Source organism: Streptomyces flavotricini (genome assembly GCF_020639365.1).
GTDB lineage: Bacteria > Actinomycetota > Actinomycetes > Streptomycetales > Streptomycetaceae > Streptomyces > Streptomyces flavotricini.
On sequence record NZ_JAINUL010000001.1, the window covers coordinates 5031675 to 5079518 of the forward strand.

The 47844-nt window shown below is 71.9% G+C and carries 45 protein-coding genes; 26 read left to right on the forward strand and 19 right to left on the reverse strand.

Going from position 1 to position 47844, the window contains the following annotated elements; all coding sequences use genetic code 11:
- Nucleotides 1-139 precede the first annotated feature (139 nt).
- On the reverse strand, nucleotides 140-1168 hold the full coding sequence (locus tag K7B10_RS22910) for a HesA/MoeB/ThiF family protein (protein ID WP_229338605.1): 1029 nt from the start codon (nucleotides 1166-1168) through the stop codon (nucleotides 140-142).
- A gap of 569 nt (nucleotides 1169-1737) precedes the next feature.
- Between K7B10_RS22910 and K7B10_RS22915 the strand changes: the two genes are divergently transcribed.
- Nucleotides 1738-2526, forward strand: a complete 789-nt coding sequence (locus K7B10_RS22915; protein ID WP_229338608.1) for a LuxR C-terminal-related transcriptional regulator — start codon at nucleotides 1738-1740, stop codon at nucleotides 2524-2526.
- Between the two features lie 41 nt (nucleotides 2527-2567).
- On the opposite strand, the gene K7B10_RS22920 is transcribed toward K7B10_RS22915, so the two are convergent.
- On the reverse strand, nucleotides 2568-3785 hold the full coding sequence (locus K7B10_RS22920; RefSeq protein ID WP_229338611.1) for a thiolase C-terminal domain-containing protein: 1218 nt from the start codon (nucleotides 3783-3785) through the stop codon (nucleotides 2568-2570).
- A gap of 154 nt (nucleotides 3786-3939) precedes the next feature.
- On the opposite strand from K7B10_RS22920, the gene K7B10_RS22925 reads away from it, so the two are divergent.
- Both K7B10_RS22925 and K7B10_RS22930 read left to right on the forward strand, forming a co-directional pair.
- Nucleotides 3940-5139, forward strand: coding sequence for an acyl-CoA dehydrogenase family protein (locus K7B10_RS22925; protein ID WP_229338613.1), 1200 nt, complete (start codon nucleotides 3940-3942; stop codon nucleotides 5137-5139).
- 5 nt (nucleotides 5140-5144) lie between these two features.
- Nucleotides 5145-5618 carry a nitroreductase family deazaflavin-dependent oxidoreductase gene (locus tag K7B10_RS22930; protein WP_229345309.1) on the forward strand — a complete coding sequence of 158 codons (474 nt, stop codon included), beginning with the start codon at nucleotides 5145-5147 and terminating at the stop codon, nucleotides 5616-5618.
- 124 nt (nucleotides 5619-5742) lie between these two features.
- On the opposite strand, the gene K7B10_RS22935 is transcribed toward K7B10_RS22930, so the two are convergent.
- Nucleotides 5743-6390: a TetR family transcriptional regulator gene (locus K7B10_RS22935; RefSeq protein ID WP_053790587.1), complete on the reverse strand. Its 648-nt coding sequence runs from the start codon at nucleotides 6388-6390 to the stop codon at nucleotides 5743-5745.
- A 306-nt stretch (nucleotides 6391-6696) separates the two neighbouring features.
- On the opposite strand from K7B10_RS22935, the gene K7B10_RS22940 reads away from it, so the two are divergent.
- The 3 genes from K7B10_RS22940 to K7B10_RS22950 all read left to right on the forward strand — a co-directional run bounded on the left by K7B10_RS22940 (nucleotide 6697) and on the right by K7B10_RS22950 (nucleotide 10678).
- Nucleotides 6697-7497: a VOC family protein gene (locus K7B10_RS22940; RefSeq protein ID WP_229338615.1), complete on the forward strand. Its 801-nt coding sequence runs from the start codon at nucleotides 6697-6699 to the stop codon at nucleotides 7495-7497.
- A 212-nt stretch (nucleotides 7498-7709) separates the two neighbouring features.
- Entirely contained in the window at nucleotides 7710-10124 is a 2415-nt protein-coding gene (gene afsK, locus K7B10_RS22945) for a protein serine/threonine kinase AfsK (protein ID WP_229338617.1), read from the forward strand.
- 56 nt (nucleotides 10125-10180) lie between these two features.
- Nucleotides 10181-10678: a peptidylprolyl isomerase gene (locus tag K7B10_RS22950; protein ID WP_229338621.1), complete on the forward strand. Its 498-nt coding sequence runs from the start codon at nucleotides 10181-10183 to the stop codon at nucleotides 10676-10678.
- A gap of 99 nt (nucleotides 10679-10777) precedes the next feature.
- Here the strand turns inward: K7B10_RS22950 and K7B10_RS22955 are convergent, their stop codons facing one another.
- The 3 genes from K7B10_RS22955 to K7B10_RS22965 are packed head-to-tail and all read right to left on the reverse strand — an operon-like array spanning nucleotide 10778 to nucleotide 13139.
- Nucleotides 10778-11287, reverse strand: a complete 510-nt coding sequence (locus tag K7B10_RS22955) for a hypothetical protein (protein ID WP_229338623.1) — start codon at nucleotides 11285-11287, stop codon at nucleotides 10778-10780.
- A gap of 2 nt (nucleotides 11288-11289) precedes the next feature.
- On the reverse strand, nucleotides 11290-11790 hold the full coding sequence (locus K7B10_RS22960; protein ID WP_229338626.1) for a hypothetical protein: 501 nt from the start codon (nucleotides 11788-11790) through the stop codon (nucleotides 11290-11292).
- Between the two features lie 38 nt (nucleotides 11791-11828).
- A complete protein-coding gene (locus K7B10_RS22965) occupies nucleotides 11829-13139 on the reverse strand; it encodes a hypothetical protein (protein WP_229338629.1) in 1311 nt (436 codons plus the stop codon).
- Between the two features lie 188 nt (nucleotides 13140-13327).
- On the opposite strand from K7B10_RS22965, the gene K7B10_RS22970 reads away from it, so the two are divergent.
- The gene (locus tag K7B10_RS22970) at nucleotides 13328-13813 is read left to right on the forward strand and encodes a hypothetical protein (RefSeq protein ID WP_229338630.1); all 486 of its coding nucleotides are present in this window, start codon (nucleotides 13328-13330) and stop codon (nucleotides 13811-13813) included.
- Between the two features lie 33 nt (nucleotides 13814-13846).
- On the opposite strand, the gene K7B10_RS22975 is transcribed toward K7B10_RS22970, so the two are convergent.
- The 3 genes from K7B10_RS22975 to K7B10_RS22985 are packed head-to-tail and all read right to left on the reverse strand — an operon-like array spanning nucleotide 13847 to nucleotide 16255.
- Nucleotides 13847-14623, reverse strand: coding sequence for an enoyl-CoA hydratase/isomerase family protein (locus K7B10_RS22975; RefSeq protein WP_229338633.1), 777 nt, complete (start codon nucleotides 14621-14623; stop codon nucleotides 13847-13849).
- Nucleotides 14620-15099, reverse strand: a complete 480-nt coding sequence (locus K7B10_RS22980; protein ID WP_229338637.1) for a Zn-ribbon domain-containing OB-fold protein — start codon at nucleotides 15097-15099, stop codon at nucleotides 14620-14622. The genes K7B10_RS22975 and K7B10_RS22980 overlap by 4 nt, the downstream gene beginning before the upstream one ends.
- 4 nt (nucleotides 15100-15103) lie before the next feature.
- Nucleotides 15104-16255 carry a lipid-transfer protein gene (locus K7B10_RS22985; RefSeq protein WP_229338639.1) on the reverse strand — a complete coding sequence of 384 codons (1152 nt, stop codon included), beginning with the start codon at nucleotides 16253-16255 and terminating at the stop codon, nucleotides 15104-15106.
- Nucleotides 16256-16341: 86 nt separating this feature from the next.
- On the opposite strand from K7B10_RS22985, the gene K7B10_RS22990 reads away from it, so the two are divergent.
- Entirely contained in the window at nucleotides 16342-17964 is a 1623-nt protein-coding gene (locus tag K7B10_RS22990; RefSeq protein WP_229338642.1) for a FadD3 family acyl-CoA ligase, read from the forward strand.
- Here the strand turns inward: K7B10_RS22990 and K7B10_RS22995 are convergent.
- From K7B10_RS22995 to afsR, 4 genes are all read right to left on the reverse strand, one after another.
- The gene (locus K7B10_RS22995; protein WP_229338644.1) at nucleotides 17954-18526 is read right to left on the reverse strand and encodes a Uma2 family endonuclease; all 573 of its coding nucleotides are present in this window, start codon (nucleotides 18524-18526) and stop codon (nucleotides 17954-17956) included. The genes K7B10_RS22990 and K7B10_RS22995 overlap by 11 nt on opposite strands.
- Before the next feature lie 59 nt (nucleotides 18527-18585).
- Complete coding sequence (locus K7B10_RS23000) at nucleotides 18586-19314, reverse strand: class I SAM-dependent methyltransferase (RefSeq protein WP_229338646.1); 729 nt, start codon at nucleotides 19312-19314, stop codon at nucleotides 18586-18588.
- 319 nt (nucleotides 19315-19633) lie between these two features.
- A complete protein-coding gene (locus K7B10_RS23005) occupies nucleotides 19634-19864 on the reverse strand; it encodes a hypothetical protein (RefSeq protein WP_229338648.1) in 231 nt (76 codons plus the stop codon).
- Nucleotides 19865-20090: 226 nt separating this feature from the next.
- The gene (gene afsR / locus K7B10_RS23010) at nucleotides 20091-23198 is read right to left on the reverse strand and encodes an SARP-family global regulator AfsR (RefSeq protein ID WP_229338651.1); all 3108 of its coding nucleotides are present in this window, start codon (nucleotides 23196-23198) and stop codon (nucleotides 20091-20093) included.
- A gap of 132 nt (nucleotides 23199-23330) precedes the next feature.
- On the opposite strand from afsR, the gene K7B10_RS23015 reads away from it, so the two are divergent.
- The 7 genes from K7B10_RS23015 (at nucleotide 23331) to K7B10_RS23045 (ending at nucleotide 29699) form a co-directional block, all read left to right on the forward strand.
- Nucleotides 23331-24551, forward strand: a complete 1221-nt coding sequence (locus tag K7B10_RS23015) for an amidohydrolase family protein (protein ID WP_229338654.1) — start codon at nucleotides 23331-23333, stop codon at nucleotides 24549-24551.
- A gap of 85 nt (nucleotides 24552-24636) precedes the next feature.
- Nucleotides 24637-25464, forward strand: a complete 828-nt coding sequence (locus K7B10_RS23020; protein ID WP_229338656.1) for a trypsin-like serine peptidase — start codon at nucleotides 24637-24639, stop codon at nucleotides 25462-25464.
- 531 nt (nucleotides 25465-25995) lie between these two features.
- Nucleotides 25996-26856 (forward strand): helix-turn-helix domain-containing protein, encoded by an 861-nt coding sequence (locus tag K7B10_RS23025; RefSeq protein ID WP_229338658.1) that lies wholly within the window; start codon nucleotides 25996-25998, stop codon nucleotides 26854-26856.
- Nucleotides 26857-27507: 651 nt separating this feature from the next.
- Nucleotides 27508-27861 (forward strand): hypothetical protein, encoded by a 354-nt coding sequence (locus K7B10_RS23030; RefSeq protein ID WP_229338660.1) that lies wholly within the window; start codon nucleotides 27508-27510, stop codon nucleotides 27859-27861.
- A 91-nt stretch (nucleotides 27862-27952) separates the two neighbouring features.
- A complete protein-coding gene (locus tag K7B10_RS23035; protein WP_229338662.1) occupies nucleotides 27953-28654 on the forward strand; it encodes a hypothetical protein in 702 nt (233 codons plus the stop codon).
- 387 nt (nucleotides 28655-29041) lie between these two features.
- A complete protein-coding gene (locus K7B10_RS23040; protein ID WP_229338664.1) occupies nucleotides 29042-29302 on the forward strand; it encodes a hypothetical protein in 261 nt (86 codons plus the stop codon).
- Nucleotides 29303-29378: 76 nt separating this feature from the next.
- A complete protein-coding gene (locus K7B10_RS23045) occupies nucleotides 29379-29699 on the forward strand; it encodes a hypothetical protein (protein ID WP_229338666.1) in 321 nt (106 codons plus the stop codon).
- Nucleotide 29700: 1 nt separating this feature from the next.
- On the opposite strand, the gene K7B10_RS23050 is transcribed toward K7B10_RS23045, so the two are convergent.
- From K7B10_RS23050 to K7B10_RS23070, 5 genes are all read right to left on the reverse strand, one after another.
- Nucleotides 29701-30162, reverse strand: a complete 462-nt coding sequence (locus tag K7B10_RS23050; protein ID WP_229338668.1) for an NUDIX hydrolase — start codon at nucleotides 30160-30162, stop codon at nucleotides 29701-29703.
- Between the two features lie 401 nt (nucleotides 30163-30563).
- The gene (locus K7B10_RS23055; protein ID WP_229338670.1) at nucleotides 30564-31766 is read right to left on the reverse strand and encodes an ABC transporter permease; all 1203 of its coding nucleotides are present in this window, start codon (nucleotides 31764-31766) and stop codon (nucleotides 30564-30566) included.
- A complete protein-coding gene (locus tag K7B10_RS23060) occupies nucleotides 31763-32509 on the reverse strand; it encodes an ABC transporter ATP-binding protein (RefSeq protein WP_229338672.1) in 747 nt (248 codons plus the stop codon). The genes K7B10_RS23055 and K7B10_RS23060 overlap by 4 nt, the downstream gene beginning before the upstream one ends.
- Nucleotides 32506-33609, reverse strand: coding sequence for a peptidoglycan-binding protein (locus K7B10_RS23065; protein ID WP_229338674.1), 1104 nt, complete (start codon nucleotides 33607-33609; stop codon nucleotides 32506-32508). The genes K7B10_RS23060 and K7B10_RS23065 overlap by 4 nt, the downstream gene beginning before the upstream one ends.
- Nucleotides 33606-34115, reverse strand: coding sequence for a hypothetical protein (locus K7B10_RS23070; RefSeq protein ID WP_229338676.1), 510 nt, complete (start codon nucleotides 34113-34115; stop codon nucleotides 33606-33608). Before K7B10_RS23070 ends, K7B10_RS23065 begins: the two co-directional genes overlap by 4 nt.
- A 102-nt stretch (nucleotides 34116-34217) precedes the next feature.
- Here K7B10_RS23070 and K7B10_RS23075 point away from each other — a divergent pair, with 102 nt between their 5' ends.
- Genes K7B10_RS23075 through K7B10_RS23085 form a run of 3 tightly spaced genes read left to right on the forward strand, consistent with a single transcriptional unit; the run spans nucleotide 34218 to nucleotide 37166 of the window.
- The gene (locus K7B10_RS23075; protein WP_229338678.1) at nucleotides 34218-34895 is read left to right on the forward strand and encodes a response regulator transcription factor; all 678 of its coding nucleotides are present in this window, start codon (nucleotides 34218-34220) and stop codon (nucleotides 34893-34895) included.
- A complete protein-coding gene (locus K7B10_RS23080) occupies nucleotides 34892-36151 on the forward strand; it encodes a sensor histidine kinase (RefSeq protein ID WP_229338680.1) in 1260 nt (419 codons plus the stop codon). The genes K7B10_RS23075 and K7B10_RS23080 overlap by 4 nt, the downstream gene beginning before the upstream one ends.
- 25 nt (nucleotides 36152-36176) lie before the next feature.
- Complete coding sequence (locus tag K7B10_RS23085) at nucleotides 36177-37166, forward strand: L,D-transpeptidase family protein (protein ID WP_229338682.1); 990 nt, start codon at nucleotides 36177-36179, stop codon at nucleotides 37164-37166.
- 48 nt (nucleotides 37167-37214) lie between these two features.
- On the opposite strand, the gene K7B10_RS23090 is transcribed toward K7B10_RS23085, so the two are convergent.
- Nucleotides 37215-37880, reverse strand: coding sequence for a transmembrane-type terpene cyclase (locus K7B10_RS23090; RefSeq protein ID WP_229338684.1), 666 nt, complete (start codon nucleotides 37878-37880; stop codon nucleotides 37215-37217).
- Nucleotides 37881-38068: 188 nt separating this feature from the next.
- On the opposite strand from K7B10_RS23090, the gene K7B10_RS23095 reads away from it, so the two are divergent.
- The 8 genes from K7B10_RS23095 (at nucleotide 38069) to K7B10_RS23130 (ending at nucleotide 47643) form a co-directional block, all read left to right on the forward strand.
- Nucleotides 38069-39016: an LLM class F420-dependent oxidoreductase gene (locus K7B10_RS23095; RefSeq protein WP_229338686.1), complete on the forward strand. Its 948-nt coding sequence runs from the start codon at nucleotides 38069-38071 to the stop codon at nucleotides 39014-39016.
- A gap of 58 nt (nucleotides 39017-39074) precedes the next feature.
- Nucleotides 39075-39872: an SDR family NAD(P)-dependent oxidoreductase gene (locus K7B10_RS23100; RefSeq protein WP_229338687.1), complete on the forward strand. Its 798-nt coding sequence runs from the start codon at nucleotides 39075-39077 to the stop codon at nucleotides 39870-39872.
- Nucleotides 39873-39989: 117 nt separating this feature from the next.
- On the forward strand, nucleotides 39990-41111 hold the full coding sequence (locus K7B10_RS23105) for an LLM class flavin-dependent oxidoreductase (protein WP_229338689.1): 1122 nt from the start codon (nucleotides 39990-39992) through the stop codon (nucleotides 41109-41111).
- Nucleotides 41112-41362: 251 nt separating this feature from the next.
- On the forward strand, nucleotides 41363-43102 hold the full coding sequence (locus K7B10_RS23110; protein WP_229338691.1) for an N-acyl-D-amino-acid deacylase family protein: 1740 nt from the start codon (nucleotides 41363-41365) through the stop codon (nucleotides 43100-43102).
- The gene (locus K7B10_RS23115) at nucleotides 43099-44571 is read left to right on the forward strand and encodes an aldehyde dehydrogenase family protein (RefSeq protein ID WP_229338693.1); all 1473 of its coding nucleotides are present in this window, start codon (nucleotides 43099-43101) and stop codon (nucleotides 44569-44571) included. The genes K7B10_RS23110 and K7B10_RS23115 overlap by 4 nt, the downstream gene beginning before the upstream one ends.
- Before the next feature lie 233 nt (nucleotides 44572-44804).
- Nucleotides 44805-46370, forward strand: coding sequence for an APC family permease (locus K7B10_RS23120; RefSeq protein WP_229338695.1), 1566 nt, complete (start codon nucleotides 44805-44807; stop codon nucleotides 46368-46370).
- 133 nt (nucleotides 46371-46503) lie between these two features.
- Nucleotides 46504-46797 carry a hypothetical protein gene (locus K7B10_RS23125; protein ID WP_229338697.1) on the forward strand — a complete coding sequence of 98 codons (294 nt, stop codon included), beginning with the start codon at nucleotides 46504-46506 and terminating at the stop codon, nucleotides 46795-46797.
- Nucleotides 46798-46848: 51 nt separating this feature from the next.
- Nucleotides 46849-47643 carry a bestrophin-like domain gene (locus K7B10_RS23130; protein WP_229338699.1) on the forward strand — a complete coding sequence of 265 codons (795 nt, stop codon included), beginning with the start codon at nucleotides 46849-46851 and terminating at the stop codon, nucleotides 47641-47643.
- The last annotated feature ends 201 nt before the right edge of the window (nucleotides 47644-47844 follow it).

Sequence of the window (47844 nt, forward strand, 5' to 3'; positions counted from 1 at the left end):
GCCCCATGGGCCCGTGGATTACGCGTACTCGATGTTGTTGAGGGCCTCGAACTCCTCGGCCACGATCTCGACGAACTGCATGTTGAAACACCTCCTTCTCGTATTCAATTCAACCGGGAGAGAACTGTCTCCCGGAAGTTCATCGCCCGGAACACACCCGGCACGCGGGGTGTACGGGAAGCTCGATACGCTTGCCATCGAAGAGGCTCTTTCCTTCTGCGAGGTAAGCATTTTTCGTCTGGGGCTCGGCCATGCCCGAAAGGAAGCGGTAGGCCTCCAGCAGCACGACACCGGACTCGGACGCGGGGTACGCGGCAAGGGAGCCGGCGGAGCGCCCGGGGAAGGCGGGCTCCTGTTCGACGAGGACGTCCCGCGGGCTCCCCGGCTCTGCCTGGGAGGCTTGCAGGCACCCCGCACAGCTCGACTGACCAGGGAAGAAGAAGGGACCGATCCGGCCGCCTCCCGCCTCCAGGACCGGGACCCCGCACTGCAGGGCCCCTTGGGCGACCCAGCGCCGGATGACCCGGTGCGGCTGGTCGGCCACATTGATGACGAGGTCGCAGGCCTCGGCCAGGCGGGCCACGTCATCCGGCCCCTTCACGTATTCGATGCGGCATTCCACGTCGAGGCGGGGAGCGAAGGCCTTCAGCCGGTCGCGTGCCACCTCGGCCTTGGGGCGGCCGACCGTGCTCTCGTCGTACAGGATCGAACGGTTGAGATTCGAGAGGGCCACCGTGTCCGGATCGCACAGGCGGATTGCTCCGACGCCCATGGCGGCCAGACCGTATGCGATCCAGCTCCCGAGACCACCTGTCCCGATCAGCAGCACCCGCGCGTTGCGCACTCGAGCCTGCATGTCGAACCGGTTGGCTCCGTCACCTTCCTCGGCGGACAGGAATTCGATCGTGCGGGAGTTTCTCTCCAGATCGAGCGGTGAAAAGTCGTGAGGGAGATCGATCTCCTCCAGGGCGCGGATGCCGTGGAGAGCGGATATCAGGCTGTCCGTTTCGAACTCGCCGTCCTCCCCCTGCGCCTTCACGTCCAGGTCCTGCGGGTGAACGCCATTCGAGAGCTGTGAAATAATCTGTCGATTCGAAGGGCTGTCCGGTATTGCTATCCCGCGGTTCCGCATGATGAGTTTGATGTTCTCGCCGTCGACGAGCTTCATCACCCTCTGGCGAAGGCGTATCGATCCCATTCCAGCCAACCCCTGCCGTTCGGTCCTTTTCGTTCAACAGCCACAGAAGCGTGTCGCGCAGGCTCAGTCCCAACCCAGATCGCGCGGCTGCGCGCTCAAGGTGGTGCCGCTTGTCGAGGTGTCTGCGAACGCGGGTCCTGCGGAAAATGCGAAGACCGTCAGAGCTGTGCACAGTCCTACGAATGTCTTTCGGAAGACGTTGCTCATCTCCCCCCCTTTTTTTGCTTTCCATCGGCGTCGCTCTCGGCCGATGACTGAATACTGCCGCCCGGGAGTGGCGGTAATCAACGGCTAGGGTGGATCAGTAGTTACATTGCTGGAAGGTGAGCCGGGTGCAGAAGTGTGCAAATCGGGACAAAGTGTGCGGTACGGAGGCGCAACTGTGCGCGACCGCTCTCGCTCTGTACGCCGACTGCGTTCGCACGGGTGTCGCAGACGCGCCGACGCTTCCCCCGTGCCTCGTCGGCCTGGGGCTGCTCCAGTCGCTCCCCGGTCCGCCGCACCGCGTCGCGGCTGTCCGCCCCTCCGCGGCGCTGGCCATGCTCATCCGGCCCATCGAGGACGAGATACGGCGCAACGCCCAGCGGGTCGCCGAGCTCCAGAGCGTGCTCGACCCCGTCCAGGACGTCTATGAGGCCAATGCCGACCGCAGCGGTGGATCCGTCACGCTGCTGAAGGGGCTTCCGGCGATCAACGCCGCCCTCGACGAGGCCACCGCGGCCACCCGCGACGAGATCCTGACCGCCCAGCCCGGTGGCGGGCGCGCCCCCTCGACGCTCGCCGACGCCGTCGACCGGGGGCGGGGCCCCCTGGAACGCGGCGTGCGCATGCGGACCCTCTACCAGCACACCGTCCGCCACAACCAGCCCACGCTGGCCTACATGGAGAGGATGCTCGAAATCGGTCCCATCGAGGTCCGGACCCTGGACGAGCTCTTCGACCGCTTGATGGTCTTCGACCGGAAGGTGGCCTTCGTGCCGGCGCGGAACGACCGCCAGGAAGCGCTGGAGATCCGGGAGCCGGCCCTCGTCGAATACCTCGCGGGCGTGTTCGAGACCGCCTGGGCGCGAGCCTCCCCGCTGGCCGAACCCGGCGTCACCGAGACCCGCGTCGGTGATTCCCTGCCCGAGGTGCAGCGCACGATCGGCCGGCTCCTCGTCGAGGGGCACATGGACGAGTCCATCGCCCGACGCCTGGGCATGAGCGTGCGCACCTGCCGTGCCCACATCGCGAAGCTCAGTGCCGAGCTGGGCAGCAAGAACCGCGCCCAGCTGGGATTCCTCCTGGCCGCGTCCCAAGTGCTGAGCGCGGAGAACGCCGAGAGCTGAGGGCTGCGGCGGGGCGCGCCGGGGTCCGCGTCCGGGGGGGGCTACCCCCGCCCCAGGACCAGCGTTCCCGACGAGCAGAACCAGCCGCCCGTGCCCGACGCCACCGCCACCTCCGGGAGGCGGCCGCCCCGGCGGGTGACCTGGCGGTCGGGGCCCGCCTCGCCGCGCAGCTGGCGGACCGCTTCGACGATCAGGAACAGGCCGCGCATGCCCGGGTGGCAGGCCGACAGGCCACCGCCGTCGGTGTTGACCGGGAGTTCGCCCTCCCGCAGCAGGCGGCCCTTCTCCACGAAGGCCCCGCCCTCGCCCTTCGCGCAGAAGCCGAGGTCCTCCAGGGTGACCAGGGTCATGTACGTGAACGCGTCGTAGATCTGCGCGATGTCGACGTCTGCCGGAGTCACCCCCGCCCGCTCGAACGCCATGCGGCCCGAGACCGCCGCCGGGGAGACCGTGAAGTCCTCCCACTCCGACATCGTCGTATGGGAGACCGCCGTGCCCGAGCCCAGGATCCAGACCGGCTCCTTCGCCGTGTCCGGTACGTAGTCCTCCGCGGCCAGCAGCACCGCGCAGCCGCCGTCCGAGCGGATGCAGCAGTGCAGCTTCGTGAACGGGTCCGCGATCATCTCGCCGGACAGGACCTCGTCGACCGTGATCGGGTCGCGGAACATCGCGTCCGGGTTCGTCGCCGCGTTCGCCCGGGCCTGGACCGCCACCGAGGCGAGCTGTTCGAGCGTCGTCCCGTACTCGTGCATGTGGCGGCGCGCGGCCATCGCGTACTTCGAGACCAGCGTGTGCCCGTACGGCGCCTCGAACTGCAGCGGTCCGCGCGCCCCGAAGGAGAGGTTCGAGGTGCGCCGCCGGGCCTTGATGTCGGCCCGGGCCGTCGAGCCGTAGACCAGCAGCACGGCGTTGGCGTGCCCGGCGGCTATCGCGTCCGCCGCGTGCGCCGCCATCACCTCCCAGGTCGAGCCGCCCACCGAGGTGGAGTCGACCCAGGTGGGGCGCAGCCCCAGGTACTCGGCCACCTCCACCGGCGCGAGGATGCCGAGGCCGGCCGAGGCGAAGCCGTCGATGACGGAGCGGTCCAGGCCGGAGTCGGCCAGGGCGCGGCGGGCGGCCTGTGCGTGGAGGGCGTACGGGGTGGGGCCGTCCACCCGGCCGCAGTCGGAGAGGGCGACGCCGACGACGGCGACCCGGCGGCGTCCGTCGCGGGGTTCTGTCGTGGGTCCGGATACGGGTCCGGGCGTGGGTGCAGGCATGCACCAGAAAGTACATCTGACGTAGCGTCAGTTTCTAGCCCGTGCGCCGCGATCCCCGTGGCCCCCCCGTCGATCCCCGGGTCCCCGCCCCCTGTGCATCTGCCGCCGCCCGCCCTAACATGACGGCCCGTCAGATACGGGGAGGAGCCCGACGATGGATGCCGCCTTCACCGCGGAGCAGGACGAGATGCGCCGCACCCTGCGCGAGATCCTGGGCAAACGCTGCGGTCCGGACGAGGTCAAGGCCGCCGTCCGCACCGCCGCCGGACACGACCGCGAGCTCTGGCAGCAGCTCGCGCAACAGCTCGGCCTGCCCGGCATCGCCGTCGCCGAGGAGTACGGGGGCGTCGGCTGCGCCCCCGCCGACCTGGCACTGGCCTGCGAGGAGACCGGCCGGGCGCTGCTGCCGTCGCCGCTGCTGGCCACCGCCGCGCTCGCCGTGCCGCTGATCACCGCCCTCGGCACCGCCGCGCAGCGCTCCGGACTGCTCCCGGATCTCGCCGCGGGCCGCCTCACCGCCGCCCTCGCCGTCCCCGGCCCGGCCCTCTCCACCGCCCTCGCTCTGACCGGCGACAACACCCCCGGGGAGTGGGCCGGCGGGGGCCGGGCCGGCGGGGTGCAGGCCCGGCCCGGCGAGGGCGGCGGCTGGCGCCTGTACGGGGAGGCCGCCCAGGTGCTCGACGGGCACAGCGCCTCCCTGCTGCTGGTCGCCGCGCACGCCGGCGGGTTCGCCCGCAGCCGGACCCTGCTGTTCCTCGTGCGGGAGGACGCGCCCGGCCTGGCCCGGTCGCGGCAGGTCACCCTCGACGAGACCCGGCCGCAGGCCCGCGTCCAACTACGCGACACCCCAGCAGAGTTGCTCGGCGCCGACGCCGACAACGCCACCGGCGAAGCGGTCCTCGACGCGCTCGCCGCCACCGGGCGCACCGCGGCCGCCGTCCTCGCCGCCGAGGCGGTCGGCGCGGCCGGGCAGGCGCTGGCCCGCACGGTGGAGTACGTACGCCAGCGCGAGCAGTTCGGACGGCCCGTCGGGTCGTTCCAGGCGGTCAAACACCGGCTCGCCGACCTCTACGTACACGTCCAGGCGGCCCGATCGGCGGCCTACTACGCCGCCTGGGACCCGCGGCAGGGCGGCCTCGCCCTCGCCCAGGCCCTCGAAGCCCTGCGGATCACGGCCGGCGAGGCGATCCAGCTGCACGGCGGCATCGGCTTCACCTGGGAGCACGACGCGCACCTGTACTTCAAACGGGCCGCGGCCGACGAGCTGCTCTTCGGCCCCGTCCACCGGCTGCGGGCGCACGCCGCCCACCGCTCGGGCCTGTTCACCACCCCACAGGAGAAGGTGGCCGTCTGATGCCCATGACAGCCGGCGTCAAGCTGATGCAGAAGGTCTCCTCGACCATGCTGTTCGCCAAGCTCGCACCGCACTTCATCCCCGCAATGGACAAGGCGGTGCACAAGCTGACCCGCGGCAAGGTCATGCTCAGTGCCCAGATGCTCCCCGGCGTGATCCTGACCGCCAAGGGCGCCAAGACGGGCGAGCCGCGCACCACGCCGCTCGCCTGCATGCCGGAGGAGGGGGGCGTCAGCTGGCTCCTGATCGGCTCCAACTTCGGCCGCCCCGGACATCCGGCGTGGACCGCGAACCTGCTCAAGCACCCTGACGCGAACGTGAATTGGAAGGGTCAGGACATCGCCGTACGGGCCCGGTTGCTGGAGGGCGCGGAGCGCGCGGCGGCGTGGCAGGCCGTGCTGGGGTTCTGGCCGCCGTACGCGACGTACCAGGCGCGCATCGAGCGCGAGATCCGGCTGTTCCGCCTGGAGCGTCGCTGATCGCGGCGGCCGGCCGGTAGGAGAGCTGGGAAGACGAGCGAGGAAGGCGAAGCGGGGAGGACGAGCGGGATCGGGAGAGGGGACGCGGAGGAGGGAGGGCGGCGGACCCGGGGAGGGTCCGCCGCTACTTGGTCGGCTTCTTCCCGGTGATGCCCAGGTGGACGAGCAGCGCCAGGTTCGGCTTGAGCTCGGCCTGCTTGACGCCCCAGGTCTGGAAGCCCTTCTGGTGCGAGGCGACCGCGGCCAGCATCGCGACCAGCGAACCCGCCATCGCCGCCGGGCTGAGGTCCTTGTCGACCTTGCCCTTGGCCTGGAGCTCCTTCATCGACTCCGTGAGGGAGTTGGTGACGGAGTTCAGGATCTTCATGCGGATCTTGTAGAAGCGCTTGTCGCCCTCGGCCGCACCGAGGTCGACGACCCGCAGGATCGCGTCGTTGCGCCGCCAGAAGTCCAGGAAACCCTCGACGAGCTCCTCGGCGGCCTGCCAGCCGGCCTTGCCGACCCAGTTGCGGCCCTCGACGAGCGCCGTCAACTGCGCGCCCTCCGTGGCCATTTGCTCGGCGATCTCCAGGACGGCGCCCTCGACGTCCGGGAAGTACTGGTAGAAGGTCGCGGGAGAGGTGCCGGCCTTGCGGGCGACGTCGATCACCTTGACGTCGCGGTACGGCGAGGAGCTGAGCATCTCGCTGAGGCAGTCGAGCAGCTTCTGCCGCGTCGCCTGACCGCGCCGGCCGGCAACGCGGCCGTCGACGGTGCGTACTTGTCCTGTCATGCCGTCAGCTTACCGAGGGGTGATCTGCGCGCGATTCGGCCGCCTGCAAATGGGGTTACGTGACACCTGGCCTGGGCGAAGGCGGCGCCCCGGGCCGCTCCGGGTGGCGGTTTCCGGGCGGCGGACGTGCCGATTCCGGGCGCATTCCGCACAGATCCGGTGCGAAATCCGGGCGGGCGGAGCCCCGCCCGCCCCGCCCGCTTCCTCTCGAAATCCCCCGATTAGTCTTGTCAACAGGCTGTGGACAAGTTTTCGGGCAGATCATGGCTGAGGGGCACAGAGGGGCACAACGGAAGGAACCGGGCCATGGCCGCATTCGCGGAGGGCACACCCTGCTGGGTGGACGCCTCGCTGCCGGACGTCGAGGCCGGCAAGCGCTTCTACGGTGAGCTCTTCGGGTGGACCTTCTCCGCCGGTGCCGGCCCCGAATACGGCGGCTACACCCAGGCCTACAGCCGCGGCCGCAACGTCGCCGCCCTCGCCCCCAAACCCGACGGCCGCATGCCCACCGTCTGGGGGATCTACCTCTACACCGTCGACGCCTACGCGTGCGCCGCCCGCATCCGCGCCTCCGGCGGCCAGATGGTCATGGACCCCCAGCCGGTGGGCCCGTACGGGGGCGCAGCGCTGGCCGCCGACCCCGGCGGGGCCGTCTTCGGGCTGTGGCAGCCCGGCACCCACCACGGCTTCGAGGCCCAGCAGGAGCCGTACACGTACTGCTGGAGCGAGGTCTACACGCGCGCCCGCGACGCGGTCGACGTCTTCTACGCCAACGTCTTCGGCTACGTCCCCGAGGACCAGGACGACGCGGGCAGCGGCATCGAATACCGCCTGTGGTCCCCGCCCGGCAGCCGGCCCGGGGCCGAGACCGCCGTCCTGGGGCGCAGCCTGATCACCGACGCCTTCCCGGAGATCATGCCGGCGCACTTCCTCGTGTACTTCGCCGTCCCGGACGTGGACGAGTCCGTCGCGACGGTGAGGCGGCTCGGCGGCCGCGTCACCGCCGACCCCTTCGACACGCCGCACGGGCGGATCGCGGTCGTCGCCGACAACCAGGGCGCGGTCTTCGCCCTCCTTTCGGAGCCCCGTACGGTCCCGCACGGGTAGGCGGTGTCGAGGGGATGTCCGGGCCCGTTCGCGTCCGGGCCCGGTCGGGCCCGGACTGTGACGACGCGCCCCTCGCGCGGGCCTGACAGAATCGGGTTGCGCGACCCCGGGCGGCGCCCGGGGTGAGACGCTGCACGGGGCCGACCGCCGTGCCGGCGCGCGTGCAGGTGGGAACGGGCCCGGCGAGGGCCCGTACGGGGATTGTGAGGCGAGTGGTGGAGCAGCTGACGCAGCACGACCCGAGACGGATCGGCCCCTTCGAGGTGCTGGGACGGCTCGGCGCCGGCGGCATGGGGCTGGTCTATCTCGCGCGGTCGGCATCCGGGCGCCGGGTGGCGATCAAGACGGTGCGGACCGAGCTCGCCGAGGACCAGCTGTTCCGGGTGCGCTTCACCCGTGAGGTGGAGGCGGCGCGGGCCGTGTCCGGCTTCTACACGGCGGCCGTGGTCGACGCGGACCCGCGGGCCGCCGTGCCGTGGCTGGCGACCGCGTACGTCCCGGCGCCCTCGCTGGAGGAGATCGTCAACGAGTGCGGGCCGATGCCCGCCCAGGCCGTACGGTGGCTCGCCGCCGGCATCGCCGAGGCCCTGCAGTCCATCCACGGCGCCGGCCTCGTCCACCGAGACCTGAAGCCGTCCAACGTGCTCGTCGTCGAGGACGGCCCGCGCGTGATCGACTTCGGCATCGCGAGCGGTGTCTCCAACACCCGGCTGACCATGACGAACGTCGCCGTCGGCACGCCCGCGTACATGTCGCCCGAGCAGGCGAAGGACTCGCGCAGCGTCAAGGGCGCCAGCGACGTCTTCTCCCTCGGCTCCACCCTCGTCTTCGCCGCGACCGGCCATCCGCCGTACCACGGGGCCAACCCGGTGGAGACGGTGTTCATGCTGCTGCGCGACGAGCCGAACCTGGAGGGGCTCCCGGACGAGCTGCGGCCGCTGATCGACTCCTGCATGCAGATGGACGCGACCCAGCGCCCGACCCCGGCCGACCTGCAGGCGCAGCTCGCCCCACACCTCTTCGACGGCGGCGACGACAGCGGCACCGCCTCGGCGTGGCTGCCGGGCCGGGCCGTCGCCATGATCGAGGCCCGGCGGGCGGGGCAGCGTACGGCCGTCGCGCCCGTACCGGCGCCCGGCCGTTCCCCCGGGCGCGGCTCCGACGCGGCGACGCACCGCAGGGAGCCGGGCGGCGCCGGCGGCGCCGATCCGTGGGTCGACCCGCGTACCGGCCAGGCCGTCCCCCAGCGTCCGCAGCACCCGCCGCGGCCGGTGTCCCCGGCGCCGTCCGGCGAGCCCGTCCGGCTCGGCGGCTCGCCGGTGCCGATCGGGCCCGGGCCGCGTACGAGCGCCGCGGCGCCCGCCGCGCACGCGGCCGCCGCCGACTCGGCGACCGGCTGGGTCCGCCCGCCGGGCGGCGGCCCGGCCGCCTCCCACGCCCCGGCGTCCTCCCCCGCTTCGGCCGTGGTGCCCTCGCCGGCCGCCGGACCCGACAGCGGCCGCTGGCGGCCGTGGCGCTTCCGCATGTCCAACGAGGTCTGGGGCACCCCGACCGTCGCCGGCGACCTGCTGTACGTGACCTCCTTCGAGGTGCACGCGCTGGACGTGGCCAGCGGCCGCCGCCAGTTCAAGACGCGCGACGTCGCCTGGTCCATGGCCGTCGCGGACGGCCGCATCCACGCCTCCGACGGGCCCTCCCTCTACGCCCTCGACGCCGGTGACGGCTCCGAGCGCTGGCGGCTGAACACCGACGCCTGGGTGTACGCGCTGCGCGCCGACCGGGGCACCGTCGTCACTTCCACGCGCGGCGGCGGCGTACAGGGCTGGGAGGCCTCCAACGGCCAGAAGCTGTGGGAGCTGACCGGCGCCCAGAGCGACTTCGAGACCCCGGAGGCGGCCCCCGTCCTGCACGAGGGCACGGTGTACGTGTGGCAGGACGCGCGGCTGCGCGCCCTGGACGCCCGCAGCGGCCTTGAGGCCTGGTCGTACCCGGTCGGCGACGCCGCCTCCTGCGGCAACGTCCCCGTGCGGGTCACGCCGGCCCCGGACGGCAACGTCTACATCGCGGCCGGCACCCGCGTGCTGTCCGTGGACCGGGCCTCGGGCCGGGTCCGCTGGCACTTCGAGGCCCCGGCGGTCTTCCTGGCCGCCCCGGCCTTCGCGCCCGGCGCGGCGGTCACGGGCGGCGGGGTCTACCTCGCCGACTACCTGGGCACGGTCTACGCCCTGGACGCGGCCACCGGCCAGGACCGCTGGCGGATCGCGACGGAGGCACGGCAGTCCTCGGACCCGGTGGTGGTCGCGAACGGCAACGTCCACCTGGGCGCCGGCAGCGCGCTGTACACGCTCGACGCGGTCACCGGCACCCCGAAGTGGCGCTTCGCGGCGGGCGGCGAGATCACCGGCCTGCCTGCGGTCGCGGACGGCCGGGTGCACTTCGGCTCGGCCGACCACTGCCTGTACACCCTGGACGCGGCGGGCGGCCAGCTGCGCTGGAAGCTGGCCACGGGCGGGGAGATCACGGGCGCGCCGGTGGCCGAGGCGGGCGTGGTCTACGCATGCAGCAAGGACCGCTGCGTCTACGCCCTGGACGCGGCCAAGGGCACGGGCACCCGTACGGCCGGGTGAGGGTTTTCGGGCCCCTCCGAGTCGCGTGCGGCACCGGGAGTGACAGGATGGACCCCATGAGCAACGTTTACTTCGACATCAACATCGACGGCAAGCCTGCCGGCCGCATCGTCTTCAACCTCTTCGACGAGGTCGTCCCGCAGACCGCGAAGAACTTCCGCGAGCTGGCCACCGGCCAGCACGGGTTCGGCTACGCGGGCTCGCCGTTCCACCGCGTCATCCCGCAGTTCATGCTGCAGGGTGGCGACTTCACCAACCAGAACGGCACCGGCGGCAAGAGCATCTACGGCGAGAAGTTCGCCGACGAGAACTTCACGCTGAAGCACGACCGCCCGTACCTGCTGTCGATGGCGAACGCCGGCCGCAACACCAACGGCTCGCAGTTCTTCATCACCACCGTCGTCACCCCGTGGCTGGACGGCAAGCACGTCGTCTTCGGCGAGGTCGTCGAGGGCTCCGAGATCGTCGACACGATCGAGAAGCTCGGCACCCCCTCGGGCGCCACCCGCGGCAAGATCGAGATCGCCGCCTCGGGCGTCGTCGAGAAGGCCTGATCGACCCCGCACCACCCGCCGTACCGGCTGGTCGGCCCCGCCCCCTTCACGGGGGTCGGGGCCGCCGCCATGCCCGGGGCGCCCCGGCCGCCGTCCGGGTCAGAGCTTGCGGACCCCGTGCCAGCTCCAGCCCGCCCCGAGGACCGTCTTGCGCAGCGGGTCCTTCAGGTCCCGGGTGTCCATGCGGAACGACTCGACCTTCCGGCGGCGGCCGTCGGGCCCCCGCTCGAAGGTCCACTGCTTCTGCACGTGGCGGATCGGGCCGCGGCCGTGCTCGCGTTGCACGGTCCGCCCGGGCGGGTTCCCGGCCCGGGTGACCGCCCACTGCTCGTCCATGGCCCGCACCTCCCGCTCCCGGGGGAGCAGGCGCATCCAGACCTTGAAGGTCCGCTCCACCTGCCGGCGGCTCATTCCCGAGCCGGTGGCGGGTTCCATGACCTTCCAGTCCGCCACCAGATCGGCGCCCCCGCCGCCCGCCTCGCGGACGCTGAACACCACACCGGTGCCGTTCAGAGCGAGCAGCGCGGCCCGCAGCTCCTGGGTGGGGATCGCGGTGGCTCCCGCGTCGGCGCGCACCGTGCCCATGTACTTGTCCCAGAGGCGGCCCATCGCTACGCCTCCGTCCCGGTGTCGAGGCTGACCGTGCGCAGGAACTCCTGGAAGTCGCCCAGGACGCCGTCCTCCTGCGCCGTGGTCGAGGTCAGGATCAGCCGGATCACCGCACGCCGGTGCGGGTCCTCCTGGTCCAGTACGGCCAGGTAGACGTGGGACTGGACGAGGTCGCGGCGCACGCCGCCCCCCACGGCCGACAGGGTCAGCCGCTGGGCCAGCCCGGGAGAGGCCTCGGAGCCGAGCTCGCGGCGGCTGGTCACCGTCACCGACTCGGCGGCGGCCCGGCGCAGGCGCTCCACCGACTCCTCGGCCATGTCGGCGAGCGTCGCCCCGTCCGGGCGGAAGTCGCCGTCGACGGTGATGTTGGCGGTGAACCCGTCGTCGGGGTGCTCGTGCAGCGCGATGAACGCCACGCCCGGCGCGCCCACCTCGTCCGGAGGGGCGGACCGCCAGCCGTCGGGCAGGCTGAACTCGATGGGCACCGGCAGGGTCGTGGGCATTTCAGGCCCTCCTTCCACGAGGGGAGTACATCAGTCGATCAGCGGAGCCAGCTGGTGACTTCGCCCTTGAGGGAGCCGGCCGTGTCGCCCACCCAGTCGGCCGCGTCGACCGCGACGTCCTTGACCTTGCCGGGGTCGACCGTGAACTCGCCTCCGACGGCGCCGCCGACCCCGAGGGCCAGGCCGCCCTTGCCGCCGAAGTGGTACTTGCCGTCCTCACCCTTGCCGAAGTCCCATTTGAATTCCGCGCCCGCGCCGTACCAGCCTTCGGCCGTGGCGCCGGCACCGAGCCCGGCGACCTCCCCGCCCGTGGCGACGCTGCCCTTCTCGCCCGCGAACGCCTTGAAGTTTCCGTTGAAGCCCTCCTTGCCCAGCGTGGCGCCGGCGGAGGCCTCGCCGCCGGCGAATCCCTCGAAGCGACCGTAGCCGCCGACGATCCCGTAGTTGGCGTGCCCCTCCAGCATCGCCCGGATGCCCGCGGACGCCTCGGCCTTGGCCGTGATGCCCTTGTTGGTGAATCCGTAGTTCGCGGTGGCCCTGGCTCCCAGATACATGTCGTCCACGCCACCGAGGTTGAATGCCCCGTTGTTGTACTCGCCCTTGTACGTCATGTGGAAGAGGTCGGCGTAGAGCTTGAACGACCCCTCCTTGCCGTACTTGGTGCCGGTGAGCTTCATGCCCGCGTCGGGCCCGGTGAACGTGAAGCCGTCGTCTTCCTTGGGCTTGTCCCCGGAACCGTCGTCGAGTTTCTTCGGGGCCTTGTCCAGGTCGCCCTCGGCGTAGCGGTTGAATCCGGTGAGCGTTTCGTCGTTGCCCTTGCCGAAGGCGTCCCGGTTGCTGTCGACGACGGCGGCGCTGAGGGCCGTCTTGACGTTGGAGTCGAGTTCGGCGACGGCCTTCACACGGTCGTCGATGTGCTTCTGCCACTTGGTGACGGCGTCGCCGACCGTCTTCTGGCCGTCGGGGTCGTGGTGGTACGCGCTGCGTTCGGAGGGTGTCAGCTTCGACCAGTCGAAGGCGACGTGTCCCTGCTCGGAGACCGTCATGCCGGCGGCTATCGCGTCGTCGCGCGCGCTCTCCAGCTTGTTCTTCAGGTCCGTGAACTTCTCGTGCGCGTCGCGCAGCAGGCTCCCGATCGCTTTCGCCTGGGCCTGCGCGGCGGTGTATTCGTAGCGGGTCGCCGCGAAGCTCGTATGGGCGGTCTGCTGGCTGACTCCGTTCCAGGTCTCCCCGCCCAGCGTGATCTTTTGCACGGAGTCGCCGTAGCGGGTCTCGACCTTCTTCAGCTCACCCGCCATTTCCTCCCATTTGGCGGCTGCCGTGGTCAACAGACCCAGGTCCGTGGTCATGACTTCGTAGTAGGTCAGCACCGGATCCCCTTACAGATTTCACAGCGTCTTCACCTTCGACTGCGCCGCAAGGAACCGGACATGGTGCGCCTCCCCGTTGGCCGGGTTTGATCATATGCATGGCAACTGTGAACGGGGCAAGCGGTGATAGCGTGGCCCGCCGTTGTCCAGGGGAGGGGTTTCGAGCCATGGTGGCTGGACGTCGGATCAGGTTCACAGCGGTGCTGGTCGCGGTCGTTTTCGCGCTCACCGGATTTTCGTCCCGCGGGCACGGCCACGGCTCGAAGAGCAACGGCGGTGGTGGCGGCTGCTCCAGCTCCAAGAAGCGGAGCAGCTACGACAGCAACAGCAGTAGCGGCAGCACCAGTGGCGGCAACGGCAGTGGCAAGTCGACCCCGTCGCCCACCAAGAGCGCGGGCCCGCCCGCCCACGCCCAGGTCGTCACCTGCGCCGGTCCCGGCAGCCCGCAGGCCGTGCTCAAGGTGACCTCGGACGTGGACACCACGCGCCTCGTCAACGTGCCGGTGGTCTTCCAGGGCGCGGGCGGCGTCGTGGAGCGCACCACCGTCCCGGTCTCGCTCAAGGCCCGCGAGACGCAGACCGTCACCGCCAAGATGACCCGGAAGGACAAGGCGGCCGACGTCAGCACCTGCGTCGTCGGCACGATCAACTAGCGTCCTGCCGGCAGGCCGGAGCGCGCCGTCCGGCTAGCGGATCCGCGGCTCCGGCGCCGCCCGGCGCCCCGTGAACAGGTCCGCCTGCCGCTCCGGGGGGAGGTTCCCCAGTGAGATCAGCGCCGGGGCCTGCGCCAGCGCCTGCTGCAGCGCGGCCTGCTTCGCCGACCACAGGGCCCGTACGGTGCCCTGCACGGCCTCCGTCGGATAGCCGGCCAGCGTCCCGGCCGCCCGCAGCGCCGCAGGCAGCAGCTCCCCGGGCTCGGCCAGCTCGGAGACCAGGCCGATCTCGTAGGCCCGCCGCGCTGAGAGCCGCTCCGCCGTCCCCATCAGGGACATCCGGGCGGCCTCCCCGAACGGCATCCGCTGCGCCATGTACACGGCCTCGTAGGCGCTGACCATCCCGTACGTCGTGTGCGGGTCGAAGTAGGTCGCCGCGGAGGAGGAGACGATGAACTCCGACTCGCCCAGCAGGTAGAACGCCCCGCCGCACGCCATGCCGTTGACGGCGGCGACCACGGGCTTCCACAGGTCGTTCGCCTTCGGGCCGATCGCCGCCAGCGGATCGTCCACCGAGTACGGGGAGGGCGGCTGGGGGACCTCCGCCCCGCGGTCGATGCCCGTGCAGAAGGCCGCCCGCCCGGCGCCCGTCAGCACGACGGCCCGTACGTCCTCCTCGTGGCGGAACTCCCGCCACACGGCGCCCAGTTCCGCCGCCGTGGCCAGGTCGATCGCGTTGTGCCTGCGCTCGCGGTCCAGGGTGATGACCGCGACCCCGCTCGCCTTGTCCCGCTCCACCCGTACCGTCACTGCTTCTCCAGCACCCAGCGCGGCACGGACATGCCGCGGACTTGGGTGAACACGACCTGGACGCGGGCGCCGATGCGCAGGCGGGCCGGGTCCACGGAGTCCAGCGGGGCGTCGGCCGAGGTGACGAGGTTCCCGGCGAGGCGGATGCGCGGGGCGTCGGCGAGCTCCACGAGGATCACGTTGTACGGGGCCTGCGCGGCGTACGCGGGCAGCAGCGGCGGGTGCGGCCGTACGTACGACCAGATCCGGCCGCGGCCGCTCATCAGACGCCACTCGGAGTCGAAGGACTGGCAGTGCGGGCAGCACGGGCGGGGCGGGAAGCGGAGCCGGCCGCACGCGGTGCAGGCCTGGACGCGGAGTTCGCCCCGGGCGGCGTACTCCCAGAAGGGGGCGCCGTCCTCGTCGGGGACGGGCAGGAGCAGCTCGTCCGCGGAAGCCGGGGCGGAGTCGGCGGCGGAGGCCGTGGTGGTGGTCATCGGGTCAGCTCCTCAGCAGGATCGCGGACGTCGGGACACCCTCGCCCGCCGTCACCAGGCAGGTCGCGGCGTCCGGCACCTGGGCGGTGGAGACTCCCCGGAGCTGCTTGACGCCCTCGTTGATCAGGTTGAAGCCGTGCACGTACGCCTCGGACAGCCCGCCGCCCCCGGTGTTGATCGGGAGTCGGCCGCCCATCTCCAGGGCCCCGCCCTCGGTGAACGCGGCGCCCTCGCCGCGCCCGCAGAAGCCATAGCCCTCAAGGGACAGCGGGATGAGCGGGGTGAAGGCGTCGTAGATCTGGGCCACGTCCACGTCCTGGGGCCCGAAGTCGGCCTGCTTCCACAAGTGCCGGGCGGCGGTCCAGGCGGGCCCGGACAGCGGGTCGTCGTTCCAGTAGTTGACCATCCCGTGGTGCTGGGCGGGCAGGCCCTGGGCGACGGAGTGGACGTAGACGGGCTTCTGGCGGCAGTCGCGGGCCCGCTCGGCGGAGACGATCACGCAGGCCAGCGCCCCGTCGGTCTCCAGGCAGTTGTCGAAGAGGCAGAGAGGGTCGCTGATCATGCGGGAGGTCATGTACATCTCGCGGGTCAGCGGGCGTTCGTACATCATCGCGGCCGGGTTCTCGTTGGCCCGGTTGCGGCAGGCCATCGCCACGTTGAAGAGGTGGTCGCGGGTGGCGCCGTACTCGTGCATGTAGCGCCGGGCCAGCATGCCGATCTCGTCGGCGGGACGCAGCAGCCCGAAGGGGCGGGTCCACTGGCCGGGGGTGGGCAGCTGGACCGCGGTGTTCTTCCAGGGGCGCGGGCCCGAGCCGCGTTTGCGCGAGCGCCAGGCGACGCCCACGGTCGCCTGCCCGGTGGCGACGGCTGCCGCGAGGTGGCCGACGGTGGCGCAGGAGCCGCCGCCGCCGTAGCCGATCTTGGAGAAGAAGGTGACGTCACCGGCGCCTATGGCCTTGGCGACCTCGACCTCGTCGGTCTCCTCCATCGTGTACGAGGAGAACGCGTCGACTTCGGAGGGCGCTATTCCGGCGTCCGCGAGCGCGGCCAGGACGGCGCGACAGGCCAATTCCTTCTCGGACTCGGGAAGCCGTTTGGCAAAGGCGGTCTGGCCGATCCCGACTATCGCCGTAGCGTCCTTGAGTGTTGCCGCCATCGCCACCTCCGGGGCTGCACCAGTACTGACAGCCGCGAAGGCTACAGCTAATCTGACGGATAGTCAGCTACTGGGAGGGGTGTGCGATGACCGAAGACGCGCGGGGGGATCTGCGCTGGGGCAGCATCGCGGGACTGGTGCGCGCGGCGGCCGCACGGTACGCCGACCGCGAGGCCGTCGTCGACGGGCGCGTCCGCGTCAGCTACGCGCAGCTCGGCGAGCGCGTGGAGCGGGCCGCGGCCGCCGTCATCGCGGCCGGCATCGAGCCGGGGGACCGCGTCGCCGTCTGGGCCCCCAACACCCTGGAGTGGATCGTCTCCGCGCTCGGCGCGGTCTCGGCGGGCGCCGTACTCGTCCCCCTCAACACCCGTTTCAAGGGCTCCGAAGCCGCGTACGTCCTGCGCCGCAGCCGGGCCAGACTCCTCTTCGTCACCGGCACCTTCCTCGGCACCTCGTACGTCGCCTCCCTGCGCCGCGCCGCGGCCGAGGGGGAGGGCCGCGGGCCGCTGCCCGGGCTGCCGCACCTCGAACAGGTCGTCGTCCTCTCCGAGGACGCCCCGGACGACTTCCGCACCTGGAAGGAGTTCCTGGCCGGCGGGGACGGGACCGGTGCCGAGACCGTGCGCGAGCGTGCCGGGTCGATCCGCCCCGACTCCCCCTCCGACATCATCTTCACCTCGGGCACCACCGGCAGCCCCAAGGGCGCCGTCATCACCCACGCCCAGTCACTGCGCTGCTACGACGTCTGGAGCGAGCTCGCCGGTCTGCGCGAGGGCGACCGCTACCTGATCGTGAACCCCTTCTTCCACACCTTCGGCTACAAGGCCGGCATCATCGCCTGCCTGATGCGCGGGGCCACGATGGTCCCGCAGCCCGTCTTCGACGTGGACACCGTCCTCGCCAACATCGCCGCCGAGCGGATCTCCGTACTCCCCGGTCCGCCCACCCTCCACCAGTCCCTCCTCGACCACCCCCAGCGCGACCACCACGACCTGTCGGCGCTGCGCCTGGTCGTCACCGGCGCCGCCGTCGTGCCGCTGCAGCTCGTCGAGCGGCTCCGCGGCGAACTGCACATCGCCACCGTGCTCACCGCGTACGGGCTCTCCGAGGCCAGCGGCATCGTCACGATGTGCCGCCGCGGGGACCCGGCCGAGGTCATCGCCTCGACCTCGGGACGGGCCATCCCCGACACCGAGGTGAGGGTCGCCGACCAGCACGGGCGGGCCCGGCCCGCCGGCACCGCGGGGGAGGTGTGGGTACGGGGCCACCACGTCATGCAGGGCTACTTCGAGGACCCGGCCGAGACCGCCGCGGCCGTCACCCCCGACGGCTGGCTGCGCACCGGCGACGTCGGGGTCCTCGACGCCGAGGGCAACCTGCGCATCACCGACCGGATCAAGGACATGTTCATCGTCGGCGGGTTCAACGCCTACCCGGCCGAGATAGAGCAACTCCTCGGCCTGCACCCGGACATCGCCGACGTAGCCGTCGTCGGCGTCCCCGACCCGCGCCTGGGCGAGGTCGGCAGGGCCTACGCGGTGCGCCGCCCGGGCTCCACCCTCACCGCCGACGACCTGATCGCCTGGTCCCGCCGCGAGATGGCCAACTACAAGGTCCCGCGCACGGTCGAGTTCGTCGCCGAGCTACCGCGCAACGCGAGCGGAAAGGTCCTGAAGCGCGAACTCCGCGCCCGCTTGGTCAGGGGGTGAGCGTGCCCAGGTCGACGTCCACGGGGAACGGCACCGCCACCTTGAGCCGGTCGCGATGGATCCCGGTCGGAACGTACGTCCGGGTGACCGTGTCCAGCTCGTAGACGTGCACGACGGGCTCGCCCTGCTCGTCCTCGACCCGCCACAAGTGGGGGATGCCGGCCTGGGCGTACTTGAAGGGCTTGATCGAGCGGTCGCGGTCGGCAGACTCCTCGGACACCACTTCGACCACCAGGACGACCTCGTCGGGAAGGTAGCGGGTGCGGTCGGGGTCGTAGGCGGCCGTGGCGGCCAGGACGTCCGGCTCGGGGCGGCTCCTCTTGTCGAGGCGGACGGTCATTTCCCGCTCGATCTCGATGCCCTCGGGTGCGGCCTTCCGCAGGCTGAAGGTCAGGTTCTCCACGAGCCGGGCGTGCCAGGACCGCTGCGGGGACATCATGAAGATCAGCGCTCCGTCGATGAGCTCGGTGTGCCGGGGTGCCTGGGGCAGGTGGTCGAGGTCGTCCGCTTCCCAGCCGCTCGGGCGGGGCGGGAGCATCCATTCGGGGAGCTCGGCTGCCATCGTGTCCTCCAGAGGGTGCGGAGCCAGCCTACTGGGCCGGGCGCGTCGGTACCGGCGCTCTAGCCGGCCTTGCGGGCCAGGACCAGGCGCCAGCGCGGGGTCCCGTCGTCGCGGCGGCCGAAGTGGTCCAGGGGGACCGTCTCCACCGTGAAGCCGGCCGCGCGCAGGTCGGCGCGGACGCCGCCCAGCGGGAAGGTCCGGTAGTACATGACGAACGGCGGCCGCCACACGGCGTTGCGCACCCGCATCGCCGCGTCGAAGCCCGCCACCGCCCACCACACCCAGGAGACCGGCCGGAGCGGGGCTCCGATCGGGAACGCGAAGAGGCCGCCCGGGCGCAGCGCCGCGTGGACCCCGGAGAAGAGGGCGGGCCGCTCGGCCGGGAGGAAGTGGCCGAAGGCGCCGAAGCTGACGGCCAGGTCGTACGAGCCCGCCGACTCGGCCGGCAGCGCCCGCGCGTCGGCCCGTACGAGATCGACGCGCTCGTCGGGGTGCGCCCGCGCGGCCTCGGCCAGCATGCCCGCGCTCAGGTCCACCCCGGTCACCCGGCCCCGGCACAGCCGGAGCAGCATCCCGAGCGCGGCGCCGGTCCCGCAGCACACGTCGAGCCCGGCCCCGAAGGAGCCCTCCCGCTGGGCGAGCGTCTCCTCGACGGCGTCGAGCATGCGGTCGGGAGTGCGGAACGGGGTCTGGTCGAACTTGGGCGAGAGCAGGTCGTACCCGCGCTCGACGGACGAGAGGGCCTGCACGGCGAGCTCGCGGACGGTGGGTCCCTGTGAGGTGAACACGGGCCCAGCCTAGTGAGGGGAGCCCGGCAGAGGGGCGCCCTCTCGCGGAGCCGGCCGCCGCCCCCGGCGTGCCTGCGGCTGCGTACGCGCACGTGCGACGGCGGCCGCGGTGGCTCCCCCTCCGGGCCACCGCGGCCGCCGTCCTTGTTGTGCTCCCCCGTCGTCCGTGCTCCCGGCGGTTCCCCCGTGACCCCACCGGGCCGTGCTCCCCCGTGACCGCGTGGGGTTCCCCCGAATCCCCGCGCGGCCCCCGTTGGTCCGGTTCCCGTATCCCCCGTGGAACCGGACCCTCGTCCCCCGCTATCCCCCGTGGGACGTCTTACGGACGCGGACCCGAGGCGTGGTTGTCCATCGCCACGATGTCCTCGGCCGAAGCCGGCTTCATCTCCAGCGGCTTGATCTCGATGCCGGAGGCGTGGTTGTCCATCGGCGTGATGTCGACGCCCGGTGCCAGGCTGTCGTCGAGCGGCTTGATCTCGATGCCGGACGCGTGATTGTCCATCGGCTTCATGTCGCCGTCGTTCGGCAGGATGTTCTCGTTCGTCGTCATCGGTTCTCCTGATGGATGGGTCGGGCCCGTTCGGCGATTCCCCCGCGGACCGCCGAACGGGTGGTCCTCCAGCCGACTCTCGCGCCCCCCGACGCGGTGAGTCGATGTATCCATCTTGGCGGGCGGCGATAAACGAACGATGAATGCCCCGTTCATCAGCCGATCACCAGCCGGCGGGCAGCCGGCCGGCCGCCGACGGCCGGCCGATCACCGCAGCTCAGGCGCCTCAGGCCGCTATCTCCGCGGCCAGCAGGGCCTGTACTTCGGCCAGTTCCGCGGACTTCAGCTGCTTGAAGACGACCTCCGCGTCCCGCCAGCACACCCGCGCCCGGTCCCGCTGCCCCAGCCGCCGCAGCGCCTTCCCCAGCACCGTCAGCACCGTGGCCCGCCGCCACTCCCCGCCGATCCCGCGCAGCGCGATGGCCTGTTCGGCGTGCGCGGCGGCCAGTGTGGGCCGGTGCGCGGCCAGATGGGCCACGGCGAGCCGGAAGTGCGTCACGCCCTCCCACAGCGGCTGCCGGTTGTCGTGGAACAGGGAGAGCGCCTCGGTGAGCTGGTCCTGCGCCTCGCCGAGGCGCCCCGCCTCGGTGAGGGCGATGCCCAGCGCGTAGCGGCCGTTGGCCAGGCGCAGCGTCAGGCCCATCCGGTCGTATATGGCGATGCCCTGCCCGGCGAGGTCGATGGCACTGGTCAGCCGTCCCAGTTCGACGTGGATCCGGGAGAGGTTGCACAGGGCGCTGGCCTCGCCGATGTGGTTGCCGTCGGCGCGGAAGTTCTCGATGGCCTCCAGCAGGTACCGCTCGCCGTCGGCGTGCCGGCCCTGGTAGAGGGCGATGATCCCGCGGTCGTTGGGCGCCCAGCAGCTGGGCAGCGGGTCGCCGGCCTCGCGGGCGAGGTCCATGGCCTGGCGGGCCTCCTCGTCGGCTTCGCCGAAGCGGCCCGCGACCAGGTGGACGTTGGTCAGGGTGGTCCGGGCCCGGCCTTCCGCGTGCGGGTCCTTCGCGGCGTGCGCGGCGTCGCGCAGGGCCACGGCGGCGGACTCGTACTGCTTGGAGTTGGCCCCAGACTCGGCGAGGTCCTTCGCCGCCCACAACAGGTCGACGGCCCGGCGCAGCACGTCCGCCCGCCCGGTCGAGCGTACGGAGGCCTGCCGGACGCAGGCCAGCAGCGGGTCCGCCTCGGCGTACAGCCAGTCCAGGGCGGCGCGGGGTTCGGCGAAGCGCAGGCCGGGGTAGTGGGTCGCGGACAGGTGGGCCGGGAGCCGGTCGCCGGGCCGTTCCACCGCGTACACCGCGGAGGCGGTGGCGAGGTAGAAGTCCAGCAGCCGGTCCAGGGCCGCGTCGCGGCCGCTCGGCGGCTGCTCGTCCCGTTCGGCGCACGCACGCGCGTAGAGGCGCACGAGGTCGTGGAAGCGGTAGCGGCCGGGCGCGGCCGATTCGAGGAGGGAGCAGTCCACTAAGGCTTCGAGGAGGTCCTCGGTGTCGTACTCGGGCAGGTCGAGTACGGCGGACGCGGCGGCCAGCGAGATGTCGGGCCCGTCGGCGAGGCCGAGGAGGCGGAACGCGCGCTGCTGTTCGGGCTCCAGCTGTCCGTACCCGAGCTCGAAGGTGGCCTTCACGGCGAGGTCGCCGGCCTGGAGCTCGTCGAGCCGGCGGCGCTCGTCGGCCAGCTTCGCGGCGAGGACGGACACGGTCCAGGTGCGGCGGGCGGCCAGCCGGGAGGCGGCGATGCGGATGGCGAGCGGCAGGAACCCACAGGCACCGACCACGTCGAGGGCTGCCTGGCGTTCGGCGCCGACGCGCTCCGCACCCACGATCCGGGTGAACAGCTGGAGGGCCTCCTCGGGACTCATCACGTCGAGGTCGACGAGATGGGCGCCCGCGAGGCCCGCCATGCGGACCCGGCTGGTGACGAGCGCGGCGCAGCCGGCGGTGCCCGGCAGCAGCGGGCGGACCTGGGCGGCGTCGCGGGCGTTGTCGAGCAGGACCAGGACGCGGCGGCCGTCGAGCGTGGACCGGTACAGTGCGGCCCGCTCGGCGGCGCTGTCCGGGATGGCCGTGTCGGGGGTGCCGAGGGCGCGCAGGAAGGAGCCGAGGACGGCGACGGGCTCGGCCGGCCGCGGCTCGGTGCCCTGGAGGTCCACGTAGAGCTGTCCGTCGGGGAAGTGCGGGCGGGCGGCGTGCGCCACGTGCACGGCGAGGGTGGTCTTGCCGACGCCGCCGATGCCGGCGAGCGCGGAGACGGCCATGACCTGGCCGCCGACGCCCGACAGGATCTCGCCCAGCTCGTTGACGAAGGTGGTGCGGCCGGTGAAGTCGGCGACGGTGGCGGGCAATTGGGCGGGCCTTACGAGTGCGGGCGCTGCGGCCGGGGCCGGGTCCTCGGCGCAGGCGAGTTCGGCGTCCGCGCGCAGGATGCGCTGCTGGAGCGCGGCGAGTTCGGGTCGGGGGTCGACGCCGAGTTCGTCGGCGAGGAGCCGGCGGGTGTCGGCGTACACGGCGAGCGCCTCTGCCTGGCGGCCGCTGCGGTAGAGGGCGAGCATGAGGAGCTCGCGCAGGCGCTCGCGCAGCGGGTGGGCGGCGGTGAGGGCGGTGAGCTCGGAGACGGCCTCGGCGTGGTGGCCGACCTCCAGATCGAGGTCGAGGCGGGTCTCCAGCAGCTGCAGGCGCCATTCCTGCAGCCTCGTACGCTCGGTGTCCGCGTGCGGGCCGGGGACCCCGGCGAGCGGTTCGCCGTCCCAGAGGTCGAGCGCGCGGTCGAGCAGCGTACGGGCGAGGATGCGGTCGCCGGCGGCGCGGGCCTGTTCGGCCTCGGCGGCGAGGCCGCGGGCGACGCCGAGGTCGAGGGCGTCGGCAGGAGTGTGGATGGCGTAGCCGCCGGACTCGGTGACGAGCATGCCGGGCGCGAGGACCTTGCGCAGGCGGGAGGCGTAGGTACGGATCGTGGCGAGGGCCTGCTGCGGGGGGTCCTCGCCCCAGATCGCGTCGATCAGCTCGGGCGCGGTGGCGGTACGGCCGCCGCGCAGCAGGAGCGCGGCGAGCAGGGCGCGCTGCTGGGGAGTGCCGGAGGGCAGCGCCTCGCCGCCGCGCCAGGCGCGGATGGGGCCGAGGACGGCGAAGCGGCAGGAGGCGGGGTCGGGGGTGGTGTCGGGGGCGGGCGTGCCGGTGCCGGTGTCCGCGGCGGCTGCGGCGGCCGTGCCGGCTTCGGTGTCCGCGGCGGGAGCGGCGTTGAGGTCGGGCCGAGTCCCGGTCGTGGCGTCCGGCGCGGCAGCGGAGTGGCGCCGGGCTGCCTCGGGGTGGTTCCGCTGGTGCGGGATGGCCGGTATGCCGTCCATCTGTCGTCCCCCCTGCCTTCCGTCGGTGTAAGGGCCAGTCTGCCCTGTCTTGCGCTTACCCGTCAGCCCGTGTCGGACCGATCACTCGCCAAGTAGCTGACGGTTCGTCAGATCAGCGCTACCGTAGTCCACATGGAGACCTTCCCGAAGATCATCTCGGTGGACGACCACACGGTTGAGCCTCCCCATGTCTGGCGGGACCGGCTCCCGTCCAAATACCGGGACACCGGCCCCCGGATCGTCCGCGCCCCCCTGAAGGAAATGACCTTCCTGGGCGGGAAGTTCGCCCCCGTCATGGGGGCCAAGGGCGACGACGGCCCGATCGGTGACTGGTGGGTGTACGAGGACTTGCACCGACCCCTCACCCGTCTCGACACCGCCGTCGGCTACGACCGCGACGAGATCAAGCTCGAAGTCATCACGTACGAGCAGATGCGCCCGGGCTCCTTCTCGGTTCCCGAGCGCCTCGCGGACATGGACGTCAACCACGTCCAGTCGGCGCTCTGCTTCCCGACCTTCCCCCGCTTCTGCGGCCAGACCTTCACCGAGGCCAAGGACCACGAGCTCGGGCTGCTCGGTGTGCGGGCGTACAACGACTGGATGGTGGAGGAGTGGTGCGGCCCGGACGCGCACGGCCGCCTGATCCCCCTCACCCTGATCCCCCTGTGGGACGCCCGGCTGGCCGCCGCCGAGGTCCGCCGCAACGCGGCGCGCGGCGTGCGCGCGGTCGCCTTCTCGGAGATACCGCCGCACCTGGGCCTCCCGTCCGTCCACACGGACGAGTGGGACCCCTTCCTGGAGGCGTGCGACGAGACCGGCACGGTCATCGCGATGCACATCGGCTCCTCGTCGCGCATGCCGTCGACCTCGGCGGACGCGCCGCCGGCCGTCGGCTCCACCATCACCTTCGCCAACTGCTGCTTCTCGATGGTCGACTGGCTGATGAGCGGCAAGTTCGAACGCTTCCCCAACCTCAAGATCATGTACGCGGAGGGGCAGATCGGCTGGATCCCGTACATCCTGGAGCGCGCGAACGTGGTGTGGGAGGAGAACCGGGCCTGGGGCGGCGTCGCGGACAAGGTGCACCGTCCGCCGTCGGAGCTCTTCGCGGAGCACGTCTTCGGCTGCTTCTTCGACGACCCGTTCGGCCTGAAGAACCTCGACTCGATCGGCGTCGCGAACGTCCTCTACGAGACCGACTACCCGCACTCGGACTCGACGTGGCCGAAGTCGCGGGAGGTGGGCGAGGCCCAGATGTCCCACTTGCAGCCGGACGTGGTGGACCGCATCGTCCGCGGCAACGCGATCGACCTGCTGGGACTGACGCCGGAAGGGCTGTGGGCCGGGGCGTGAGCGGTCGGGAGCCCGGAGGTCCCCTTGCGGCGAAGGCGAAGATCAAGGCATGCTTCGCCGGAGCAAAGTGGGAGGGGCGGTGGCGGTGGACAAGCGGACCGTGGTGACCGGGGTGTTGTGCGCGGTGGCGGCGCTGGGCGCGTCCGCCGTCATGACGAAGGTGGTGCCGGCTGCGGAGGGCCGACCGGAGGCGCACGTCAAGGCGGCGGCCCCGGCGAAGCCCTCACCGAGCTCGTCTTCGCGATCGCAAGCAGCGAAGCAGCCGCAGCTGGACACCTCGGGTTCGCCCCGTCCGGGCAGTCCCGCCGCCTTCACCGGTGCCCTGTTCGAAGGCGGCGTACAGGGTGACCACTTCTGCACCGCCACAGTGGTGCACAGCGCGGGCAAGAACCTGATCGTCACCGCGGGGCACTGCCTGCTCGCCGGGAAGCACGGCGACGCAGGGGCGGTCTTCGCACCCGCGTACGCGAACGGCGGAGCCCCGTACGGTGCCTGGACCATCGAAGAGGTCTTCGAGGACTCCCGCTGGTCCGAGGACTCGGACGACGACTACGACCTCGCCTTCGCCCGCCTCGCCCCGGACGCCTCGGGCCGCAACATCGAGGACGTCACGGGCGCCGCGGCCCTGGACACCACGGGCCGTTCGGGCGAGGAGATCACCGTCACCGGCTACCCGGCGGACCGCAAGGTCCCGCGCACGTGCACGGCGTCGGCGATCCGCGAGACGCCGACGGAGCAGCGCTTCGACTGCGCGGACTTCCCGGGTGGTACGAGCGGCAGTGCCTGGCTCGCGAAGGACGGCAAGATCATCGGGATCCTCACGGGCGGCGACACGGACGACGTCTCGACGAGCACGATCCTGGGGGAGTACGCGGCGCAGCTGTACGCGAAGGCGACGGCGACGGCCCGCTGAGCCGCCGGTGCCCGCGGTGCGCGAGCCGGGGCTCCGGGTCCGCGGTCGCGTCCGCCCCGGGGTCCGAGACCGGTCACCCGGGGAACGAGGAGCGGCGCCGGGAGGGCTCCAGATCCGTGCCATCGGGGTCACGACCGGCGCCCCCTTGCAGAACTGACGGTCCGTCGGTGATGCCGGCCCGGTTTGGGTACGATGGTGCATGGTCGTAAACATTCGGCCACCCGACCGCTCGAAGGACTGGATCGGTGTCACCTGGCATGACGACCGCAAGGCGGTGGGAGTGCGGCCGCCCTTCGGTCGCGACGGGCGTCGCGGAGGCTCTGGGCGGACGGGGCCGGACATCCGGCGGCGCCTGGTGCGGGGCCTTCCACCGTCGGGGGAGCCGGTTCGGGCGTTGCCCGTTGGGCCGTATAGGTGGTCTTTGCCAGCCGGGTGTGCACCTCGTCGGTTCGGGTAAGCAGAATGCTTTTGCCGCTTGCCGTGGGCCCTGCATCTCGTTGTGAGTTCGTGTAGTTGGAGGTAAAACCGCCCATGGCGGCGAACGGAAGCCCCACCGTCAGGAGGCTCCGCCTGGGCGCGGAACTTCGCCGACTGCGTCGGGCCTCGGGCATGACGTCCCAACAAGTGGCTGCTCTGCTCCTGGTATCCCAGTCCAAGATCAGCCTGCTGGAGACGGGCCGTCGTGCCATCAACCCCCGTGACGTGCGTGATCTGTGCGAACTCTACGACGTCACCGACCAGTCGTTCGTCGCCTCGCTGATGCGGATGGCGAAGGAGTCCGGCCGGCAGGGCTGGTGGGTCGCTTACGGCGACGTGCCCTACGGCGTGTTCGTCGGGATGGAGACGGAGGCCATCTCCATTCACTCGTATGAGCCACTGGTGATGCCCGGTCTGCTGCAGACCCCCGCCTACGCCGAAGCGGTCATCGGTGAAACGAACCCTCACATCACGGCCGAACAGGCCGCCATCCGTCTTGAGGTGCGGCTGCGGCGCCAGCACCGCGCCCACCACCCCGCCCGTCCCTTTCGTTTATGGGTCGTCCTGGACGAATCGGCGTTACACCGCGCCGTCGGCACCGCCGACGTCATGCGCGAACAGCTCGAACATCTGGACCGCATCAGCGTCCAGCCGCACATCACCGTGCAGATCCTCCCGCACACCGCAGGAGCCCACCCCGGTCTCTCGGGGCAGTTCTCCATCCTCACGTTCTCCGACAACGACGCGGGGGTCGTGTACTTGGAGCGTTACACCAGTGATCTCTACCTGGAGAAGCCCGCGGACCGCCGGCCTTACCACTTCATGTACGACCACCTCCAAGCGCAGGCACTCGCACCCGAACAGAGCCGCGAGTTCATCCGCGACGCCATCGGGACCTACGCGCGATCCTCGTGAGCGGTGAGCGGTGAGCGGTGGGGGCGCTCAGCCGGGGGCCCCGCCTTCCCGTCCGGCCAGGGCTCCGCAGGCGGAACACGTCGCGCCGCCTACGGGTACCCGCACCGGCGCGGCAGCCTCCGGGACTTCGTGCTGGAAGAGCCAGGGGGCGTTCGCATTCCGCTCCAAGACGTACCTGAAGTGCTGCTGGCGCCTGAGTTCGAGGACGTCCTTGTGCCGCATCCGGCCCACCCCCGACGACGCCATTGCGCCCCAGAACGCACCCAGTACTGCACAGATCAGCACGAGCCTCACCAACATGTCTGCCACGGCGGGTCCCTTCCGGTGACGAATCGCAACGGGGCCCGCGGTCGAGCCCTCGGCAACATCTCCACATAACGCAGCGGCATATTCAGGGTTATGCCCCGCGCTCGCATTGCAGCCATGTGCAGCACCCTGTCGGGTTGCCGTAATGTCGTATTTCCATGAGGCGGCCGGTCCGGAGGCGGGCCGGGAGAAAGCGCGCCGACCCGGATCCCTGGCCCACCCCGGCCCACTCCTCGCCATCACTGCCCTGAGCTGCGGCGAACCTCGGTCCTGGCGGTTCACCGCGACTGCAGAAACGATGAAAGGAAACGGTCCGCACGCGTGCGCTCCGTCATCATCACCCGCATGGCTCACACCCTGCCCGGCGCCGGAAGCGTTGGTTGGACTATGACAACAGCAAACCTCGGTGCAATCTTCCAACGGCACCCAGAAGAGGCGGACGTCCCCGTTCGCCCAGGGGCCGACCGGATGGGTAAGTGGACATTCACACCGGCGTCATCGGACCGAGCCCAGGGTGAGAACGCGGCTCTGCAGTATGAAGGTCTGAAAATCGAGCTGAATTACTCGTCATCGATCTTCGAGGACTTCCTGGAAGCGATGAGCTCGATCCGCCACGAGTTCAATCGGCGGTCGGACGGCACGGCCGTATCCGGGATGTGCGGGACCGACGGCCGATCGAGGCAGGACTCCCTTGTATGAACCATACGGTCATCACGACTGGACCGGCTTCCCCACCCAGCCGGATGCCCGCACGCTTCGGCCGGCTCCGGATCCCGAACAGCACACCGGCATGGGGTATTCGCCACTCGGGACGGCCCAGGAGAACGGCGCGTGGGATCCGGCGGAGGAGCTCGCCTGTCTGCTTCAGGGAAGCATGGGCGACCAGACGCAGTCCTTCGACCGGGTCGTCTTCGATGAAGTGACCGATGCGATGAGCACCACCGGGCTGGTGGCCGGACCGCTGGGCACCGGGCCGGCGGAAGCATCCGCGGGGCACCGCCGCCGGACCGTCCGGGCGAAGGCGCCTGCAGTGGCCCTGATGCGAACGGGCAGCCTGTGCACGTCTTTGCTGGTCGCGCTCATCGCCGCCGTCGTGAGCATCTTCAGCGGGCTCGCCATCTGCGACGCGCTACGGCACAGCGCCGTGCCCCACACCGGCCACGACGTGGTCAGCTGGTGGCCGCTGCTGATCTACGGCCCTTGGATGGTCGCCTCGCTGTCCATCCTCAGGGCGGCCCTGCACCAGCGCCGCGCCGTCCACTCGTGGTCCATCGTCCTGTTGTTCTCGACCCTGGCCACGCTCCTGTGCGTGGCCCAGGCGCCGAGGACGCTCCCCGCCCAGGCCGCGGCGACCCTGCCCGCCATCGCCGCCCTCGCGTGCTTCCAGCAGCTCGTCCGCCAGATCACGCTCACCCGGCCGCCCCGCCAGCAGACGCCGCGGCACCGCAACTCCCGGCCCTCCCCGGCTCCCAGACTCCACTACGGGGCATGAGAACGGTGAAGTCCGCGACGGCGCCCCGGCCAAGCGCGGGGACGCCGGGACGGACAGGGCCGCAGTCCGCCGAGCCGGCCGTGGCCGCGCCGACAAGGACGGAGACGGCGCCACCGCGTACGGCGCCACCGCGTACGGCGCCACCGCGTACGGCGCCACCGCGTACGGCGCCACCGCGTACGGCGCCGGGGACGAAGGCGCGACGGTCTCTAACCGCATGGAGAAGTGGTCCTTCCCGGAGCCCGCCGTAGTGATCGTTTTCATCTGAGGAACGACAACCGAATCCGATAAGTCACGGGCGGACCGCAATCCGGTCGCGGCGGCCTCCGAGCGCTGCTCCGCACCCCTGCGCACTCCCGCACCACCCACTGAGAGAGGACATCAACCATGGCGTACGAGCCCTCATACGCTGAACGGATCCGGTACAAGCGGCTTCAGGACGACGCCTACCAGGCAGGCCTGGACGCCGCCACCAATCTCCAGGCAGCCCTCGCGCTGGCGGGAATGGTGCTCCCCTCGCTGGCCAACGACGGGCCCGTGGGCGCCCGCGGGTTCGTCCGGCTCGGCGGATGCAGCGTCGCCGTCGCCAACCAGCTCGCCGAGGTGATCGCCGCGGGCGCCCACGCCCTGCAGGAGCAGGGGATGTGAACACCCTTCCCCCGCGGCCCCGGCACGGATCCGCCGCGACGTCCCCACCGGCAGGCTGACTCCAGGAGGTCCTTGCATGAAGTGGCGCGATTCCCCGCGCGTGCCGAAACCGCGGGAGGCGCTCGACCCCTACCGCTTCCCCGGCGTACGGGACTTCGAGGACACGGAGGGCACGGGGGACGCCCGCCTCGCGAGCCCCGTGCCGATCCCGGACCCGGAAGAGCGGCCTCGCAGCCGAACCAGCGCAGCACACCACCGGCGCCTCGAGTTGCACGCCGCGCTGACCGCGGCCGGCATCCCGCCGGTCGCCGGAGACCTCCACGCCATCGAAGCCGTCTCCGCCCTGGACGGCACCACCAACGCGGCCGTCCGGCGATGGATCGCCGGCGCCCGATGACTCACGTCACCGTACGGCCCTGGTTCTCCACCAGGCCGAGGTGGACGGGCCCGGCCGGGGTGTCGGCCAGCAGCTCCGCGAGCCGCGGCGGCCACAGGGGCTCCCCGAGCGAGGCCAGGGCCGGCTGCGACAGCCAGCGCCAGTGCGCGTCGGGGGACTCGGGTACGGGATCGCGGCGCGGGCCGGTGGTGACGTAGATGTGCTCGTGCTGGCGGACAGGGATGCCCTGGTGGGTGAAGTCGTGCTCCCAGGTGCAGAGCAGCCGCTGCGGCTCGAGATCGGTCCACCCGGTCTCCTCGCGCAGCTCGCGCCGCACGCACTCCTCGGGGGTCTCCCCGGGATCGATGCCGCCGCCGGGCGGCAGCCAGTGGATGCCGACTTCGATGTTGTTCTCCCGGAAGAGGAACACCGATCCGCTGGGGGAGAGGACGACAATCCGCGCTGCCTGCCGAGGAGTTCTCATCAGATCAGCGTACGACGGGGTGGCCGCTTCGGGGGTGGTGCTCGGCGACAGGGGGGTGGGGGGCCTCGGCGGCGGGACTTGTCGGTGCGGGGTCGGGCGGGCCGGGGCGGGGGCTTCGGGGGCGGGACTCATGGGCTCGGGGTCGGTGGTGTGTCCGGGGGCGTCCCGTCAGTCCACTGTCCTTCCGTGTCGGGTCGGTCCGTCAAGGGCGCTCCCTTCGGTCGCGTCGCTTCGCGATGTCGCTGCGCTCCACCCTTGACCGACCGCCCCGCCCCGGAATGCCATAAGACTGCCGGGAAGCCCCCGAAGGAATGGCCGGGAGGTTACCCCGCCCGACCCCGCACCGACAAGTCCCGCCCCGCCCCGCCCCGCCCCCCCGCCCGACCCCGAGACCCCGCCCCCTACCCCGCCTGCAGTGCCAGCGTCGGCGACAGGCGCGCCGCGCGGACCGCCGGGTAGAGGCCGGCCAGGGTGCCTATCGCCAGGGTCGAGGCGAAGCCGCCCGTCACCGCCCAGAGGGGGACCACCCAGGGGAGGTCGCCCGCGTGGGCGTAGGCCGCCGTGGCCGCCGCGCCGAGGGCGATGCCGGCCAGGCCGCCGAGGCCCGACAGGAGCAGGGACTCCGTCACGAACTGGATGCGGACCTGGCCCTTGGTCGCGCCCAGCGAACGGCGCAGGCCGATCTCGTGCCTGCGCTCCAGGACCGAGATGATCATGGTGTTCGCCACCCCGACCCCGCCCACCAGCAGGGCGATCCCGCCCAGGCCGAGCAGGAGCGTGCTGAACGCGCCCTCCGTCGCCGCCTTCGCCTGCAGCGCCGCCGACGGGTCCGTCACCGACACCGTGCTCGGCGACTGCGGATTGGCCGTCGGGGCGATCAGGCCGCGGACCGCTGCGACGCGGTCGTCCGCGGAGCGCTCGTAGATCGCCGTCGGGTGGCCGTCGAAGCCGAGCAGCTGCTCCGCCGCCTCCCAGCCGATCAGCGCCGAGCGCTCGATCTCCGGGGCCAGCGGGACCGGGTCCAGGATGCCGATGACCGTGAAGTACCGGCCGCCGATGAACACCTGCTGCCCCGGCTCCGTGATGCCCAGCCGCTCCGCGGAGACGTTCCCGAGCACCACCGACGGATAACGTCCGGTGGCTCCGTTCAGCCAGGTGCCCTTCTGCATCCGCGCGCGCAGGACCTCCAGCAGGTCGTCCTTCGCCGCCTTCAGCCCGATGCCGCCCGTCTCCTCCTTGGGGATGTTCTCCGAGCGCCGTACGGACTGCGCGACGTCACCCGTCGTACCCACCGACTCGACCCCCTCGATACGCGAGATCATGCCCGGGGCCTCCTTCGGCAGCTTGGTGTCCTGCCCCGAGAACATCGACTGGCCCTCCGTCGCCACCAGCATGTTCGTCCCCAGCTCGTCGAGCTCCCGCAGCAGTTTGGCCTGGCTGGACGAGGACACCCCGACGACCGCGATCATCGTCGCGATGCCGATCGCGATGCCGAGCGCGGACAGGAACACCCGCATCGGGCGCGAGCGCAGCCCCGCCGAGCCGACGTGCAGGACGTCACGGGGGCCGAGCCGGGCCGGGGTCAGCCTTCGCGAGGCCCTCACCGCTGCGCCACCCCCGCCGTGCTCCGTACGTCGTTCCACACGTCCGCCACGATCTCCCCGTCCCGGATGCGCACCTGCCGAGGCAGGCTCGCCGCGATCTCGTGGTCGTGGGTGATCACGGCGATGGTGGCCCCGTCCGCGTTCAGCTCGTGCAGCAGCTCCATCACCGACCGCCCCGACGCCGAGTCCAGCGCGCCCGTCGGCTCGTCGGCCAGCAGCAGGTCCGGTTCCCCCGCCACCGCCCGCGCGATCGCCACGCGCTGCTTCTGCCCGCCCGACAGCTCGTGCGGCCGGTGCTCCATCCGGTCCCCGAGGCCCACCCGCTCCAGCGCCCGCTCCGCCCGCCGGCCGCGCTCGGCCCGCGAGAGGCCGGAGTACAGCAGCCCCTCGGCCACGTTCGCCCGCGCGCTGATGCCCGGTACGAGGTGGAAGGACTGGAAGACGAAACCGACATGGCGCGAGCGCAGCGCCGACAGGGCGCGGTCGGACAGGGTCGCGATGTCGTGCCCGGCGATGGCGACCGCGCCGGCGCTCGGCCGGTCGAGGGTGCCGACGATGTGCAGGAGGGTGGACTTCCCGGAGCCGGACGGGCCGACGATGGCGAGGAGTTCACCGCCCAGGACGGTGAGGTCCACCCCGCGCAGGGCCTGCACCCCGCCGGGGTACTCCTTGGTGACGCCCGCGAGCTCCACGACGGCGCGCGCGTGCCTGTTCTCTGCCGTAATCGCTGTCGTCGTCGTCATTGCCCGGGGATCCCCACCTGCATGCCCTCCTTGAGGGCGTCCCCCTTGACCTCGACGCGGCCCTGGCCGAACATGCCGAGCTCCACGGGTACGTCGCGGACCGCTCCGCCCTCGACCACCTGGACGCCGAAGCCCCCGCCCGACAGCGCGAGGAGCGCGTTGACCGGTACGGAGAGCACGCCCTTGCGGGTCTCGCCGGTGAGCCGGACCGACACCGGGGACTGGTCGGGGCCCTTGAGCTCGGAGGCGTTGTCCAGGGACACGCTCACCTCGACCTTCGGCTTCCCGCCGCCGCCCCCGCCGCCGGGGCCGCCGCCGTTCGGGTCGTCCGGGTTCGCCGTGCTGCCCACCGAGTCGATCTTCCCGGTGGCCGTGCCGCCGCCCGGCAGTCGCACGGTCACCTGGTCGCCCGTCTTCGCCGCGCCCGCCTTGGCCACGTCCAGCTGGAAGCGGACCATCCGCTCGGTCCCGGTCAGGGTCATCACCGGCTTGCCCGGCGCCGGCTCGTCGCCGACCGCCGTGTCGTTCTTCTGCACCCGCTGCGGCCCGGCCGCGAACGCGATGTCCTCCTTGCCGACCTCGCCCGTCTCCGCCGCCTTGTGCGCCTTCTGCCAGCGCTTGACCGCCGTCGCCGTGCCCGCGGTGAAGGTGCCGTCCTCCGGGTCGAGTCCGGTCCCGTACCCGAGGGCCTGGAGGTTCCGCTTGAGCTGCTTGACGTCCTCGCCCTTGTCCCCGGTCTTCATCTGCCGGTACACGGGCGTGCTCCCGTACATGAGCCGCACCGGCTTGCCGTTGACCTCGTACAGCTTTCCGTCCCGCTCGATCGCCGTGCCCGCGCCCGCGGCCCAGGTGAGCACCCCGGGGCCGCCCGCGGCCAGCTTGCGCTCCTGCGCGTAGCCGAGCGTGCCCTCGACCGTGAGGCCCGAGCTGAGGTCCCCGCGCGTGACCGGGGCCGTCGCCCGCGGCATCCCGTCCGCGCGCCGGCCCTTCGCACCGTCGGAGTCCGACCGGGGCTGGGCGGCCGTCACCGCGTACCCGCCGCCCGAGACGGCGAGTACGACGGCCAGCGAGCCCAGCAGCCACTTGCCGCGCCGCCTCACGCGGCGTCGCACTTCTTCTGCGCGTCCTGGAAGGCCTGCTCCTGGCCCTCGGGGATCTTGGTCGCGCTCATCGCGCCCCCGTTGAACTCGGGGTCGGGGATGTTCACGCCGTTGTCCCGCATGCACTTGGCCCACTTCAGGGCCTTGTCCTTGTCCGCCTGCGAGATCTGGCCCGACCCGGGGGCCTGCAGCCCGCAGGCGTCGAAGGCCTTCTTCACCGCCTCCGGGTCCTCGCTGCCCGAGCCCAGCGTCATCCCGCGCGGGTCCTGGCCGGGCTCCGGGTCGGGCGCGTCTATGCCGTGCTCGCGCAGGCACTTGCGCGTCTTGAGCGCCTTGTCGGCGTCGGCGCCACTGGCCGCGCCGCCGCCGCTCGACGCGTTCGTGGACGCGCCGTCCTTCCCGCTCTTGCCGTCCTTGCCGTCCTTGGCATCCGAACCGACACCGCCCGTGCACGCGGTGACGAAGAGGGTCAGGCCGGTGAGCGCCGCGGCCGTGGTCATGGTCATGGATCGATTCATGCGCCAGACCCTGCCCCCGGGGCGGGTTTCGCTTCTCTCTCCGATCTTGCTTACGACGAGGAAATACGAGATTCCGGTAAAGAGGGCGGCATGCGAGTTCTGGTGGTGGAGGACGAGGAATTCCTGCGGGAGATGATCGCCGACGGGCTGCGCCGCGACGCGCTGGCCGTCGACGAGGCGGGCGACGGCCTGGAGGCCCTGCGGCGCCTGCGCCTGGGCGAGTACGACGTCCTCGTCCTCGACCGCGACCTGCCCGGGCTGCACGGGGACGAGGTCTGCCGCCAGGTGGTGCGCGAGCGGCTGCTGACCCGCGTCCTGATGCTGACCGCCTCCGGGACCGTACGGGAGCGGGTCGAGGGACTCGGCCTCGGCGCCGACGACTACCTCACCAAGCCCTTCGCGTACGACGAGCTCCTCGCCCGCGTCCTGGCGCTGGGCCGGCGCACCCGGCCCGCCCTGCCGCCGGTGCTGGAGCGGTGCGGGATCGCCGTGGACACCGCGCGGCGGAGCGCGAGCCGCGACGGGCACCGGCTGGCGCTGTCGCGCAAGGAGTTCGCGGTGCTGGAGGCACTGCTGCGGGCGGAGGGCGCGGTGCTCGGCAACGACGACCTGATCGAGCAGGTGTGGGAGGAGGACACCTCGTACAGCACCAATGCCGTACGGGTGACCCTCAGCAAGCTGCGGGCCAAGCTGGGAGAGCCGCAGCTGATCGAGACGGTGCCGGGGGCCGGCTACCGGATCACCGGTCCGATCACCGATCCGCGATGAGAGCAGTGCTCCATTCCGAGCGCGCCCGTCTCACCGCGCTCTACGGCTCCCTGCTCGTCCTGGCCGGCGGCGGACTGATCGCCCTGATCAACATCCTGCTGCGCGGCGGCCTCTACACCCGCATCAGCGGGGCCGTCACCACCGCCGTCCCCGGCACCGCCTTCGAACGCGCCGCCGTGGAGGGCCAGCCCCTCATGGCGGTCCCCGCCCAGCGGCTCCCGCCCGGCGCCGCCACGCCCACCCGGGAGCAGCTCCAGACGTGGGCCGCCACCCGCAACCTCTCCATCGCCGTGGAGAGCGCCACCCTCCACGAGCTGCTGGTCGTCTCGCTCATCGCCCTCGCCGTGTTCGCCGTACCGTCGATCTGGCTGGCCTGGTGGATGGCGGGCCGCGTGCTGCGGCCCGTCGGCGTCATCACCGAGACGGCCCGCCGCCTTTCGGGGGAGAACCTGCACGAGCGGATCGGCCTCAAGGCCCCGCCCGGCGAACTCAAGCGGCTGGCCGACACCTTCGACGGGATGCTCGACCGGATGGAGAGCCTGGTCGGCGCGCAGCGCCGGTTCGCCGCCAACGCCGCCCACGAGCTGCGCACCCCGCTGGCCGTGCAGCGGGCGGCCGCCGAGATCGGGCTGGCCGGGGACCCGCCGCCGGAGAAGGTGGCCCGGATCCGGTCCAAGCTGATCGGCGTCGCCGAGTCCAGCGAGCACCTCGTCGAGTCGCTGCTGCTGCTCGCGGTGTCGGAGGAGGGCCTGGAGACCACCACCGCGGTGGACCTCGTGGCCCTCACGGAGGCGGAGCTGGCGGAGACGGAAGCGGCCGCGGCCGGCTCGGCCGGGGGCGCCGGGCCGAGCGTCGTACGCGGCCTCGAGCCGGTGAGCGTGGTCGGCGACCGGGCCCTGCTGGGGCACCTGGTGCGGAACCTGCTGGCCAATGCCGTACGGCACAACCGGCCGGGCGGGCGGATCAGGGTGAAGACCTCCGCCGACGGGGTGCTGACGGTGTCCAACACGGGCCCGGTGATCGACCCCGCCGACGTGCCGCGGCTGCTGGAGCCGTTCCGGCGGCGCGCCGAGCGGCAGCACACCGCGGGGGAGGGCGCCGGGCTCGGGCTCTCGATCGTCGCCTCGATCGCGCGGGCGCACGGCGCGAAGCTGGTGGTGCGGGCCAACCGGGGACCGGGCGGCGGTTTGACGGTCCGGGTGCGCCTTCCGGTCACACCTGCGCCGCACCGGACGGCGTCGCCTCAGGAATCCTGATGATCGCGTGTGTACCGTCGGAGGTATGAGCGAGCACCCCCGAGCCGGCTCCCGTAGTCCCCGTACGTTCCTCACGTCACTCACGTCCCTCAGCTCCCGCAGCCTCCGTTCACCCCGGCGGCTGGCCGTCGCCGCCGCCGTGGGCCTGCTGGCTTTCGGGGCCGGCTGGGTGTACGCGGTCCAGGACGACGACCCCGTCACCACCGCCTCGGCCCGTACCGGGGACCGCCCGGGGGACGCGGCCCGCAGGCCGTCCTCGGGCGCCACCGCAGACGCCGCCACTTCCGACTCCGCCCCGGCAGGCGGCGCCACCCACGCCACCCGCGGGGCCCGCGGCGCGCCGGGCGCGCCGGGCGCCCCGGGCGCGCCCGCAGCCCCGGGAGCGGCCGGAGCGGCCGGAGCGCCCGCGGCCCCCGATTCCGCCGACGGCCTGTCCGACATCAGCGCGGAGACCCGGGCGCGGATCCCGGACGACGCCCGCCAGCTCCTCCTCGTCGCCGGCAAGGCCACGGACTCCTCGGAGTCCACGGCGACCCTCTACAGCCGGCGGGCGGCCGGCGCCGACTGGGTCCGCAGCAGCGAGAGCTGGCCCGCGCACAACGGCGCCAGCGGCTGGAACTCCGGCGAACGCGAGGACGGGGACCTCACCACCCCCGTGGGCGTGTTCACCCTGAGGGACGCCGGCGGTCTGCTGGAGAAGCCGCCGGGCACGAAGTTCCCGTACGACCACAACCGGCTCTTCGTCCCCACCGGCCGGGGCGTGAACGGCGAGTCCCTCGCGGGCGCCTTCGAGTACGTCATCGCGATCGACTACAACCGCCGGACGGGGTTCTCCCCGCTGGACCTGGTCAAGCCGGAGGGCGAGGACAAGGGTGGCGGCATCTGGCTCCACGTCGACCACAACGGCCCCTCGCAGGGTTGCATCGGCATCTCGAAGGAGGCCATGAAGAAGCTCCTGACCACCCTGGACCCGGCGGCGAAGCCGGTCGTCGTGATGGGCCCGGCGGGCTTCTGACCGCTCGGCCGTCTCTTTCGGATCAGGGCGGGCCCGGGCCGGCCGGTATCAGGGCGTCAGACCGGCCGGCTCCGGGTCGGCCGGTTCGCGGCCGGCCGGCACGGCGGCGACCCGCCGCCCCCACACCAGCAGTCCGATGTACGCCAGGTCGAAGACACTGCACAGCACACCGAGCCCGAGGATGAACGGCGAGTCCTCGACGACCCCGAAGAGCAGCGTCGGGGCGAGGGTCCCGAGCCACTTCGCGACGGCGATGACGAGGGACTGCCCGCGCGGTCCGCGCCGGTCGGCGTAGAGGGCGATGAACAGCCCGGACATCAGCAGGTTCTGCAGGAACGCCGCGTACCGGGTCGCGTCGTGCGACCCGAAGTGCGCGAGGAAGAGCCACTGGACGGCGAAGCCGCTGCCGAACACGAGCACGCTCCACGCCGCGAAGAGCGGCCGCGTCACGAAGCCGGGCAGCTCGGCGCGGCCGTAGCGCAGGTAGGTCCAGATGATGACGACGTCGGCGAGGGCCCACACCACGTTGACCACGCCCTGGGGGGACACCCCGGCGCGGAACTCGCCCACGGCGTAGGTCGCCTCCCACGCGAAGTTCAGCGCGAGCGCGGCCACGGGCATCGCGTACGTCCGGTCCCGCAGCCCGACCCGGATCGCCTCGACGTACACGACGGTCCACGCGACCCCGCTGACCAGCGTCAGAAACAGATCCACGCGCGCACCCTAACCAACCAGCCCCGCCCGCACATCCCCCCGGGCGCGTACGCGCCGCCCGTCGGGCGGGTCGAACCCCTTGCCTGACGGTCCGTCAGCTACGACGATGGCCCACGGCGCCGGCGGGATGCGGGTCGGCGGCCGGGGCCCGGTCGGCGGGCCGGGGCGGAAGACGAAGCGGAGGCGGCATGGCGCGCGTGTTTGCGGAAGGCCGGCTGGTCTACGGGATGCAGCTCCCGATCCAGTCGCAGAGCACCATCTACGCCGAACCCTGGGAGGCCGCGGCGACCGCCGCCGACCTCGCCGAGGTGGCGCGGGCCGCCGACCGGGCCGGCTTCGGGTATCTCGCCACCTGCGACCACGTGGCCATCCCGCGCCGCCTCGCCGGTCCCATGAGCACCGTCTGGTACGACCCGGTGGCCACCCTCGCCTTCCTCGCCGGGATCACCGAGCGCGTACGGCTGCTCAGCCACGTCGCGATCCTCGGCCTGCGCCACCCCCTCCTCAGCGCCAAGCAGTACGCCACCGTCGACCACCTCTGCGGCGGCCGGCTCATCCTCGGCGTCGGCGCGGGCCACGTGCAGGAGGAGTTCGAGGCCCTCGGCGCCGACTTCGCCGGCCGCGGGGCCGTCCTCGACGAGACCCTGGACGCGCTGCGCGCGGCCCTCGGCCCCGAGGAATACCCGGAGTTCGAGGGCGAGCTGTTCTCCTTCAAGGACCTCGGCCAGCTGCCCCGACCCGCCCAGACCCGCATCCCCGTCTGGGTCGGCGGCTCCTCGCCCGCCGCCGTCCGCCGGGCCGCCGTGCGAGGCGACGGCTGGCTCCCGCAGGGCGACCCGCGCGACAAGCTCCCCGCGCAGATCGCCCGGATCAAGGAGCTCCGCGCGGCGGCCGGGGTCGGTGACCCCATCGAGTTCGGCGCGATCACCGAGGCGCTGTACGTCGGCGAGCCCGGCTGGGACACCGGCCGGCGCACCCTCACGGGCAAGGCGGAGGCGCTCGCCGAGTCCCTGCGCGCGTACAAGGCGCTCGGCGTGGACCAGATCCAGGTCCGCTTCCGCAGCCGCGACCGCGCCGAACTGAGCGACCAGATCACCGTGTTCGGGGCCGAGGTCGGCCCGCTTCTCAACGACTGAACACCTCGACGGCCGAACATCTTGGCGACCGAACATCTCGACGACTTGGAGTGCGGGCATGGGCAAGCTGGACGGGCGCGTCGTCGTCATCACGGGCGCGGCGCGCGGCCAGGGCGAGCAGGAGGCCCGGCTGTTCGCCGCCGAGGGCGCCTCGGTGCTCCTCTGTGACGTGCTGGACGAGCAGGGCGCAGCGGTGGCCAAGGAGATAGCCGAGGAGGCCGGCGAGGACCGCGCCCGGTACGTACGGCTCGACGTGAGCCGGGAGGAGGACTGGGCCGCCGCCGTCGCCACCGCGAAGGAGGCCTTCGGCCCGGTGAACGGCCTGGTCAACAATGCCGGCATCCTGCGTTTCAACGAGCTGGTCTCGACCCCGCTGGAGGAGTTCGAGCAGCTGATCCAGGTCAACCAGGTCGGCACCTTCCTCGGCATCAAGGCCTTCGCCCCCGAGATCGAGGCGGCCGGCGGCGGCACCATCGTCAACACCTCCTCGTACACCGGCCTGACGGGCATGGCGTACGTGGGCGCGTACGCGGCGACCAAGGCGGCGATCGTCGGCCTGACCCGGGTGGCCGCGCTGGAGCTGGCCGCCAAGGGCATCCGGGTCAACGCGATGTGCCCGGGCGCGGTGGACACCCCGATGGCGAACCCCGGCCTCCTGGACCCGGCGAACATGAGCGACGAGGCCCGGGACGCCATGGCGGAGCTCTACGGGCGGGTCGTGCCGATGGGGCGGGTGGGCCGGGCCGACGAGATCGCCAGGCTGGCCCTGTTCCTGAGCAGCGAGGACTCCTCGTACATCACCGGCCAGCCGTTCGTCATCGACGGTGGCTGGATGGCGGGCGTCAGCATCATGTGACCCGCGCCCGACCGGCATCTGATGGAGCGTCAGGTATTGACGCTCCCGCTTCCGCGGTGGAACAGTCGACTCATCGAATCTGACGACACGTCAGAAATCAAAGGACGGTGAACCCCCTTGGAATTCGGGCTCTTCGTGCAGGGATACGTGCCTGAGGCGCGGTCCAAGGTCGACCCCGAGGCAGAGCACAAGGCGCTGATCGAGGAGACCGAGTACGTCATCCAGGCCGACAAGTCCGGCTTCAAGTACGCCTGGGCCTCCGAGCACCACTTCCTGGAGGAGTACTCGCACCTCTCGGCGAACGAGGTCTTCCTCGCCTACCTCGCCCACGCCACCGAGCGCATCCACCTCGGCTCCGGCATCTTCAACCCGCTGGCCCAGGTCAACCACCCCGTCAAGGTGGCGGAGAAGGTCGCGATGCTCGACCACCTCTCCAAGGGCCGCTTCGAGTTCGGCACCGGCCGCGGCGCGGGCAGCCACGAGATCCTCGGGTTCCTGCCCGGCATCACGGACATGAACCACACCAAGGAGATCTGGGAAGAGACCATCGCCGAGTTCCCCAAGATGTTCCTCCAGGAGGAGTACGAGGGGTTCCAGGGCAAGCACTGGTCGCTGCCGCCGCGCAAGATCTTCCCCAAGCCGTACGGCAAGGCCCACCCGGCCATGTGGTACGCGGCCGGCTCCCCCTCCTCGTACGCGATGGCCGCGAAGAAGGGACTCGGCGTCCTCGGCTTCAGCGTCCAGAAGGTCTCCGACATGGAGTGGGTGCTGGAGCAGTACAAGACGGCCATCCAGGAGGCCAAGGCCATCGGCGCGTTCGTCAACGACAACGTGATGGTCACCTCCACCGCCATCTGCGCCGAGACGCACGACAAGGCGGTGGAGATCGCGGTCAACGCGAACATGAACCGCTTCCAGTCGCTGGTTTTCCGCTACCACGACACCTTCCCGCGGCCCGAGGCGATCCCGCAGTGGCCCGAGACGCTGCCGGAGTACAACGCGGAGATCATCGAGCTGCTGATCGCCGAGGAGCTGCTGATCTGCGGGGACCCGTCCGAGGTGCTCGCGCAGTGCAAGCGCTGGGAGCAGGCGGGCGCGGACCAGCTCTCCTTCGGCCTGCCGACCGGGGTCTCGTACGAGGACACGATGAACACCGTCAAGCTCATCGGCGAGCACGTGATCCCGAAGATCGACACGGATCCGGTCCACCGCACGACGCGCTTCCGCCAGGCCGCCTGACCGGGCGGGGAGTACGGGGGCGGCGTCTTCCCGGACCGCCGCCCCGCACCGGCCCCGGCCGGAGGTCACGCCGAGGCCGCGGCCGGCCCGGCGGCCCCCGGCCGGGGCACGCGGGCGTCCGGGACACGGCCCGCCCGGGACACGGCCCGCCCGGGACACGGCCCGTACGGGGCGCGGCCCCGGGACACGGCCCGTACGGGGCGCGGCCCCGGGAGACGGCCAGCCATACGAACACCGGCAGAGGGGACGTCATGCTCGACCACCTGATCAAGGGGGCCACCGTCGTCGACGGCACCGGCGCCCCCGCCCGCGCGGCGGACGTCGGCCTGCGCGACGGGAGGATCGCCGTCATCGGCGCGCCGGGCACGCTCACGGAGGAGGCCCGGACCACCGAGGACGCCACCGGGCTCGTCCTGTGCCCCGGCTTCGTCGACCCCCACACGCACTACGACGCCCAGCTCTTCTGGGACCCGTACGCGACCCCCTCCATGAACCACGGCGTCACCACCGTCGCCGGCGGCAACTGCGGGTTCACCCTGGCCCCGCTGCACCCCGACCGCCCCGAGGACGCCGACTACACCCGGCGCATGATGAGCAAGGTCGAGGGCATGGCCCTCAAGGCACTGGAGGAAGGCGTCGACTGGACCTGGTCCGGCTTCGGCCAGTACCTCGACGCCCTGGAGGGCCGGATCGCCGTCAACGCCGGCTTCATGGTCGGCCACTGCGCGCTGCGCCGGCACGTCATGGGCGCCGACGCGGTCGGCGGACAGCCCACCCCCGAGCAGATGCAGCAGATGCTCGACCTCTTCCACGACGCGATGAACGCGGGCGCCTGGGGCCTGTCCACCACCCAGTCCGCCACCCACTCCGACGGCGACGGCGCACCCGTCGCCTCCCGGCACGCCAAGCCCGCCGAGCTCCTCGCGCTGTCGAAGGCCGTCTCCGAACACGAGGGCACCCAGCTGGAGGCGATCGTCGCGGGCTGCCTCGACCAGTTCGCCGACGAGGAGATCGATCTCCTCGTCGAGATGAGCGCCGCCGCCGGCCGCCCCCTGAACTGGAACGTCCTCACCATCGACGCGGCCGTGCCCGAACGGGTCCCGCGCCAGCTCGTACCGAGCGAGCGCGCACGCAAGGCCGGCGGCCGCATCGTCGCGCTGACCATGCCGATCCTCACCCCCATGAACATGTCGCTCGGCACCTTCTGCGCGCTGAACCTGATCCCGGGCTGGGGAGAGATCCTCGGCCTGCCCGTGCCCGAACGGATCGCGAAGCTGCGCGACTCCGGCGTACGGGCGCAGATGCTGCGCCGGGCCGACAGCAAGGAGGCCGGGGTCTTCCGGCGACTGGCCCACTTCGGCCGCTACGTCATCGGGGACACGTACAGCAAGGAGAACGAGGGCCTGTCCGGCCGCGTCGTGAACGACATCGCCGCCGAACGCGGCCAGGACCCCTTCCACTGCCTGGTCGAGATCTGCGCCAACGACGACCTGCGCACCGTGCTCTGGCCCATGCCCACCGACAACGACCAGGCGAGCTGGGCCCTGCGCGCCGAGACCTGGCAGCACGAGGACGTCATGCTGGGCGGCTCCGACGCAGGCGCGCACCTGGACCGCATGTGCGGGGCGCCGTACACGACCCGCTTCCTCGGGGATTGCCTGCGCGGCCGCAAGCTGGTGCCGCTGGAGCAGGCGGTGAAGATGCTCACCGACGACCCGGCGCAGCTGTTCGGGCTGCGCGAGCGCGGCCGGATCGCCGAGGGGTTCCACGCGGACCTGGTGCTCTTCGACCCGGACCGCATCGAGGCCGGTCCCGCGACGCTCGTCCACGACCTGCCCGGCGACAGCCCGCGGCTGGACGCCCGCGCGATCGGCATCGTGTCCGTGCGCGTCAACGGCGTCGAGACCATACGGGACGACCAGGTCACGGGGGCGATCCCCGGGATCGTGCTCCGCTCGGGCCGCGACACGAGGACGGTGAGCACCCGTTGAGCGAGCCGGTGGAGCAGAAGCTGTACATCGGCGGAGAGTGGGTCGAGCCCGCCGGCGGCCACTACGAGGTCGTCAACCCGGCGGACGAGTCGGTGGTCGGGCTCGCGCCCGAGGCCTCGCGCGCCCAGGTCGAGGAGGCGGCGCGCGCGGCGGCCGAGGCCTTCGAGACCTGGTCCCGTACGACCCCCGAGGCGCGGGCGGCCGTGCTGGACCGGGCCGCGGACATCATGCAGCGCGAGTACGAGCCGTGGTCGGCCCTCGCCCGGGCCGAGACCGGCGCGCCGACCGGGATCGCGCGCGGAATGCAGGTCGGGGTCGGGGTCGCGCGCTTCAGGCGGTACGCGAAGGGCGCGCTGGAGCCGGTCGAGCGAGGGCTGCCCCCGCAGGTCACCGAGGCCGGGCCGATGGGGAAGGCGAGCGTCCTGGGGGCGCTGGAGGTGCGCCAGCCGGTCGGCGTGGTCACCTGCATCACCTCGTACAACAACCCGTGGGCGAACCCGGCGGGCAAGGTGGCCCCGGCCCTGGCCATGGGCAACACGGTGGTGGTGAAGCCGGCCCCGCAGGATCCGCTGTCGGTGTTCAAGATGGCCGAGGCCCTGCACGAGGCGGGCGCCCCGGCCGGCGTGGTGAACGTGGTCTGCGGTGCGTCGGTCGAGGTCGGCGAGGCCGCGGTGGACTCCCCGTACGTGGACATGGTGTCGTTCACCGGCTCCACGGGCGTCGGGCAGCGCATCGCGGAGGTCTGCGGCCGTTCCATGAAGCGGCAGCTGATGGAGCTCGGCGGCAAGGGCGCGGCGGTCGTCTTCGAGGACGCCGACCTGGACGCGGCGGTGCTGGGGATCGGCACCACCTTCTCCTTCTACTCCGGCCAGATCTGCACCGCTCCGACCCGGGTGATCGTGCACCGGTCGGTGTACGAGCGGCTGGTGGAGAAGCTGACCGGCTACCTGGCCTTCATGAAGGTCGGCGACCCGGCGGTGGCGGGCACGGTGGTGGGCCCGGTGATCTCGGCGGCGCACCGGGACCGGGTGGAGTCGTACGTGGAGCTCGGCCGCAAGGAGGGTGCGCGGATCGCGTACGGCGGCGAGCGGCCGGTGGTCGGGGACGGCCGCGGCTTCTACGTGGCGCCGACGCTGCTGGTGGACTGCACGAACGACATGCGGGTGGTCCGGGAGGAGATCTTCGGCCCGGTGGTCGTGGTCGTCCCCTTCGAGGGAGGCGAGGAAGAGGCGGTCCGGCTGGCCAACGACAGCGATTTCGGGCTGCTGAGCTACGTGTGGTCCGGGGACGCGGCGCGCGCCTTCCGGGTGGCGCGGCGGCTGCGCGCGGGCGGGGTCGGCGTGAACACGATCGGCCGGAACATGGAGGCCCCGTTCGGCGGCTTCAAGCGCTCGGGTGTCGGCCGGGACGTGGGCTCGTACGCGCTCCACGCGTACAGCGAGATGCAGTCGATCGTCTGGACGACCTGAGACTCAGGTCACACGGGAAAGTTCAAATCGGCATAAAAGGGATACTGCTGCGGTTTCCGCATTCCGGAACGAGCTGTCCGCTCCCTGTTGAGCAGGGGGCGGACGCACGCATGAACCTTTCATTACGGGTTAATGAGCCGCCGCAAGCTCTGGATTCGAAGGTGTTCCCGCCGGTAGCCACTCGGACCCAAGCCCTCCGGATATGGAAAACGCAGCCTCTAACGTCCTGACTCATGACACAGCTGGACGTTCGGCCTCGGGTCGGAGACACGGTGAGCGGCGTCGCCGGCGGCGACGGCGACGTGCGCGGCAAGGGCCTCGGCAAGGGCTCCGTGGGCCTGGTGGGCAGTGCCGTCATCGGCATCTCCACCGTCGCCCCCGTCTACTGCCTGACCTCGACCCTCGGCTCCACCGCCGGTGAGGTCGGCGTCCAGATGCCGGCGGTCTTCCTGGCCGGCTTCCTGCCGATGCTGCTCGTCGCCTTCGCCTACCGGGAGCTCAACAAGGCCGTACCGGACTGCGGCACCTCCTTCACCTGGACCGTCAAGGCCTTCGGCCCGCGGATCGGCTGGATGTGCGGCTGGGGCCTGGTGATCGCCACGATCATCGTGCTCTCCAACCTGGCCGGCGTCGCCACCTCGTACTTCTGGCTGCTGGCCGGTGAGATCACCGGCAATCCGTCCGTCGCCGCCCTGGACGACGACAAGCTCGTCCACATCGCCACCTGCCTCACCCTGATCGCCGCGGCGACCGCCATCAGCTACCGCGGCATGACCGCCACCAAGGGCGTCCAGTACACCCTGGTCGGACTCCAGCTCGCGGTCCTCGCCATCTTCGTCGCGATGGCCTTCCAGAAGGGCTCCGCCGGCACCTTCGACACCGGCCTGGACTTCTCCTGGCAGTGGATGAACCCCTTCGCGGTCGAGTCCATGGGCGCCTTCACCGCCGGACTCTCCCTCTCGATCTTCATGTACTGGGGCTGGGACGCGTGCCTCGCCACCAACGAGGAGACCACCGGCTCCGCCAAGACCCCCGGCCGGGCCTCGCTCATCGCGATGGTCGTCCTGGTCGGCTCGTACCTGGCCACCGGCATCGCCGCCCAGATGGCCGTCGGCTCCGGCACGGTCGGCTTCGGCCTCGGCAACCCGGAGACCTCCGGCAACGTCTTCGCCGCCCTCGCCGGCCCGGTCATGGGCCCGGTGCTCGGCATCCTGCTCTTCGTCGCGGTCCTCGCCTCGGCGACCGCCTCGCTGCAGACCACCTTCATCCCGGTCGCCCGCACGGTCCTGGCCATGTCCACGTACGAGGCCCTGCCGGCCTCGTACGCCAAGGTCCACCCGCGCTTCAAGACCCCGGGCCGCGCCACCGTCATGGCCGGCGCCGCGACCGGCGCGTTCTACACCGTGATGACGCTCGTCAGCGAGAACGTCCTGACCGACACGATCTTCGCGCTCGGCCTGATGATCTGCTTCTACTACTCGCTGACGGCCTTCGCCTGCGCCTGGTACTTCCGCGGCGAGCTGCGCCGCTCCGCCCGGGACCTGTTCTTCAAGGGCGTCTTCCCGGTCCTCGGCGGGCTCCTGCTCGCCGCCGTCTTCCTCAAGACCCTGATCGACATGTGGAATCCGTCGTACGGCTCCGGCTCCACCGTCCTCGGCGTCGGCAGCGTCTTCGTCATCGGCGTCGGCCTCCTGGCCCTCGGACTGGTGATCATGCTGATCACGCAGCGCCGCAGCCCGGCCTTCTTCCGCGGGGAGATCCTGACAAAGTCCACCCCGGCCCTGGTGGTCGAAGACTGACCCCGCCCCACACTGGAGAAGTCCCCCCGCGGCCCGGACCGATCCCCCCGCTCCGGGCCGCGGACCCAACGCCGGGTCACTCCAAGGGGGGCCCGGTGGTGACCCCGGGTGGCGGCAGGTCGTTGGGTACGGCATGAACGTCATGAAGCGCCGCCTCGCGGCCCTGGTCCTCACCAGCGGCGCCGCCCTCGCCCTGACCCCCCTCGCCGCCCACGCCGACACGAAGGGCCCCACCATCGAGGGGCAGCCCGTCACCAAGCGCATCACCGACATCGCCAACCACCCCGGCCAGGCCGTGGACGACACGAAGACGGCCCTGGCCGTGACCGCCTCGGCCGCCGGCTCCGCCACTCACGCCACCGACAGCTCCCTCGCGGGCGCGGGCAACGCCATCGACGGGCTCCCGAAGGCCCCGTCGGTACGCTGACCGCGGCCCGTCGCGGCGGGCCCTCAGAAGGAGTCGGTCGTTGAGCAGGCCATGATCCTGTGGCTGCTCAACACCTTCAGCACGTTCACCCTGGGTGTCCTCCTCGTCGGCGGCTTCGTCGCCCTCGCCGTCGGAGGCAGCCTCGCCGCCCGCCGCCGCTTCCCGCACCTGGCGGGCGGCGAGCACAACGAGATGGTCGGCGTCGCCCTCGGCATGTTCGGCGCGATCTACGGCATCATCCTCGCCTTCGTCGTCGTCACGCTCTGGACCCAGCTGGAGAACACCCAGACCGTCGTCGCGACCGAGGCCACCGACCTCGCCCTCGTCGTCCGCAGCGCCGAGTCCTTCCCGCCGGCCGAACGCGCCCGCGTGGAGCGGGCGGTGAGCGACTACGTGCACGCCGTCGTCGAAGTCCAGTGGCCGATGATGCGGGACGGCCGCCCCAGCTACGAAGCGACCGCCGAGCAGACGCACGGGCTGTACCAGGCGTTCCAGGCGTACGAGCCCGCCGGCGCCCGCAACGAGACCTTCTACGAGGAGGCCGTGGGCCGCCTCAACGACGTCGCGGCGCAACGCCGCGCCCGCGTCACGATGGCGGAAACGTCCCTGCCGGTGCTGCTCCAGGTACTGGTGTACGGAGGCGCGCTCGTGATCCTGCCGCTCACTTTCCTGTTCGGCCTGCGCAGCCTGAAGATGCAGCTGCTGTTCGTCTCGGCGGTGGCGGGGCTGATCGGCTTCAGCCTGCTGCTGGTGATGGCCCTGGACCGCCCCTTCGCAGGCGACCTCAGCGTCACCCCGACCCCGTACAAGGAGGCGGCACTGGCCCAGTTCTGGCGGGCGGGGTAGAGGGCGGGGGCTTCGGGGTGCGGGGTCGGGCGGGGCGGGGCGGGGCTTCGGGGTGCGGGGTCGGGCGAGCTGTTCCGGGGCTTCGGGGTGCGGGGTCCCGGGCGGGCGGGGTCGGGGTGGTGTTCGGGGGCGTCCCGTCAGTCCACTGTCCTTCCGTGTCGGGTCGGTCCGTCAAGGGCGCTCCCTTCGGTCGCGTCGCTT

What these genes read in the sequence shown, in the direction of transcription:
- K7B10_RS22960 (WP_229338626.1), bottom strand. Translation starts at nt 11,790, where the DNA reads ATGCCCACGACCCTGCCGGTGCCCATCGAGTTCAGCCTGCCCGACGGC.
- K7B10_RS23130 (WP_229338699.1), top strand. Translation starts at nt 46,849, where the DNA reads ATGATCCTGTGGCTGCTCAACACCTTCAGCACGTTCACCCTGGGTGTC.
- K7B10_RS22935 (WP_053790587.1), bottom strand. Translation starts at nt 6,390, where the DNA reads ATGACAGGACAAGTACGCACCGTCGACGGCCGCGTTGCCGGCCGGCGC.
- K7B10_RS22910 (WP_229338605.1), bottom strand. Translation starts at nt 1,168, where the DNA reads ATGAAGCTCGTCGACGGCGAGAACATCAAACTCATCATGCGGAACCGC.
- K7B10_RS22990 (WP_229338642.1), top strand. Translation starts at nt 16,342, where the DNA reads ATGACCGAAGACGCGCGGGGGGATCTGCGCTGGGGCAGCATCGCGGGA.
- K7B10_RS22930 (WP_229345309.1), top strand. Translation starts at nt 5,145, where the DNA reads ATGACAGCCGGCGTCAAGCTGATGCAGAAGGTCTCCTCGACCATGCTG.
- K7B10_RS22965 (WP_229338629.1), bottom strand. Translation starts at nt 13,139, where the DNA reads ATGACCACGGACCTGGGTCTGTTGACCACGGCAGCCGCCAAATGGGAG.
- K7B10_RS22920 (WP_229338611.1), bottom strand. Translation starts at nt 3,785, where the DNA reads ATGCCTGCACCCACGCCCGGACCCGTATCCGGACCCACGACAGAACCC.
- K7B10_RS23070 (WP_229338676.1), bottom strand. Translation starts at nt 34,115, where the DNA reads ATGACCATGACCACGGCCGCGGCGCTCACCGGCCTGACCCTCTTCGTC.
- K7B10_RS23085 (WP_229338682.1), top strand. Translation starts at nt 36,177, where the DNA reads ATGAGCGAGCACCCCCGAGCCGGCTCCCGTAGTCCCCGTACGTTCCTC.
- K7B10_RS23035 (WP_229338662.1), top strand. Translation starts at nt 27,953, where the DNA reads ATGGGGTATTCGCCACTCGGGACGGCCCAGGAGAACGGCGCGTGGGAT.
- K7B10_RS23120 (WP_229338695.1), top strand. Translation starts at nt 44,805, where the DNA reads ATGACACAGCTGGACGTTCGGCCTCGGGTCGGAGACACGGTGAGCGGC.
- K7B10_RS22985 (WP_229338639.1), bottom strand. Translation starts at nt 16,255, where the DNA reads ATGGCGGCAACACTCAAGGACGCTACGGCGATAGTCGGGATCGGCCAG.
- K7B10_RS23095 (WP_229338686.1), top strand. Translation starts at nt 38,069, where the DNA reads ATGGCGCGCGTGTTTGCGGAAGGCCGGCTGGTCTACGGGATGCAGCTC.
- K7B10_RS22980 (WP_229338637.1), bottom strand. Translation starts at nt 15,099, where the DNA reads ATGACCACCACCACGGCCTCCGCCGCCGACTCCGCCCCGGCTTCCGCG.
- K7B10_RS23110 (WP_229338691.1), top strand. Translation starts at nt 41,363, where the DNA reads ATGCTCGACCACCTGATCAAGGGGGCCACCGTCGTCGACGGCACCGGC.
- K7B10_RS23025 (WP_229338658.1), top strand. Translation starts at nt 25,996, where the DNA reads ATGGCGGCGAACGGAAGCCCCACCGTCAGGAGGCTCCGCCTGGGCGCG.
- K7B10_RS23060 (WP_229338672.1), bottom strand. Translation starts at nt 32,509, where the DNA reads ATGACGACGACGACAGCGATTACGGCAGAGAACAGGCACGCGCGCGCC.
- afsR (WP_229338651.1), bottom strand. Translation starts at nt 23,198, where the DNA reads ATGGACGGCATACCGGCCATCCCGCACCAGCGGAACCACCCCGAGGCA.
- K7B10_RS23005 (WP_229338648.1), bottom strand. Translation starts at nt 19,864, where the DNA reads ATGACGACGAACGAGAACATCCTGCCGAACGACGGCGACATGAAGCCG.
- K7B10_RS23080 (WP_229338680.1), top strand. Translation starts at nt 34,892, where the DNA reads ATGAGAGCAGTGCTCCATTCCGAGCGCGCCCGTCTCACCGCGCTCTAC.
- K7B10_RS22970 (WP_229338630.1), top strand. Translation starts at nt 13,328, where the DNA reads ATGGTGGCTGGACGTCGGATCAGGTTCACAGCGGTGCTGGTCGCGGTC.
- K7B10_RS22940 (WP_229338615.1), top strand. Translation starts at nt 6,697, where the DNA reads ATGGCCGCATTCGCGGAGGGCACACCCTGCTGGGTGGACGCCTCGCTG.
- K7B10_RS22925 (WP_229338613.1), top strand. Translation starts at nt 3,940, where the DNA reads ATGGATGCCGCCTTCACCGCGGAGCAGGACGAGATGCGCCGCACCCTG.
- K7B10_RS23030 (WP_229338660.1), top strand. Translation starts at nt 27,508, where the DNA reads ATGGCTCACACCCTGCCCGGCGCCGGAAGCGTTGGTTGGACTATGACA.
- K7B10_RS23040 (WP_229338664.1), top strand. Translation starts at nt 29,042, where the DNA reads ATGGCGTACGAGCCCTCATACGCTGAACGGATCCGGTACAAGCGGCTT.
- K7B10_RS22915 (WP_229338608.1), top strand. Translation starts at nt 1,738, where the DNA reads ATGCTCATCCGGCCCATCGAGGACGAGATACGGCGCAACGCCCAGCGG.
- K7B10_RS23050 (WP_229338668.1), bottom strand. Translation starts at nt 30,162, where the DNA reads ATGAGAACTCCTCGGCAGGCAGCGCGGATTGTCGTCCTCTCCCCCAGC.
- K7B10_RS23100 (WP_229338687.1), top strand. Translation starts at nt 39,075, where the DNA reads ATGGGCAAGCTGGACGGGCGCGTCGTCGTCATCACGGGCGCGGCGCGC.
- K7B10_RS22955 (WP_229338623.1), bottom strand. Translation starts at nt 11,287, where the DNA reads ATGGGCCGCCTCTGGGACAAGTACATGGGCACGGTGCGCGCCGACGCG.
- K7B10_RS23125 (WP_229338697.1), top strand. Translation starts at nt 46,504, where the DNA reads ATGAACGTCATGAAGCGCCGCCTCGCGGCCCTGGTCCTCACCAGCGGC.
- K7B10_RS23075 (WP_229338678.1), top strand. Translation starts at nt 34,218, where the DNA reads ATGCGAGTTCTGGTGGTGGAGGACGAGGAATTCCTGCGGGAGATGATC.
- K7B10_RS22995 (WP_229338644.1), bottom strand. Translation starts at nt 18,526, where the DNA reads ATGGCAGCCGAGCTCCCCGAATGGATGCTCCCGCCCCGCCCGAGCGGC.
- K7B10_RS23015 (WP_229338654.1), top strand. Translation starts at nt 23,331, where the DNA reads ATGGAGACCTTCCCGAAGATCATCTCGGTGGACGACCACACGGTTGAG.
- K7B10_RS23045 (WP_229338666.1), top strand. Translation starts at nt 29,379, where the DNA reads ATGAAGTGGCGCGATTCCCCGCGCGTGCCGAAACCGCGGGAGGCGCTC.
- K7B10_RS22950 (WP_229338621.1), top strand. Translation starts at nt 10,181, where the DNA reads ATGAGCAACGTTTACTTCGACATCAACATCGACGGCAAGCCTGCCGGC.